The 57,368-nt window shown below is 33.9% G+C and carries 66 protein-coding genes, 3 pseudogenes and 1 riboswitch (1 of these 70 running past the window's edge); of the genes and pseudogenes, 19 read left to right on the forward strand and 50 right to left on the reverse strand.

What is annotated here, in order from left to right; genetic code table 11:
- Nucleotides 1–68 precede the first annotated feature (68 nt).
- Nucleotides 69–221, reverse strand: a complete 153-nt coding sequence (locus CWS01_RS23520; protein ID WP_157827678.1) for an SPOR domain-containing protein — start codon at nt 219–221, stop codon at nt 69–71.
- Nucleotides 222–987: 766 nt separating this feature from the next.
- Here CWS01_RS23520 and CWS01_RS15885 point away from each other — a divergent pair.
- The 3 genes from CWS01_RS15885 to CWS01_RS15895 are packed head-to-tail and all read left to right on the forward strand — an operon-like array spanning nt 988 to nt 3,184.
- Complete coding sequence (locus CWS01_RS15885; RefSeq protein ID WP_101178158.1) at nt 988–1,338, forward strand: hypothetical protein; 351 nt, start codon at nt 988–990, stop codon at nt 1,336–1,338.
- A gap of 36 nt (nt 1,339–1,374) precedes the next feature.
- Nucleotides 1,375–2,334: a LacI family DNA-binding transcriptional regulator gene (locus CWS01_RS15890; protein ID WP_101178159.1), complete on the forward strand. Its 960-nt coding sequence runs from the start codon at nt 1,375–1,377 to the stop codon at nt 2,332–2,334.
- Between the two features lie 58 nt (nt 2,335–2,392).
- Nucleotides 2,393–3,184 carry an endonuclease/exonuclease/phosphatase family protein gene (locus tag CWS01_RS15895; protein WP_101178160.1) on the forward strand — a complete coding sequence of 264 codons (792 nt, stop codon included), beginning with the start codon at nt 2,393–2,395 and terminating at the stop codon, nt 3,182–3,184.
- 461 nt (nt 3,185–3,645) lie between these two features.
- Here the strand turns inward: CWS01_RS15895 and CWS01_RS15900 are convergent, their stop codons facing one another.
- Nucleotides 3,646–3,930 carry a hypothetical protein gene (locus tag CWS01_RS15900; protein WP_101178161.1) on the reverse strand — a complete coding sequence of 95 codons (285 nt, stop codon included), beginning with the start codon at nt 3,928–3,930 and terminating at the stop codon, nt 3,646–3,648.
- Nucleotides 3,930–4,229 (reverse strand): DUF2089 family protein, encoded by a 300-nt coding sequence (locus CWS01_RS15905; RefSeq protein ID WP_101178162.1) that lies wholly within the window; start codon nt 4,227–4,229, stop codon nt 3,930–3,932. The genes CWS01_RS15900 and CWS01_RS15905 overlap by 1 nt, the downstream gene beginning before the upstream one ends.
- A 689-nt stretch (nt 4,230–4,918) precedes the next feature.
- A riboswitch (cyclic di-GMP riboswitch) is annotated at nt 4,919–5,002 on the forward strand.
- 164 nt (nt 5,003–5,166) lie between these two features.
- On the opposite strand from CWS01_RS15905, the gene CWS01_RS23525 reads away from it, so the two are divergent.
- Together CWS01_RS23525 and CWS01_RS15915 are read left to right on the forward strand one after the other, a co-directional pair.
- On the forward strand, nt 5,167–5,346 hold the full coding sequence (locus tag CWS01_RS23525) for an aspartyl-phosphate phosphatase Spo0E family protein (protein ID WP_101178163.1): 180 nt from the start codon (nt 5,167–5,169) through the stop codon (nt 5,344–5,346).
- 336 nt (nt 5,347–5,682) lie between these two features.
- Complete coding sequence (locus tag CWS01_RS15915) at nt 5,683–6,174, forward strand: CBO0543 family protein (protein ID WP_101178164.1); 492 nt, start codon at nt 5,683–5,685, stop codon at nt 6,172–6,174.
- 62 nt (nt 6,175–6,236) lie between these two features.
- Here CWS01_RS15915 and CWS01_RS22470 read toward each other — a convergent pair whose 3' ends face one another.
- The 7 genes and pseudogenes from CWS01_RS22470 to CWS01_RS15955 all read right to left on the reverse strand — a co-directional run bounded on the left by CWS01_RS22470 (nt 6,237) and on the right by CWS01_RS15955 (nt 9,891).
- Nucleotides 6,237–6,494, reverse strand: coding sequence for a hypothetical protein (locus CWS01_RS22470; RefSeq protein WP_157827679.1), 258 nt, complete (start codon nt 6,492–6,494; stop codon nt 6,237–6,239).
- A gap of 747 nt (nt 6,495–7,241) precedes the next feature.
- Entirely contained in the window at nt 7,242–7,478 is a 237-nt protein-coding gene (locus CWS01_RS15930; RefSeq protein ID WP_101178167.1) for a hypothetical protein, read from the reverse strand.
- Between the two features lie 189 nt (nt 7,479–7,667).
- On the reverse strand, nt 7,668–8,012 hold the full coding sequence (locus CWS01_RS15935) for a hypothetical protein (RefSeq protein WP_101178168.1): 345 nt from the start codon (nt 8,010–8,012) through the stop codon (nt 7,668–7,670).
- 86 nt (nt 8,013–8,098) lie between these two features.
- Nucleotides 8,099–8,341 (reverse strand): hypothetical protein, encoded by a 243-nt coding sequence (locus CWS01_RS15940; protein ID WP_101178169.1) that lies wholly within the window; start codon nt 8,339–8,341, stop codon nt 8,099–8,101.
- Between the two features lie 60 nt (nt 8,342–8,401).
- Nucleotides 8,402–8,587 carry a hypothetical protein gene (locus CWS01_RS15945; RefSeq protein WP_101178170.1) on the reverse strand — a complete coding sequence of 62 codons (186 nt, stop codon included), beginning with the start codon at nt 8,585–8,587 and terminating at the stop codon, nt 8,402–8,404.
- Nucleotides 8,587–8,889 (reverse strand): annotated as a pseudogene (locus CWS01_RS15950) (hypothetical protein); the annotation flags it as partial. The pseudogene CWS01_RS15950 and the gene CWS01_RS15945, both read right to left, overlap by 1 nt.
- Before the next feature lie 90 nt (nt 8,890–8,979).
- Nucleotides 8,980–9,891, reverse strand: coding sequence for a hypothetical protein (locus CWS01_RS15955; RefSeq protein WP_157827680.1), 912 nt, complete (start codon nt 9,889–9,891; stop codon nt 8,980–8,982).
- Between the two features lie 1,371 nt (nt 9,892–11,262).
- Between CWS01_RS15955 and CWS01_RS15965 the strand changes: the two genes are divergently transcribed.
- Together CWS01_RS15965 and CWS01_RS15970 are read left to right on the forward strand one after the other, a co-directional pair.
- Entirely contained in the window at nt 11,263–12,348 is a 1,086-nt protein-coding gene (locus CWS01_RS15965; protein WP_101178174.1) for an AbrB family transcriptional regulator, read from the forward strand.
- Between the two features lie 26 nt (nt 12,349–12,374).
- A complete protein-coding gene (locus CWS01_RS15970; RefSeq protein ID WP_101178175.1) occupies nt 12,375–12,935 on the forward strand; it encodes an isochorismatase family protein in 561 nt (186 codons plus the stop codon).
- A gap of 172 nt (nt 12,936–13,107) precedes the next feature.
- Here CWS01_RS15970 and CWS01_RS15975 read toward each other — a convergent pair whose 3' ends face one another.
- Entirely contained in the window at nt 13,108–14,301 is a 1,194-nt protein-coding gene (locus CWS01_RS15975) for a YhgE/Pip domain-containing protein (RefSeq protein WP_101178176.1), read from the reverse strand.
- A 169-nt stretch (nt 14,302–14,470) separates the two neighbouring features.
- Between CWS01_RS15975 and CWS01_RS15980 the strand changes: the two genes are divergently transcribed.
- Nucleotides 14,471–15,088, forward strand: a complete 618-nt coding sequence (locus CWS01_RS15980; protein WP_101178177.1) for a TetR/AcrR family transcriptional regulator — start codon at nt 14,471–14,473, stop codon at nt 15,086–15,088.
- 599 nt (nt 15,089–15,687) lie between these two features.
- Here CWS01_RS15980 and ppnP read toward each other — a convergent pair.
- The 5 genes from ppnP to CWS01_RS16005 all read right to left on the reverse strand — a co-directional run bounded on the left by ppnP (nt 15,688) and on the right by CWS01_RS16005 (nt 19,677).
- A complete protein-coding gene (gene ppnP / locus CWS01_RS15985; RefSeq protein WP_101178178.1) occupies nt 15,688–16,008 on the reverse strand; it encodes a pyrimidine/purine nucleoside phosphorylase in 321 nt (106 codons plus the stop codon).
- 216 nt (nt 16,009–16,224) lie between these two features.
- Nucleotides 16,225–16,557: an HPr family phosphocarrier protein gene (locus tag CWS01_RS15990; RefSeq protein ID WP_101178179.1), complete on the reverse strand. Its 333-nt coding sequence runs from the start codon at nt 16,555–16,557 to the stop codon at nt 16,225–16,227.
- Nucleotides 16,558–16,609: 52 nt separating this feature from the next.
- Entirely contained in the window at nt 16,610–17,419 is an 810-nt protein-coding gene (locus CWS01_RS15995) for an HAD family hydrolase (RefSeq protein ID WP_101178180.1), read from the reverse strand.
- Nucleotides 17,420–17,607: 188 nt separating this feature from the next.
- Nucleotides 17,608–18,228: a sugar O-acetyltransferase gene (locus CWS01_RS23215; RefSeq protein WP_101178181.1), complete on the reverse strand. Its 621-nt coding sequence runs from the start codon at nt 18,226–18,228 to the stop codon at nt 17,608–17,610.
- 72 nt (nt 18,229–18,300) lie between these two features.
- Nucleotides 18,301–19,677: an MATE family efflux transporter gene (locus tag CWS01_RS16005; protein ID WP_235852090.1), complete on the reverse strand. Its 1,377-nt coding sequence runs from the start codon at nt 19,675–19,677 to the stop codon at nt 18,301–18,303.
- 122 nt (nt 19,678–19,799) lie between these two features.
- Between CWS01_RS16005 and CWS01_RS16010 the strand changes: the two genes are divergently transcribed.
- A complete protein-coding gene (locus CWS01_RS16010; protein WP_101178183.1) occupies nt 19,800–20,690 on the forward strand; it encodes an AraC family transcriptional regulator in 891 nt (296 codons plus the stop codon).
- 476 nt (nt 20,691–21,166) lie between these two features.
- Here CWS01_RS16010 and CWS01_RS16015 read toward each other — a convergent pair whose 3' ends face one another.
- The 6 genes and pseudogenes from CWS01_RS16015 to CWS01_RS16035 all read right to left on the reverse strand — a co-directional run bounded on the left by CWS01_RS16015 (nt 21,167) and on the right by CWS01_RS16035 (nt 26,424).
- On the reverse strand, nt 21,167–21,466 hold the full coding sequence (locus CWS01_RS16015) for a hypothetical protein (protein ID WP_101178184.1): 300 nt from the start codon (nt 21,464–21,466) through the stop codon (nt 21,167–21,169).
- Nucleotides 21,467–21,716: 250 nt separating this feature from the next.
- Nucleotides 21,717–21,842, reverse strand: coding sequence for a hypothetical protein (locus tag CWS01_RS23220; protein ID WP_268877081.1), 126 nt, complete (start codon nt 21,840–21,842; stop codon nt 21,717–21,719).
- A gap of 253 nt (nt 21,843–22,095) precedes the next feature.
- Nucleotides 22,096–23,010, reverse strand: coding sequence for an ABC transporter substrate-binding protein (locus tag CWS01_RS16020; RefSeq protein ID WP_101178185.1), 915 nt, complete (start codon nt 23,008–23,010; stop codon nt 22,096–22,098).
- Between the two features lie 24 nt (nt 23,011–23,034).
- Nucleotides 23,035–24,045, reverse strand: a complete 1,011-nt coding sequence (locus CWS01_RS16025) for a FecCD family ABC transporter permease (protein ID WP_101178186.1) — start codon at nt 24,043–24,045, stop codon at nt 23,035–23,037.
- The gene (locus tag CWS01_RS16030) at nt 24,046–25,080 is read right to left on the reverse strand and encodes a FecCD family ABC transporter permease (protein WP_101178187.1); all 1,035 of its coding nucleotides are present in this window, start codon (nt 25,078–25,080) and stop codon (nt 24,046–24,048) included.
- Between the two features lie 718 nt (nt 25,081–25,798).
- Nucleotides 25,799–26,424: pseudogene (locus CWS01_RS16035) on the reverse strand (LysE family translocator).
- A gap of 559 nt (nt 26,425–26,983) precedes the next feature.
- Between CWS01_RS16035 and CWS01_RS16040 the strand changes: the two are divergent.
- A complete protein-coding gene (locus CWS01_RS16040; RefSeq protein ID WP_101178188.1) occupies nt 26,984–27,859 on the forward strand; it encodes a DMT family transporter in 876 nt (291 codons plus the stop codon).
- A 265-nt stretch (nt 27,860–28,124) separates the two neighbouring features.
- Here the strand turns inward: CWS01_RS16040 and CWS01_RS16045 are convergent, their stop codons facing one another.
- The 20 genes from CWS01_RS16045 to CWS01_RS16145 form a co-directional block, all read right to left on the reverse strand.
- Nucleotides 28,125–28,691 (reverse strand): MEDS domain-containing protein, encoded by a 567-nt coding sequence (locus CWS01_RS16045; protein WP_157827681.1) that lies wholly within the window; start codon nt 28,689–28,691, stop codon nt 28,125–28,127.
- 353 nt (nt 28,692–29,044) lie between these two features.
- The gene (locus CWS01_RS16050; protein ID WP_101178190.1) at nt 29,045–29,542 is read right to left on the reverse strand and encodes a GNAT family N-acetyltransferase; all 498 of its coding nucleotides are present in this window, start codon (nt 29,540–29,542) and stop codon (nt 29,045–29,047) included.
- A gap of 165 nt (nt 29,543–29,707) precedes the next feature.
- On the reverse strand, nt 29,708–30,202 hold the full coding sequence (locus CWS01_RS16055) for a MarR family winged helix-turn-helix transcriptional regulator (protein ID WP_101178191.1): 495 nt from the start codon (nt 30,200–30,202) through the stop codon (nt 29,708–29,710).
- Nucleotides 30,203–30,569: 367 nt separating this feature from the next.
- Nucleotides 30,570–31,277 (reverse strand): aspartate/glutamate racemase family protein, encoded by a 708-nt coding sequence (locus CWS01_RS16060; protein ID WP_101178192.1) that lies wholly within the window; start codon nt 31,275–31,277, stop codon nt 30,570–30,572.
- A gap of 304 nt (nt 31,278–31,581) precedes the next feature.
- On the reverse strand, nt 31,582–31,944 hold the full coding sequence (locus CWS01_RS16065) for a tyrosine-type recombinase/integrase (protein ID WP_328588927.1): 363 nt from the start codon (nt 31,942–31,944) through the stop codon (nt 31,582–31,584).
- Between the two features lie 174 nt (nt 31,945–32,118).
- Entirely contained in the window at nt 32,119–32,628 is a 510-nt protein-coding gene (locus CWS01_RS16070; RefSeq protein WP_205161159.1) for a nitroreductase family protein, read from the reverse strand.
- Nucleotides 32,629–33,172: 544 nt separating this feature from the next.
- Nucleotides 33,173–34,039 carry an SDR family NAD(P)-dependent oxidoreductase gene (locus CWS01_RS16075; protein ID WP_101178193.1) on the reverse strand — a complete coding sequence of 289 codons (867 nt, stop codon included), beginning with the start codon at nt 34,037–34,039 and terminating at the stop codon, nt 33,173–33,175.
- Between the two features lie 105 nt (nt 34,040–34,144).
- Nucleotides 34,145–34,750: a TetR/AcrR family transcriptional regulator gene (locus CWS01_RS16080; RefSeq protein ID WP_101178194.1), complete on the reverse strand. Its 606-nt coding sequence runs from the start codon at nt 34,748–34,750 to the stop codon at nt 34,145–34,147.
- A gap of 609 nt (nt 34,751–35,359) precedes the next feature.
- Entirely contained in the window at nt 35,360–36,478 is a 1,119-nt protein-coding gene (locus tag CWS01_RS16085; RefSeq protein ID WP_101178195.1) for a DUF1648 domain-containing protein, read from the reverse strand.
- Between the two features lie 4 nt (nt 36,479–36,482).
- Entirely contained in the window at nt 36,483–36,863 is a 381-nt protein-coding gene (locus tag CWS01_RS16090) for a GntR family transcriptional regulator (RefSeq protein WP_101178196.1), read from the reverse strand.
- Nucleotides 36,864–37,203: 340 nt separating this feature from the next.
- Entirely contained in the window at nt 37,204–37,458 is a 255-nt protein-coding gene (locus CWS01_RS16100) for a DUF488 family protein (RefSeq protein WP_157827683.1), read from the reverse strand.
- Nucleotides 37,459–37,849: 391 nt separating this feature from the next.
- Nucleotides 37,850–38,128 carry a hypothetical protein gene (locus CWS01_RS16105; RefSeq protein ID WP_101178199.1) on the reverse strand — a complete coding sequence of 93 codons (279 nt, stop codon included), beginning with the start codon at nt 38,126–38,128 and terminating at the stop codon, nt 37,850–37,852.
- 21 nt (nt 38,129–38,149) lie between these two features.
- Complete coding sequence (locus tag CWS01_RS16110; protein ID WP_101178249.1) at nt 38,150–38,344, reverse strand: JAB domain-containing protein; 195 nt, start codon at nt 38,342–38,344, stop codon at nt 38,150–38,152.
- A gap of 226 nt (nt 38,345–38,570) precedes the next feature.
- On the reverse strand, nt 38,571–39,074 hold the full coding sequence (locus CWS01_RS16115; RefSeq protein WP_101178200.1) for a GNAT family N-acetyltransferase: 504 nt from the start codon (nt 39,072–39,074) through the stop codon (nt 38,571–38,573).
- Nucleotides 39,064–39,738 (reverse strand): YczE/YyaS/YitT family protein, encoded by a 675-nt coding sequence (locus tag CWS01_RS16120; RefSeq protein WP_101178201.1) that lies wholly within the window; start codon nt 39,736–39,738, stop codon nt 39,064–39,066. Before CWS01_RS16120 ends, CWS01_RS16115 begins: the two co-directional genes overlap by 11 nt.
- An 11-nt stretch (nt 39,739–39,749) precedes the next feature.
- Nucleotides 39,750–40,202, reverse strand: a complete 453-nt coding sequence (locus tag CWS01_RS16125; RefSeq protein ID WP_101178202.1) for a MarR family winged helix-turn-helix transcriptional regulator — start codon at nt 40,200–40,202, stop codon at nt 39,750–39,752.
- A 397-nt stretch (nt 40,203–40,599) separates the two neighbouring features.
- Nucleotides 40,600–41,067 (reverse strand): hypothetical protein, encoded by a 468-nt coding sequence (locus tag CWS01_RS23055; RefSeq protein WP_235852091.1) that lies wholly within the window; start codon nt 41,065–41,067, stop codon nt 40,600–40,602.
- 800 nt (nt 41,068–41,867) lie between these two features.
- Nucleotides 41,868–44,090: an MMPL family transporter gene (locus CWS01_RS16135; protein ID WP_101178203.1), complete on the reverse strand. Its 2,223-nt coding sequence runs from the start codon at nt 44,088–44,090 to the stop codon at nt 41,868–41,870.
- A 127-nt stretch (nt 44,091–44,217) separates the two neighbouring features.
- Nucleotides 44,218–44,865, reverse strand: a complete 648-nt coding sequence (locus tag CWS01_RS16140; protein WP_101178204.1) for a response regulator — start codon at nt 44,863–44,865, stop codon at nt 44,218–44,220.
- A 4-nt stretch (nt 44,866–44,869) separates the two neighbouring features.
- Complete coding sequence (locus CWS01_RS16145) at nt 44,870–46,078, reverse strand: sensor histidine kinase (protein WP_168714414.1); 1,209 nt, start codon at nt 46,076–46,078, stop codon at nt 44,870–44,872.
- A gap of 620 nt (nt 46,079–46,698) precedes the next feature.
- Between CWS01_RS16145 and CWS01_RS16155 the strand changes: the two are divergent.
- Nucleotides 46,699–46,941, forward strand: a pseudogene (locus tag CWS01_RS16155) (transposase); the annotation flags it as partial.
- 130 nt (nt 46,942–47,071) lie between these two features.
- Here CWS01_RS16155 and CWS01_RS16160 read toward each other — a convergent pair.
- Together CWS01_RS16160 and CWS01_RS16165 are read right to left on the reverse strand one after the other, a co-directional pair.
- Nucleotides 47,072–47,287, reverse strand: coding sequence for a DUF6366 family protein (locus tag CWS01_RS16160; protein ID WP_101178208.1), 216 nt, complete (start codon nt 47,285–47,287; stop codon nt 47,072–47,074).
- A gap of 353 nt (nt 47,288–47,640) precedes the next feature.
- Nucleotides 47,641–47,916: a CPCC family cysteine-rich protein gene (locus CWS01_RS16165; protein WP_101178209.1), complete on the reverse strand. Its 276-nt coding sequence runs from the start codon at nt 47,914–47,916 to the stop codon at nt 47,641–47,643.
- 104 nt (nt 47,917–48,020) lie between these two features.
- On the opposite strand from CWS01_RS16165, the gene CWS01_RS16170 reads away from it, so the two are divergent.
- Nucleotides 48,021–48,431, forward strand: a complete 411-nt coding sequence (locus CWS01_RS16170; RefSeq protein ID WP_101178210.1) for a hypothetical protein — start codon at nt 48,021–48,023, stop codon at nt 48,429–48,431.
- Between the two features lie 337 nt (nt 48,432–48,768).
- On the opposite strand, the gene CWS01_RS16175 is transcribed toward CWS01_RS16170, so the two are convergent.
- Complete coding sequence (locus tag CWS01_RS16175) at nt 48,769–49,545, reverse strand: arylamine N-acetyltransferase family protein (protein WP_101178211.1); 777 nt, start codon at nt 49,543–49,545, stop codon at nt 48,769–48,771.
- Between the two features lie 464 nt (nt 49,546–50,009).
- Here CWS01_RS16175 and CWS01_RS16180 point away from each other — a divergent pair, with 464 nt between their 5' ends.
- The 6 genes from CWS01_RS16180 (at nt 50,010) to CWS01_RS16205 (ending at nt 52,700) form a co-directional block, all read left to right on the forward strand.
- Nucleotides 50,010–50,225, forward strand: coding sequence for a hypothetical protein (locus CWS01_RS16180; protein WP_101178212.1), 216 nt, complete (start codon nt 50,010–50,012; stop codon nt 50,223–50,225).
- 16 nt (nt 50,226–50,241) lie between these two features.
- Complete coding sequence (locus CWS01_RS16185) at nt 50,242–50,535, forward strand: spore coat protein (protein ID WP_157827685.1); 294 nt, start codon at nt 50,242–50,244, stop codon at nt 50,533–50,535.
- Between the two features lie 42 nt (nt 50,536–50,577).
- A complete protein-coding gene (locus CWS01_RS16190) occupies nt 50,578–50,766 on the forward strand; it encodes a lipoyl synthase (RefSeq protein WP_101178214.1) in 189 nt (62 codons plus the stop codon).
- Between the two features lie 16 nt (nt 50,767–50,782).
- Nucleotides 50,783–51,106 (forward strand): spore coat protein, encoded by a 324-nt coding sequence (locus CWS01_RS16195; protein WP_101178215.1) that lies wholly within the window; start codon nt 50,783–50,785, stop codon nt 51,104–51,106.
- A 424-nt stretch (nt 51,107–51,530) separates the two neighbouring features.
- On the forward strand, nt 51,531–52,028 hold the full coding sequence (locus tag CWS01_RS16200) for a CcdC protein domain-containing protein (protein WP_101178216.1): 498 nt from the start codon (nt 51,531–51,533) through the stop codon (nt 52,026–52,028).
- 114 nt (nt 52,029–52,142) lie between these two features.
- The gene (locus CWS01_RS16205; RefSeq protein WP_101178217.1) at nt 52,143–52,700 is read left to right on the forward strand and encodes a sugar O-acetyltransferase; all 558 of its coding nucleotides are present in this window, start codon (nt 52,143–52,145) and stop codon (nt 52,698–52,700) included.
- A gap of 245 nt (nt 52,701–52,945) precedes the next feature.
- Here CWS01_RS16205 and CWS01_RS16210 read toward each other — a convergent pair whose 3' ends face one another.
- Genes CWS01_RS16210 through CWS01_RS16230 form a run of 5 tightly spaced genes read right to left on the reverse strand, consistent with a single transcriptional unit; the run spans nt 52,946 to nt 56,902 of the window.
- A complete protein-coding gene (locus CWS01_RS16210; RefSeq protein WP_101178218.1) occupies nt 52,946–53,980 on the reverse strand; it encodes a galactitol-1-phosphate 5-dehydrogenase in 1,035 nt (344 codons plus the stop codon).
- On the reverse strand, nt 53,955–55,337 hold the full coding sequence (locus CWS01_RS16215; RefSeq protein WP_101178219.1) for a PTS galactitol transporter subunit IIC: 1,383 nt from the start codon (nt 55,335–55,337) through the stop codon (nt 53,955–53,957). Before CWS01_RS16215 ends, CWS01_RS16210 begins: the two co-directional genes overlap by 26 nt.
- Before the next feature lie 32 nt (nt 55,338–55,369).
- Complete coding sequence (gene gatB, locus CWS01_RS16220) at nt 55,370–55,645, reverse strand: PTS galactitol transporter subunit IIB (protein WP_101178220.1); 276 nt, start codon at nt 55,643–55,645, stop codon at nt 55,370–55,372.
- Complete coding sequence (locus CWS01_RS16225) at nt 55,642–56,124, reverse strand: PTS sugar transporter subunit IIA (RefSeq protein WP_101178221.1); 483 nt, start codon at nt 56,122–56,124, stop codon at nt 55,642–55,644. The genes gatB and CWS01_RS16225 overlap by 4 nt, the downstream gene beginning before the upstream one ends.
- Entirely contained in the window at nt 56,117–56,902 is a 786-nt protein-coding gene (locus CWS01_RS16230; protein WP_101178222.1) for a DeoR/GlpR family DNA-binding transcription regulator, read from the reverse strand. The genes CWS01_RS16225 and CWS01_RS16230 overlap by 8 nt, the downstream gene beginning before the upstream one ends.
- Nucleotides 56,903–57,077: 175 nt before the next feature.
- Between CWS01_RS16230 and CWS01_RS16235 the strand changes: the two genes are divergently transcribed.
- A protein-coding gene (locus tag CWS01_RS16235; RefSeq protein ID WP_101178223.1) for a 1-phosphofructokinase family hexose kinase crosses the window boundary here: on the forward strand, nt 57,078–57,368 show its beginning. The gene runs 672 nt beyond the window's last position; 291 of the gene's 963 nt are visible here — the first part of the coding sequence; it begins with the start codon at nt 57,078–57,080; its stop codon lies off the right edge, out of view.

Raw genomic sequence — 57,368 nt, forward strand, 5'->3', positions numbered from 1 at the left:
GGCTCTATTATCCATCTTATCCACTTCCCAATCAAAGTAGTCTTTGTCCGCCATCTTGCTTCCTCTCCTTAATTTGTTATCCAAGCATCGGTATGTCCTTGTTCCTTCAATTCTTTTACGAGTTTTTCTGCATTTTTTTGGCTGCTAAAGGCCCCTACTTGTATTTGGTGGGTTTTGTCCGTCTTCCGAATATAAGCATCTTTATATCCGGAAGACTTCACTCCACGATCTGTGAGTCCTGTTTCTCTAATTAATTGTGCTTGAACTAATTTTGCAACTCTCTAAATCTATCGGGAGCTCTTTTTCCAGCAGTATCGGGACCATGTCCAACCAATATGCAAATTTTCATCACCATATTGAAACACCTCTTTTCATATGTTTTTCTTTTTTATCATTAAAATTAATAATTAAATTAATGTTAATATAATGGTTAATTATAATGATATTATATATAAAACTTAATAATTTTTATGTTTACTAATTAGCTGCTTGTTTGTAAGTATAAGGTTTAACGTACATCTTTGGTAAAAATGCTGATACTAAACTAGTTTTACTGACAAAATAGTAACTGTATTTAATGTCTTTCTATTAAAAGGTTGTGATAGTTAGATTATTCGACATTTGGGATAAGGTATAACCTCTAACCCTCTAATCCATTTTGTACCATTTCATTATGTTCCGATCCCTTGTTTTTGATATAGGTGAAAAAAGCCCTGTAAGTTGTCTAACAAAATCTCCTGTCTACCTTTTTGGAATTACTTCAATAGCCAGCTGTTCTTTATATTGCAAAAGGACCTATAGAATCCTTTTTTCTTTTTGATTATTAAAGTAATAATATGTAAAAATTTTTATTTGACTTGAAACGCGTTTCAAATTTTACAATTAATATGTACCTAAATTTGTTTCGCAAAAGAAATGAAGGAAATTGAAATTGCAAATTAATCTAACAGGAATAACCATAGAACAGTATAATTCTGGGAGGACCAAATGTTACATTTTAACAATCGAATTTTTATTTGTAGTACTGATACAAATCTTAAAGGTATTACAGTTGGGACAAAGTTTTATTACTCACAATACGACGGTATTGTAAATGCGAGTTTTATTGGAAGAGATATACTAATGGGAGAACTGGTTGGAATGGTAAATCAACAAGATCAGCTGGAAGGTATTTTTAATTTTTGTAATTATAACTTTGAATTCTTTAGTGGTACATTTACATTAACCCCTAAAAAATTACCTAATAAAAGTTATAAACTACATGGATTATGGGTCCTGTCAGGAGATGAAACTATAGAACATGATCTTATTCTTGAAGAACTGCTTTATAACGTTTAAAGGTGATGACTAACATAGAAATATGAAGGAGAGCAAATGACAAATATAAAAGATTTGGCAAAGATGGCTGGAGTGTCTGTATCAACTGTGTCTCGTGTATTAAATAATTATCCATTTGTCAAAGAAGAAAAAAGAATGGCTGTTTTGAAGGCAATTAAAGATAGTAATTATCAAAAAAATATAAATGCTGTTCATTTAAGCAAGGGAAAGACTCAGATGATTGGTGTGGTTTTGCCGTTTTCCGATTATCCCTACTTCGCATTGTTATTAAAAGGGATATCAAAACAAGCATATAAATACAACTACAAGCTGCTCTTGTTCCAAACTGATTATATGGAAAGTAGGGAAATAGAAGCATTAAAAATGTTAAAACAAAAGCAGATAGATGCTTTAATTATTTGTTCGAGAACATGTAACTGGTCTACTATTGAAGAACATTTGCTATTTGGACCCATTGTATTGTGTGAAAATGTTAATAAAAAACTAGTTTCAACGACTTTTGTAAACCATTATAAGATTTTTTATGACGCATTAGAGTATTTATACCATAAAGGTCATCAGAGAATTGGCTATTGTATTGGTAGGAAGTCAGGGGCTAGCAGCGTTAAGCGGAACTCTGCATATAGGGACTTTATTAATCAATATAATTTACCAGATAATCATGACTATATTTTTGATGATTGCCTTGAAATTGATGACGGTGAAAAAGTCGTTCAATATATAAAAAAAATGGATACACCTCCAACTGCATTATTGGTCACTAATGACCAAGCAGCAGCAGGAATTCTTACTGCTTGTCAAAAAGCAAAAATATCGATACCGGATGAACTTGCAATAATAGGTTTCAATAATGAACCCATTTCTAAAATAATGAATATTACAACGATAGAAATCCCTCTTGAGAAGATTGGAAATAATCTTTTCCTTCAAGCTTTAAGTGGTGAAATATCTAATCAGGAAATAGCGGTAAATTTAATTGAAAGAGGGACTGTTTAAATTTAATTAGATATATTAGCTGGTAATATATCTAGCCAATATAGGGAGGCGTTATTAAATGAAATTGTTAACATTAAACTGCCATTCTTGGCAAGAGGAAAATCAAATAGACAAAATTACATATCTCGCCCAAAATATTAAAGAAAAATCATATGATGTTATTGCCTTACAAGAGGTAAATCAATTGATTAAGGAAAAGTATGTGTTTAAGAATATGAAATCTAGTAATTTCGCCTACATATTAATACAAGAGCTTAAAAAGTTAGAGATTACTGACTATTCGTTGGTTTGGGGTTTTTCAAATGAAATATCCGAGAAGTATGAAGAGGGTCTAGCTATTCTAACAAAATATCCAATTGTTGAAGAATTTTCCTTCTATGTTTCAAAAGGTAGGAATATTAACAATTGGAAAACACGTAAAATTATTGGGGCTAAAATTCTTTATAATAATAGACCAATATCTTTCTATTCTTGTCATATGGGGTGGTGGAGAGATGAAGAAGAACCTTTTAAATATCATTTAGACAAACTTCTACAACATGTAAATTGGGTTGAGCCGTTCTTTCTTTTGGGTGATTTTAATAATAGTACTCATCTCAAAGGTGAAGGATACGAATATTTGTTAAAACAGGGTCTTTATGATACTTATCTATTATCTAGAAAAAAAGATAACGGAATAACAGTAAAAGGAAAAATTAATGGCTGGGATAATAATAAGGAAGACTTACGTATCGATTTAATTCTGTCCAACCAGGCTGTAAAGGTTGAATCTTCAAATGTAATCTTTAATGGGAAAAACAAGTCCGTCATTTCTGACCATTTTGGAGTGGAAACTAAAGTAGTAATGTAAACTTTCCCTATTTGTGGAAAAACTACACTTAAACAGTTTTATTATTGTATTTATCCCTATTTTATCATTAAAATTAACATTAACTTTAATGATAAAATAGGGGGTTTCTAGCAATAGCAGCAATATCTATAAAAAATAGGATCTTGCTTTCTTATTCTCCCTCTTCTTCATATAGTTGATTCTTAATTTTATAAATTGTTATAGATGTAAAGTTATAATTAATTGCCGAGAAGGCTAACGTAGAAAATCAAGCTGCCAATTCACAAATATTTGTGCAGATTAGTGCAATAAATGCTGCACAGTTTTTTTGCACTATAAATTAAAAAAATGCTATTGCTGCAGTATGTACAGGATTGTTATTACTTAAATTTACGGACTGACAGGAAATAAATATATTAAACAATATACTTAAATATAGAGCAGCACTTTTAAACGAATCGTTATCTTTATTTCGCCATTGCTTACTTTATATCATGAGTTTTCATTTTATCTAATTCTTTTTTTGTTTTCTCACGAAGGTACTTTCTGCCACCACTCCATTCTATAATAAGAAAAAGTATCCCTAATAGTAGAATAAGAATGAAGCCAATAATACTTTCAATGTGGTTTGTTATAAACATCCAGGTTAAAAAAACAATATAAGCTACTGGTACAATTCCTCCCCAATAAATACTATTCCTAGTTGAAAAAAAATATTGAACAGCCAATACACCGGCAATAATGAAAACCCCATAAAAATCATCCATTATTTCTCATCCCTTTCTTGTTTATATTTTTCAATAATCAACTTTGCATCCTCAAGGCTTATACGATCATCAATCGAAAGACTTTTGATAAATTTAATAAATCCTTCGTTATCTACAGCATCATGAATTTTTATTTTCTCAATTAGTCTATCCAGTTTAATTCTTACTGTCGGATATGATACTTCATAAATCTTTGCAATCTCTTTTAAAGAACCTGATTTTAGAACAAAGTTTTTAATAAATTCAAGATCTTCATTTTTCAAAGAAAGAATCCAATTTGGTACATTTTTGCTATCCATATCCCTCCTTTCTTGAATAGTAAGGTTCCTTTTTTTTAACTAAAAGTCAACAATTTTATTTTCCTTATTCAGTATGAATTTTCATCTTCACTCTATAAATAATAATATTATTAATGTTAATTTTAACTTTAAAATTAATTATTCTTTTTCTCCTTTATAGCATTTAAAAACGATTCTAATTGCTTTGCAAAAACTTTATTTGTTTCTCTTGCTTTTGTATAGTTTTTTCTAAGCATGTAGTTTTTTCTTCTGTTTACGGACAATTAGAATGAGCAGAATCCATATGCGTTCCTACATTAATCCCCCCTCCGTCTCTTTTTCCGCCTTTATCAGGATCTCTGTCTATTAAAGATTGACTAAGATGAACTTTATTTCAGAGGAATTTTCTATCAATGATAGTAGGATTTGTGAAAAGAACAAGACATTGCTACCTTCTTCATATGATTAATGTTTAATTTTATAATTTGGTATAAGTTAAAGGCTAACGTAGAAAATTAAGCTACCAATTCACAAATATTTGTGCAGATTAGTACAATAAATGCTGCACAAGTTTTGGTGAACTACACATTAATTAAATTTTTTATTTTTTGTAGGAAATTGTCGACAATAAACATTTTAAAAGTTTACAAAATTTTAATAAAATATAACTTGTGTACAAAAAAAAACAAAATGTATACATATTACTTTTTAATCAGTAAAGGCAAACCATTTGAAAGAGTGGGACGCAAAGCAACAGGTCTAAGGTTACATACTACGATGGCTGTGCTGCCTGAAATATTTTTATATTTTAGGAGGACACATGTTACAACAACTTATTGAACAAGACTTAGACAAAAAATGGGTAGAATTGATAGTACAAGCTAAATAGTTAGACATTTCCATTGATGAAATTAAATTACTTTTACTTATATTTTTTCTAGAAGATAGGAGCAATACAATGTTTAATACTTACTTGGAAAGAGAATACTCGCTAAATCAACTAGAAAGTCATATTCAAAAGTTACGTAAAGAACTTATTAATGTTGGTATGAAAGAAGGCTTTAATAGTTCAACTACAATTCAAATTAGTCAACAGCTTGATTATTTTATTTTTCAGTACCAACGATACAAGAAATGATATCAGTCTAATAATTCCTTTGTATATGAACCATTCTTCAATACTTACCTGATTGTAGTTTTCTCTACTATTAGACATTCAACTTAGCCCTTTTTGTTTTCAGCTCAAATTTTCTTTATAAATCCTGGTTAACTCAGCATTGCTCCATATATCCAATTGTGAGTATAGCCACTTTGGTAGTCCTTAATGGATTCATAAGATACTTCAACACCTGTGAATAGATTAGCTCTTAATCGAATCGTTACTTGTTTTCCATCTACTGCACTATTTTTTCGAACAGTGACATTAAATTCTCCTATCTTGGTTAAACTAACATAAAATCATAGGAGGATTAGTATGAAGAAAAGAAAGTATGAAAAAATCACCTTAAGAATATTATGTGTTATAGGAATTGGTTCTTTCCTTAACTTACTTCGAAAGCCTCCATTAAAAGATTGGCTAATTATTTTCTTATTGAAAAGTTATATAGCCTCCATTTTAGATAATCTTTTAGTAAAAAAGGGTTATTTAACATACCCAGTAAAATTATTAAAAACCTTTGATGTCAGCGTTTTATTTAGTTATCTCCTTTTCCCTGTATCCTGCATATACTTCAATCAAGTAACTAAAAATTCAAGTTTTTTAGGGATATTGACTAAATCCTTATTATTTAGCGTTCCATCTGCATTAGCTGAACATTGGATTGAAAGAAATACAAATTTAATTAAATATAAAAAATCTTGGACAACAATACATAGCTTTATTTCCATTGCATCAACCTTTTTAATCGTTCGATTTACTATGTCACTAATTAGAAAAGTAGCTTCTAAGCAATCAGGAAAAAACTGATTGCTTTTTAATTTTGTTACTGAACTGTTGTTGTCTACTTAGGCATTATCTTTAATACTCTACTATATGCGTTCATATATCAATCCCTCAGCTTCTCTTTTTCCGTTTTCATTGGGATCTCCGTACATCACAAATTGACCAAGACCCGCTTCTTCTACTTCTTCGGCAATTAGTCCGTACACTCTTTGTAAGGAGGGGATATCACCTTGTAAAGCAGAAATAGCAGTACCCATGACCGGAACCACATTTGATAACCCTTGTTTCAGCTTATCGAATAGCGGCTGAGAAACGATAGTGAATAATTGCCCTATCGGTATCATTGGAGATTAATCCATTGAAAGATTGAGATTGAATTTCCATACCGCCCTTATAACGATCGTCCATAAGAGCAAATAAGGCTTTATTAAAATTATCTAATTCAACAATCTGTTCCCTTTCGTTCCAAACGTCATACATGCCCATATCGGCTGCTTGTTCTTTGAGCATGGTTTTAGTTATACTAAATTCTTTTACAATTAATGTTACTATTAAAATTAATATTAATATTAATTTTAATAGATATGGTCATTTCTTCCATACTCTGTATATCACCATACAGTTCGGAGCACATCATCACCCTAGTTAATATTAACTAGGGTGATGAAAATAATTTAGGGTGCCCGGCGTACTAATAGTCGTTACCTTCTATTAGCGAGTGTTATCGTCATAAATTTTCATCCTTAGACTTCCTCTGCTCTCTACGGATTCCGAGCCGTTTCCAGCTTGGCTTTCCTCGGAATTGCCTTTTAAATAAATCTAAATGTATATCCGTTACACTTTACTCATTTCTTTTAAAAGGGATTTTCCGATTTTACCGAGCTTGCTATATGCCATTACTGACATATGGGGCTAACCTTTAACCCCTAACTGATACCATATCTCCGATAATGCCTAAAACGTCTTGTGCTTTCATCCCAGAGGCTTGGAGTCGAGTCGTTGCCTCTACAATGTAGGGAATCTCAAACGGTGTTTCTGCAGCAAATTTTTTCGCCCAGGCTAACGTGTCCGATGCCTGTTGAGCGGAACCTTTAACCACCCACGGTCAACGTGTTTTCATATTGTTCCATGGCGGAATTTGCTCCACTCGTGGCTTTATACGCTCCGCTTAATGCCCCTTTGACCGTTTCAAATATAGCCAATCCACCCATTACTTCGGTAGCAATGAACCGGATTTTCTTTAAAAAGCCAAAAAAATCGGACACCTCCGATTTCGCCTGTGCACTAGCCGCTGTTATATCAATATTGGCATTTCCTACATTAGCCATGTTCGGTTCACCACCTTGCTAATGTTATCTTTTTCATTAAAATTAATGTTAATTTTAATGAAATTAGTCGCTTTTCCACCAAGCACCAGTGACGAATTGGCTTTTTGCTTCTTCACGGATGCCACCACGAATTGCTTGGATGGTATCATTTGTAGGTGCGCCATTAATCGTTAAATTTTTTAAAATATACTAATTACCACGAACAGAATTAGCATCATCCGTTTCGGTAGAAGAAAGGAACTTAGCATCATAAGAACGGCCGTATGGATTCTTGAAAATATCGTGTCCCTCTTGTAAAGGAATCCCCCTTTGTAAATCCTCTACATAGTTTTTTAATGTTGTGATCGGATCCATTCGAGTTAGATAAGAATCAAGCCTATCGTTGCTACAAATTCCCGAGAAGGTGAAAACATCCTCTTTCGTTAATGGTTCTAAAATTTGCCGATTGATTTTTCGTAGAATTTCTTCCCATTGTTCGCCGGTAACTAACTCTGCCGATACACGAATGGGAATATGAATATTAACATCCGTCAAGATTTCCTCCCCTTTCATTAAATTAAGTATTAATGTTAAAAAAAAATTAATTTTAACATTAATATTATTTTTATAAAAAAGTTGAGTTATTGATTACTCAACCGTTCCCACAATTTAAGGCCCTTTTCATCTAACCATACTCTTGTAAACGGATCTTTGTAGTATTCAATAAACCTTCTTTTTTGCTTATCGTCCAGTTCCCTTTTTTGTTCAAAATGTTCCTTACAAAGCCAATGTTCTGAATCTGGTTTATTCCACTCTACAAATTTATAGAGTTTTTCTGCTCCCGTGACTTCACAGGATAGTCCTTCGCACTTTTCTATTCTCATAATTATCACCTTTTTAATTGATTTTAGTTTAAAAAGGCTTGGAATATTCCTCTTCTTTTTTCATTTCTTTTCAAAGTGCTCTGTAAACTCCCTAATCATTTCTGGACTAAAGCCAAATTGAAATCTTAAAATTCGGATGGTTATTTTTAAAAATATAGCAGCATGAACTTCTTTTGACCGCTTTATTTTAGATTGATAGATAGAGATTAACTGATTAGTTGGGTTACATATCATATTTATTCTCATTATTCCATTGATTCTCCCTCTAATATTCTTTGATACCAGCAACGGCACATAATAACATTTGATGCATTCGCACCTAGGCTTGTATCTCCTGGAAACAATAACGGTTCCAATTGACCGGAGCCATTTGCCACTAAAAACGGTTCATCTATTTCTACAACTTGTCCATCTGCTTCCCGATATCCATCTCTGGTACGGTCTTGTTGTGCTGACATCCACTTATTCCCGATAACTATTCCGGATTGTACATCTGCAAAATATTGGCCGCTTCTTCCGGCAGAGATAATTTCGGTTCTTGCAATGGTTAAAGCTCGTTCTTAGGAAAATGCATAACTTGCTCGTAATACGGCTGCAGCCTTTTGAATAGTTGGTTTCCCTTCCGCTACCACATCCCATCAAGTCATAATTACCTCTTCATCGTCCCGGTTTGTAACATAGTAAAGAATCCTAGTTGGAAGCTCTCCAAGATCCTTTAATCGTTCAATATACAGCTCCATTTGGTCATCTGAAAATGCCTGAAACTTTCTTTTGGCTCGAACAGTTAAAGCGGCTAGCTCCTCTGCCCAAGGATCTCCTGTGCTTATAATAAAGTCATCGGGTTCATCAGCTCGAGTCTTTTTTGACACTATTCCTCTTTTATCTGTTCGAAACGCACTCAATGGGTCTGCTTCTGTGGTGGAGGTCGTTTCCGGCTCCGCAACAGCAGCATGACCGACCATTGCATTAGCGGCTTCATCGTTCGTGATCCAATCCTCTTTACGTTGCATAATTTTTGTTTCGGTTTCTGTCTTTTCAGCATTAGCTTCAGATTGACGGTCAGTTACTCGTAATTCATGAAACGTCAGCTTTGCAGATCGTTGTTTACCGTTCACTTGCAGTACGACATTATAGGCTTTCTCCAGGATTCTTTTTATGGCTCGTTGAATACTTTGTATCCCTGCAACATATATTTGCCATTGTACGGTTCCATGCGTTTCTGTGGTTCCTTCGTTCCTTCCAAGGAGAATCGGCAATTGCTTTAAGGCTGTTACGACTTGTTGATTAATAATGTCGATGACGGCCTGAGCATTGATGGTTCCGGTTCGGGTTCCCCCAACCGTTTTTATTTCTATGGAGCTGGTATGGTAAAAATCATTATCCGGCTCCACTTCTAAAGCAATAGCTCCTTGGGTAAAGTCGGTCAATAGCATAATGTTTATCAGTTGATCTAATCCACCACCATATAGTTTCCCTACATTTGGAGCATAACTGTTTAGCAAATCCGTACTCTGTTTTTCCGGTCTGCCGTTTGGTGTGACAGCCGCCAAACGGCAGACCGGTATTCGCTAAGCGCAAGAAATTCCAAATTGCCATAGAAGCATCGGGATTTAGGTCACGTATTACTTTCAGATTTTCCAGCACTTCTCTTGTCCGGTAATCTTTCCGTTTGATAATTCCCTCATACCAATACCACTGTTGCTCCCATCTTGCTTTTGTTTGCTTCTCATTTGGCAATGCTCTTATAGTATTCATGATGGATTGCTGAACCACATTTCGTACATCCTGTAAAGAATCTATTCCAAAAAGCCAATGGCTCTCACCTCCTTCCTTGAATATAATTCACTTATAACAAAAGGAGTAAGGTAGTAGTATTAGAAAGCCGGAATTGTAGAAGCTAGTCAAGCGATAACAAAGATGATTAGTAAGATACCAAGGAAGCAATTGATACTTATTATCTTAAACAACACGAGTACAGCTGCAAGAAATGTAAGCACTCCACCAAATGCCGAACTAACAAATATCGTTTCTTCTATAGCCAAGTAAATAAGCACTATTACAAGAATTCCTATTAAAGCAGACCATATCCAAATTCATCTTTCCTCCTCTCCTTTTTCAGCATTTTTTTCATACATGTTCACTAGCTTCCATCCATTCAATTTCATTTCATCGACATATGCTTCATTGGAATGTTCTAGCAAGATACCATGCTTGTTTTGTAGTATATACCAAGTTTTTATGTGTTATTTATTTATTTTAACATTAATTTTAACATTAATTTTATTTTTTTTATATATATTTTTCATTTATTTGGAAAATTAGATTATTTACATAAAAATCATAAGGAATATTCTCAAAATTATTTCTTAGGCCTCTATCCATACTTTCGTACAAATAAAATTATAATTTGATAAAGAGGTTGGTAGATATTTATGGCATTTAGATAATGTATGTTGGGGCAGTATATGAATCAATCATTTTGAATCATTAATCAGTGTAAAACCGTATAGCTCCTTATTTATAAATAATTGCTCAGCCACTAGCAAGATTTGTCATGAAAAAATTACATTTAAGATAGACGATTAAAGCAGAGAGTATAAATCTGTAATATCGTAAATCCATATGTTGAAAACACAGAAAACTCCTTGTATAGAAGCTGACTCAAATGGTCGTATAAAAATGACTTTTTGAAATCAGCTTTCTTCTTAACCAGTCATTTCTTTTTTTGTCATTTCCTTTGAGCATTCTTAATACTTCCTCATTGTAGCCTCTTTTAACTATAATCCCTTAAAGTAATGCTTTCTCATTCTCCTTTAATAAAAATAGTTCATAATAAAAATCTCCCATATTCTCATATACAAATTATAAATTTTAAGGAGAGGGACAACGAACCAGTCCCCGACCCAAAGAAAGGGGCCAATATGAAATCAACAAGAGTACTCATCACGTTGGTTACAGCATTAATAGGTGGCTTTGTTTTCAACCTGCTACATATTCCAATCCCCTGGCTGCTTGGTCCTATGATTGCAGTATTGCTTGGTTCAAGTGTATTAAAAGATAAATATGAATGGCCAGGTATGATTCGAAATACGGGAATGATTATTGTGGGCTACACTATTGGCTTGTCACTGACTATTGCTGCACTTAAAGAGATGGTTCATCAATTTCCCTATATGCTGCTTATGACTACTCTTCTGCTCCTTTATTGTGCTGGTATTGCGTTTCTTGTATCAAAACTTTCGAAAACCGATTACAAAACAGCATTAATGGGTTCTATTCCTGGTGGGTTAACGCAGATGATCATTTTAGCTGAAGACACAAAAGGGATTAATCTTACTGTCGTTACTGTCACTCAAGTCGTTCGGCTAATGATGATTGTTATTTCCATCCCATTACTTATCGTTAGTCCGATATTTAGTAAAACGAATGAAAAATCCGCTACTACTTTACCGAACATTGTCACAGAACAAATAACTTGGGGTAGTTTGTTCCCTAATATCTTGATTTTTGTTTTAGTATGTGTGGTATGTGCCATTGTTGGCAATAAAATTAATTTTCCTACGGCATTCCTGCTTGGACCAGCTATCGGGACAGCTATCGTTCAAAATTTAGGAATACATGGACCTTCACTGCCAGTACTTATCATTAATATTGCTCAACTTATGATTGGCACCTATGTCGGCTTATTGCTTAAGCCTAATTCTCTAGTAAATAAGGTTCGAACTATTTCCCTTTCGATAGGAAGTGGATTTTTACTGATCTTCGGAGCAATGGGATTAAGTTATCTATTATCATTGTCACAGCCGATATCAAGAGCTACTGCCTTGCTCAGCCTTGCCCCAGGAGGAATGGATCAAATGGGAGTGATTGCTCATGAGATTCATGCTAATTTATCTTTTGTGGCAGGATATCAATTATTTAGAACTTTTTTCATATTTTTCTTAGTGCCGCCTTTGTTGCGGATGTTGTTTAAAATAAGTGAAAAGAGACACAGTGAAAAGGGATAGAATTATTTAATGAAAGGAGAATTTTTATGGATTCATTAAACATTGATTTTAACACAACAGCACTTGTCATCATTGATCTACAAAAAGGAATTGTTGGTATGGTATCAGAAGGGCAACAGGTAGTGGAGAAAACAGTCCGTCTTGTAGAATATTTTCGTAAAAATGAAGGTTTTATTGCTTTCGTAAACGTTGATTACCATGATGGCAAAGATAATTTAAAGCCTATTACAGACAATCTAACTACTAGCCGTGGAGCTTTGCCAGAAGACTGGGCAGAATTTGTGCCTGAACTTGAAGTAGGATCAAATGATTATACCGTAACAAAACGTCAATGGGGTGCTTTCTTTGGAACAGATTTAGATTTGCAGCTTCGACGCAGAGGAATTAATACCATTGTCTTATGCGGAATTGCAACAAACATTGGGGTAGAAATGACAGCAAGAGAAGCGTTTCAACATGGATATAATCAACTATTTATAACAGATGCGATGACAACTTTTAGTAAAGAAGAACACGAAGCAACCTGCAAATTCATTTTTCCTAGAATAGGAAGAGGAAGAACAGTAGAGGAACTTATGAACGAATAAAAGAGGCTGCCCAAAAGTATAAAATGATAGGCTCCCCCTAAAGCAAACAGACTTTATGTTTTAATCTGTCTACCCTAGGGGAAGCATATCAATCGTTAATTTTAGGGAGTTTTTTTACAAAACCTTACTGAAACAAGCCGTTTTTCCTATAAGGAAACCGGCTTGTTCTTTGTTATTCCTCTAATTTTTGATTTTTTGTTTTCTTATTTATTGAATTTAATCTTAATGCAGAAGCTAGTATAATTACCATACCCACTATTCCAATCCAAATAAGGGTTGATACAGAATCCCAAGTTAATCCTTTATCGAAGAAGAGTAGTTCTCGTAAACCTTCTACCATAAATCGCATTGGCAACCAAGAATAGACCCAATCATGATAAAATGGTGACATCATTTCTGGAGCCATTGCAAGCAATGGTGCACCAAAGAAAAGCATTAAGATAAAAATAGGCATACCTCTAAGCCCTATTATGGAAAGTACAGCTGAAATCATTAGAAAAAAGCTAAAGGATGTAATAGATAAAAATAATGCTGTACTCGTGAAATCTGGAATATGGAGCCCTACCATCCCTTCTGCCAGCCAAGTTAAACCAAATCCAACGACAAGGGTGACAATTGCACCTATTAAAATTTGCACCAATTTTACTGCAAAGTTCTCTTTTCGATTAGTAATGGTTGCTTTTCTAAGAGCGATAAAAATGATAGCAGCACTCGCTAGGCTTGCCATCCAAAGCGGTTGGAATAAAGAAACAGGCGCATTACCGTTTGCACTATTAGTACCCGTTTCATTAACATTTATGACTTTTTTTGTAATAGGAGTTGCTAGACTTTCAGCTTGCTTTGTTGTTAATGTTGCTCCTTGTTGTTCTAGTCCGTCTAGTAGTTGTGTACGAACATTGTTGTTAATGTTGTCCACTACTCCGTTCAATATTTGTCCTGCCATTGTTGACGCCATTGTGTTCATACCTTGGTTAACAAATATTTCGATTTCAGCTGAAGAAGGTGTTGGAGTTTGTAAAGAAGCCTGCTTAGCACTAAAATCTTTCGGAATAACCAATGCTGCATAATATTCTTGGTTATCTAATCCTTTTTGTACTTCCTCTGCGTTTTTTACTTCCACCCATTTCACAGTAGGGTCTTCTTGATCTGTAGTTGCTTTTGAATTTTCTTTTATCATTTTCACGATTGTTTGACCCATATTCATTTTTGACTGATTGGGAATCTCCATCCCAGCATCCTCATTTACGATTGCAATAGGTAGATTTTTGGGTTCTGGTTGGACCGATGGAATTAATGTTAGTGAAAAAATAAATATAATGGTCAATGCAATGATTGGTGATAAGAATAGTAGTTTGTTTTTAAACATATTTGAAATCCTCCTAGATGATAAGTTACAATAAATACACACCGTGTTGTTTATTATGTTCTAAATTATAAGTTTGAATTACATTCTGTTCAATAATCAAATACGGAATATGCGTTGGTTACGGGACACCTTTCTTAATTGTGTTGGATAAAAATAAGGAGGAATTTGCATGCCTGGTAGTAAAACTGATTTACGGGTCATTCGGACAAAAGAAGCCATTCGAGATGCACTAATAGAATTAATAGATGAAAAAGGTTTCGAAGCAATTACAGTTAAAGATATAACAACTAGGGCGAAAATTAATAGAGGGACATTTTATGCACATTATCAAGACAAATTTGATTTAATGACGAAATGCGAAGAAGAAATTATGTTAGAAATGTCCAGAATTGTAAAGCAAAACTTCCCAAGTGTTATTGATTCACTTGAAATGGACTCTCCGACTGTGCCACCATTTCCTCTTACAGTTTCATTATTTGAGTATCTAAATAAAAATAGTGATATTATGAAAGCTGTATTAGGTCCAAAAGGAGATTTATCATTTCAAACAAGACTAAAAGAATTTATGTGGGAAACACTTTATGGGAATAATCCAAACTCCATGGTAAAGGAAGAAAATTTCCTTGTTCCAGCACAATATTTAGCTTCTTATATGGGAACTGCAAAAATAGGGGTAATTCAACAATGGCTGAATAGCGGCAGAAAAGAATCTCCTCAAGAAATGGCTCGTATCCTAACTACCATTACGGTTAATGGTCCCTTGTTTGCAGCTGGTCTAAAAAAGTGAACCACAAAGAGAAGGGGACACTCCTTTAAAAGACAGGTACTTTCCCTTTATTTTTTATATAATTATTTAATTAACCTTTCCGACTTTTGAGATAAAAAAATCCCTCTATTGTAAGGAATGCCCCCGATCGTGGAACAAAAAAAAGACGGCCGTAGCGATTCTTCTGGAGTTTAGCCCCCAGGTAGATTAACACCAAAAGAAAAAGCACTCGTTTTTTGAGTGCAATCATTATCTTTTTTTCTTTTTTGATTTATTACCAAATAGACCTATTGCAACTGCTACTCCAATAGCTACAGCAAACCATGAAGCGAAACTCATCACTTCCACCGCCTTTTTTGCTTTAACATTTATACGAATCTATAAACGAAAGGTTTCAGCATTAAAGGTGATACTTGCGTTAAAATTCTCAATAATTTTTTCTCCCTCATGATACAATTTACAAGTATACTCACTAGTGAAGATTTCTTCTTGCGTTAACTTGCGCCATTAGTTGCATAAATAAAGGGATCGCTACAGCAATCCCTGTTCTTTAACTCTTGACCCGTTATTAAGTAATTAAGTTGTATTATAAAGAATTTTACCATCTATCTATATTAAAATCAGTTACCCTCAGGAAGGTAGGAACAACAATAATCTACAACAGAATGAACCTTTAAGGAAAAGCTTTCATTTGCAGGTACATAAAATATACCATTATTTTGAATCGACTTCCATTCTTGTCCCTTTAATTTATATTCTAGTATACCCGTTTGAATATTCATCTCTTCTTTTTGAGATGTTGAAAATTCATATTCTCCTGGAAGCATTATTCCTAAAGTTTTTTGGGTTCCATCTTGAAATATGATAGTTCTACTTGTTACCTTTCCATCAAAATAAATGTTTGCTTTTGTACTGATTTCTACATTAGTAAATTGTGACATTGAATTCATCCTCTCACTTTTCTGTTCTCATTTAATCATAAAAACTTCCAATAGGAAACTAAAAAATGGAGAGCTCTGGTAAAACACTATAAATGTTCCAGTAATTTTAGCATCATTAGGTTTCTTTATTTAAGCCCAAAAACAAAAAGCCACCACATTTGGCAGTCTGATATTAAACTAAAGCATCCTTTGTTTTAATTCCATTTTTTTACAATATTAATTATCAATCGGCTTGGTTTGTTCAACAACAAAAGGTAGAAAAGAGTGATCTTTGTTCAAAAGAAATTTTTCCAATGCAATGAATGTAGGATGTTCATCTATTCCAGATACAATTAATGTAATTTCATCACCTACTTCAATAGCTAAACCCATAACTTTAACAGTTAATTGACTACTCACCATTACATTTTTTCCACCACATACAATTCTTCCATCTTTAATTATCATTACTTTACTATTAAAGGAATAAATCTTTTGTACAAAAATGGCTGCATGGGTAGCCGGTTGAAGTCCTCTCGGGATCTTAACTACAAGTTTTTTAACCACCATTTAGCTCACCTAATTTCCCCGATAATCCACCCAGTTATCTTAAATATGTATTTTAATCATTATTTTTCTGTAAGGATAACATTTGAATGATTGTCTTCATTACAGCGTCTTCTTCATTAGAGCGAGTAATGAAATTTGCAACATTTTTTAATTCTTGAACGGCATTTCGTACAGCAAAGCTATATGTTGCGCGGACCATGAGTTCTAAATCATTGAAACCATCTCCGAAAGCCATTGTTTCTTCAGGAGTCACATTCAATAATCGCTGTAAGTGTTCAACAGTCGTACCTTTATGAACATTGACATTCGCTATATCTATCCAAGCAGCTTCAGAAGCTACAATATAAGCTGATTCAAAATGCGGAAATAGTTTTTCTCTGGTTTCCATACATCTCAACAATGGGTCATGAATCGTGATTTTAACAAAATCCTCTGTTATTTCCTTAAAATCAGAGACTTTTCTTACTTGCGCATAGGACCTTCTGACAATAGCTGCTTCCTCTTGAGGAATATTATCTTTTATTACTGCACCATTTCTTGTACACGCAATAATGGTATGTTCCAAGCTTATTTCCTCAAGTAAATCGATAATTTCCAGTCCTAATTTATTACTAAGCAGAGATTCATAAACAAACTCTCCGTTATGCTTGATTCGAGTTGCGCTATCACCTAAAATCCATAAATCATTTGCATCATCACCAAATAACTCTTCTACACGTTCACACTGCTTACCGGTAACAGGAGCGAAAACAACACCTTTTTCTTTCATTATCTTTTTTACATCCTTGTACAGTTTCCTGTTAAAATCACCGCTATTATTTAAGAATGTTCCATCCATATCAGTTAACACTAATTTAATCATATAATTTTCTCCTTTAATTTCTGATTTTGAAAAATGTAAGTAAATACTTTTTATTTGATAGGACTCTTACGATTTTGAGCAACTTATGACCATTTTGATAAAAATTATTTTTTTCACTTCTTCACATAGGGAGTATTATCTGTTAATTGCTTCAATCTGATCATTTTTTCTGACCCTATTAGGATGAATTATCTCAAACGAGCTTCCTCATCCAAATCTTCTTGAGTTATTTCTTTGTCCTTGTAATAATATTTTAAATCGTGTTCATTGATGGTACGCAACACTTTGCAAGGATTGCCAACAGCAACAGAATTAGCTGGGATATCTTTCGTCACTACGCTTCCAGCACCTATGACACTGTTTTCACCAATGGTTACCCCAGGGCATATCGTACTACCAGCTCCAATCCAACAATTATCCTCAACTTTAACTGGATCAGCATACATATATCCTCTGTAATTAGGATTGATTGGATGACCAACGGTAGCGATTGTTACAGCTGGACCAAACAAAACATCTTTTCCGATGATAATTTTAGTGTCATCAACAAAATTACAGTTAAAATTAATATAAGTACCCTTTCCGACTTCAATGTTGGTTCCATAGCAGAAGTAAAATGGAGGCTCTATCCATGCTTTTGTTTCTTTACCGAATATTTCTTTCATCAGTCGCACGCGCTCCTCTAAAGCATCCGGTCCTGTCGCATTAAATGCAATCATTCTTCTTTTAGCCTGCATCCTGTCTTCCGGCAGTCCTTCACAATAATCTGTGAATAATTTTCCAGCAGAAATTCTTTCTCTCATTGTCATCATACATCGCTCCTTCTATAATTCTATTTGTTCTCTAACCTTGATTAAAAAGTGGGCATCGTTTCACCTTACTTATGTAAAATCTCTTGTAATATTGTTTAACCATCTGTATTGGCGGTAACGAATTATAGCCAAGGGTAGCTTTATCATTTCATCTAAACTGATTACTGCATACAGGATTATAGGATGTACATGCCACACAAATGCACTCATATAACCTAATGGCAATATGATAAACCACATAACGACAGAGTCGCACCAAAGACCAAATTTTGCATCTCCTCCAGCGGGGAATATGCCACCGATGATAGTTGAGTTTATCGACTTACCAATACAGTAGTAAGCGCATATATAAAGCATCCCATTAAGATAAGCTTGTGCAGTACCATTTAAATCCACTATATGGAATACCACGGGTTTTATCAGCAAAATGGTTCCCCCAGCCACTACTCCGAATATCAGTGCGTATAAATTGATCCTTTTGCCGACTTTTATTGCCATCTTCCTATCACTGCTGCCTAGATATTTTCCAACAAGTACAGCGCCCCCGCTAGCAATACCACCACAAAAAACGATTGCCAAATTTTTGACTACTGTTGCAATGGAGTTAGATGCAACCATATCAGCGCTTACATGCCCAATAATGACAGTTGTTACAGTCAAGGCGCCACCCCAAACGAAGTAATTTGCCTGAATAGGCATTGTGTATTTCAGGAAATCGTTGCGCAAGTGACGTTCCATATCATCACGTAAAGGCAAGTGGAACCGAACTTCCCCGCGTCTTATTGAGTGGACAATGCAACATCCAAGCTCGATAAATCGTGCACAAACAGTAGAGACAGCGACACCTGTAATAGCCTTTTCAGGCATACCAGGAAACAAAACAAATACACAAAGTGCATTAAGTGCTATGTTCAGAATAAGGCATATTGAACTAACCCATGCACTAAGGCGTGCGTTCTCCATACTCTTCATCACGCTAAGATACATCTGAGAAATCCCCATTGCGATATAAGAAAACGAGACAGCCCGCAAAAAAATTGTGCCATATTTGATTAACTCGATATCATTTGTAAAAAGCCGCATCAGCATTTCTGGGAAGCACAGTGAAAGTCCGAAAAAGAAAATGGATATACCAAACGAAAACATATTGGCAATACTAAGGACATGTTGTATCGTTTTGACATCCTTCCTCCCCCAATACTGTGCCGTAAGAATACCTGCTCCTGTTGCCATACCCATATAAAAAAGGGTCAACACAAAAGTTACTTGCCCTGCTAGTGATACGGCAGACATTGCCGACTGATTAATTATTCCTAGCATTACAACATCCGCCGCGATGACGGCTGCTGAGATTAGATTCTGTAATGCAATTGGTAATACCAGCGAGATCAACGCACGATTAAAGTCACTATTCTTCGTTATTTCCGTCCTTACATGTTGCCACACCACACATCCCATCTTTCTTACGTATCTTGTAATATCAAAATTGTATAAGTTTCTACTTGTTGTTTCCACCAAAATCGAATATAATTCTATCAAAATCGTATATTCTTTCAGAAGGTGTGGCTATGAGTTTAGAGTTGGAAGTTTTCTCTGATTTATCAGAACAATTAAATTATAATTTGCCTGATTTTCCACTTTATGTGCGTAAAGGTGATCTGCATCAATTCGATAGATTTGCAGCAGCGTGTCATTGGCATCCTGATTTGGAGTTTATTTTCGTGCTAGACGGGGCAATAGAATATTTTGTGAATGGTGAAACAGTGCTTATTGAGATGGGTAATGGAATTTTCGTAAACAGCAAACGTTTGCATTATGGTTTTTCTACCGATAAGGTTGACTGTTCTTACATTGTGGTTGCTATCCATCCTTCACTGCTCGGTGAGAGTACACACGTAGGTAAAATGTATCTGGATGAAAAATTCGGACAAGACACTGAAGACTATATTTTGCTTACATCCCAAATCCCCTGGGAAAATGAAGTCCTACTTTCACTGAAGCAGATTTACAATGACATGAACAGCAATACATGCAATCCACTTCGTCTTCTTTCACAGGTCACGTCTCTTTGCGCCTGTATAGGAGATCATATACAAAAAGTTTCTGGGCATCTTAACGATGATCAGTCATGGATGGCTGTTCGGAAAATGACTGGATTCATCCATCATCATTATGACCTTAAGGTAACACTTGATGACATTGCAGTCGCGGGTTCTATATGTAGGAGCAGATGTTGTGAGTTATTCAGTAAGTATATTGGTCAAACACCCAACACCTATTTGGTACGATATCGTATTCAAAAGAGCTGTGAGATGTTGCTGGAAACAAATAGATCGATCAGTGAGATAGCGATGGTGTGTGGTTTTCAAAGTGCGAGCTATTTTTCATATGTTTTTCGTAAGGAAACGGGATTGACACCACAGGATTATCGAAAGAAAGTTACTTTATCTATACATTAAGTATAAGAAAGAGAAGAATGAATGCGATAAAATAGAGGTTCAAAATATATGTCCCTAATGAAAATCTCATTGAAAATGATCTTTGTCTTCTGGAAACACTGATTTATACTTTTAATTAACTCAGGATTAATACGAAGATCTTAATGACAATCATAAGGAAGAAAATAATGAGTTTTTAGATATTTTTATGACCCTATCCATCGTTGTTTATACCAGTTCCTATTAAAGTAACCTCCCTCAATAAACAAACAATTATCTCTTAAATACGCAGTTTTTCTTAATATTTCTATCCTGATTGATTACTCTATTAGCTTTGATCAGTACGAAAAGAAAACACTCAAGTAGTTTAGGAAGAAAAATAGCTTGGGTTATTTGGTGAACCAAGAGTAAAAATTTTAAAACTTAATATTGAGGGATAAAATATTATTGAATAATGAGCAAAAATGGGGAGCATGTAGCTCCCTATTTCCCTTTACCTATTTTTTTACGCCATCTGGATAATTTTTTACATAATGTTTATCGCCTAGATGTTTAAAATCGTTCACGGTTTTCCGCAATTCATTTGTAAGAGTAAACTTTACTTCGTTCATTGTTCTATAAAAAGTATGCTCTTTGCACCCGTCAGGTTTAATTCCTGCAACTGCATTTGATGCTACTATCCGACGATGTTCATGAATTAATTTATCAAGGGCTTCCAGCACATGTTGTGTGTATTTTGCTACGTCCTTGTGTTCCAATTTTAATTGGTCTTGTAACTCTTTAATATGTTTGTCCATCTTAAACCCTCTTTTCATGTTTTAAGGAGCGCTATAATTAACTAATTAGTAATAAATAAACTATCTAATAATATGTTCCCAATAAATGTTCTACATATTACTTGAAATTTTTACCTTTAGAAATTAATTTTGCCGATAAGCTTAATAGATATATAAAATTTGAATGGGGTGACATAAATAACTCTATAACAACTAAAAAAATTAATATTTAAATTAACGTTAATAATAATATTTATAACTCTTTCTTCTGTTATTCTTTATTCGCTCTTTTCTTCTTCACATCGCTTACTTTCGGTGGTACAGTAAAATTTCGTTCTTTCGCCTCGTTTAGTTTTTCAAATGCTCCGGAAATAGCATCCTTTTTATACGTGTTCACTAGATTCCATCCACTCATTTGCATTTCATAAACATATGTTTCATTGGAATGTTTACTAGGATAACTTGCTTGTTTTGGAGTATATAGCAAGTTTTCGTATGAACTTACTTAATATTAAAATTAATACTAATACTAATTATTATTAATGTATATTTTTTCATTTAAAGGAAAGGATGAATGGGTTTTTTAATCCCCATTCAGTGTGTCGACAAACTAAAAGCCTATGGTATGTCGTCCATAGGCTTTTAGTCATTTATTTCGAGAAAAGCTCTTTTGCTTCTTCCATCGCAAGCTTGTTGCCGAGTGCAGAGTAGTCAAGCCAAGGCTGATCGGAGATGACATAGATATGATTGTTTTTGACTGCTTTCATTCCTTGGTAAATTGGAGATTCTTCCAGCTGTTTGAAGGCTGTTTGGGCTTCATCATCACTATTAACCACTACAAAAATGGCATCTGCATCAAAATCAGGCAAGACTTCTTGAGAAATGACTTCATATGGCTGTGTGGAATCCAATTCCTCGATGCCACGTGCTGGCTGTAATCCTAAATCTTCAAAGAGCATTGGACCAAGTGGACGTTTAGTCGTAAATACACGCAGTTCTTTCGCAGTAACACGGATTGCCAGCGTTGTACTGTCTGCTCCAAGCTCCTCCGTAGCCAAAGTTTTCACTTCATTTGTCAGGCTTTCATATTCTGTAATAAAATCTTCTGCTTCTTTTTCACGATCAACTAGTTTGCCTATTGATTTCAAATGATCGCGCCAAGTCCCTTCATCAAGATTGAAACTCTCTGTAGGCGCAATTTTCTCATATTTGGAGATATCATCCCCTGAAAATTCTTCATCGATGTAGATGACAGAAGGGCTCAATGCAATTAATGCTTCCATGTCAGGGTCTTTTGCAGGTCCAAGCTTTGTCGTATCTTTCAGCTCGTCCTTTACATGTGGAAGGAAGTCATTCAAATCTCCACCGACAACAGAGCCGACAGGAGTTATCCCTAATGCAAGCAGATCATTTGTCAGATGGATCGAGAGGGAAGCGATCTTTGGGACTTCCTTTTCCTCATTTTTAGAATCCTCTGCTTTATTGTCGGTGGAAGCTGTTGGTCCGCAAGCAGAAAGTATCAATAATAGCATAGCGCTAAATAAAATGGCTAGTTTCTTTTTCATTGGTTTCTCCTGTTCTATGATGTGTTATTTTGTTTTTGTCAATAAGTAAAGAAAATAAGGTGCTCCTATCGCTGCAACGACAACTCCTGCTGGTATTGCATTAGGCTGGAATATCGAACGCCCGACAGTATCTGCCAGGACGAGAATCACCATACCGAGGAGGCCTGCGACTGGGAGGAATTGCTGATGTCTCGGGCCGACAAGTCGACGTGCGAGATGCGGTGCCACAAGACCAATAAAACCAATTCCTCCGACCATTGCAACACTCGCGCTTGATAGAGCAACAGCAATCGCAAGGATGTGCAAACGGGAGCGTTGAACAGAGACACCTAGCCCAACCGCAGCATTATCTCCTAAAGATAAGACATCTAATTTTCTCGATTGGAGCCAAGCGAGAGGTGTCAATACCACTATCCATGGCAAAAGGGCGATGACATGTATCCAATCTCTTCCCCAAACACTTCCGACTAGCCATCTTGAAGCAAAGGTGTATGTTTCTTCATCTAGATGAAGAGACAAAAATAAGGTGATGGCATTAAAGCTAGCCGATATGGCAATCCCAACGAGAATGAGACGAATAGGCAATATTCCTTTATAGCGGTCATATGTAAGCAAAAGGATGATAAATGCGGTGAGTATTCCACCGAAAAAGGTGAATAACGGAATGAGTACCGCTGCTTTTTCATTCAATGAATGAAAATAGGTAACAAATATGATGAGACCGAATGAAGCACCTGCATGTAAACCTAGAATTCCTGGGTCTGCCAGAGGGTTCCTTGTTAACCCTTGTAATATCGCACCGGCTATTCCAAGACCAATGCCTGCAAGCATTGTAATTACGATGCGGGGGAGGCGATATTCAAACAGCACTAACGTGTTTTTAAAATCACCAAACCCAAACAGAGTTCGCAAGACTTCTGCTGGAGCAATCCGCAATGAACCTGTATTTAGACTAATCAGGATGACACCGGCATTTATTAATATCAACAGAAGTGCAACCTTATAGGTCTTCTTACTGCGTGAATATATTCTCATCTATAAATCCCTCCCGACTTTACGTGCTACATAAAGAAAGAAGGGAACTCCCACTATAGCCACTAAAATTCCAATCGCTAATTCTCGTGGGGGATTTACAATTCGGGCTCCTAAATCGGCCATCATCAACAGGATAGCTCCCAACAGGCCTGACATCGGAATAATCAGTCTATAATCAGTCCCGACAAGCTTGCGAGCAATATGGGGAATAACGAGTCCAATAAATCCTATTGAACCGACTGCGGAAACAGAAACACCTGCCAAAATGACTGCTGCGATGATCGAAAACAGTTTTATTCGATTCACCTTAATGCCAAGGTTCATAGCCATTTCTTCTCCTAACATGATAAGCGAGATGGGGCGTCCCATGCTTATTGCCCATACGATTGTAATCAGAATGACAGGAACCAGAAGTTTCAAGTGATTCCATTTCACGCCGGCTACTCCTCCTGCATACCAAAAGGCAAGGTCCTGACTTAAATCAAAGTAAATGGCGATTCCTGTGCTCAAAGAGTGCAATAAAGCAGCAATGACCGTACCTGAAATCGTCAATCGCATCGGCGTCAAACCTCCAGGCACAGAAGCTCCCATCAGAAAGATCAGCAATGTGCTAAGCGCCGCCCCAATGAAAGAAAAAAACATTAATAGGGAATAGGAGATGCTCGGAAAAACAGCAAAGCATAGTGTTACGATAAACATCGCCCCAGCGTTAATGCCAAGTATCCCTGCATCAGCCAGGGGGTTGCGCGTCACACCCTGCATTAAAGCACCGGCAACAGCAAAAGCTGCCCCCACTATCGCTGCCCCTATTACTCTAGGTAGACGCAGCTCATAAATGATTTGCTGCTCAGTCAGCGAAGAATCATATTCAAACATCGCAGACCAAACTGTGTGAAAGGTGATATCTTTTGCTCCGAAAGACACTCCTAAAACCAAGGTAACGAATACCCCAATTAAGGAAAAAATGAATAAAAAAATATGCCAAAAAGCAATAAGATGGGGTTTCGAGAGTTTTTGAGAAATATTTTGTAACATGTTATCTCAGCCTTTATCTAATTGTCAATAATGAAAATCATTTTCAATTGCATTTTCCTATTATAGGTATAATATTGCTATAAATCAATCTTTTTTTATAGTTAAAAAGGGATATTAAAGATAGTTGCCGTTTCATTGATAGACGTCCATTTTCTTTCATACAATTCAGTACGTCTAGTGTGTATTGCGTTTTATAAAGGCTTTTTCTCCATATATCCTATATGGTTGAACGCAAATTTGGAGTACCAAATGATGAATCCCTATTTTTCTCGCTATAGTTATAAAGCTATCATGTCTGTTTAAGTATTCTCGAACAGCGCTAATTTTTTTTATTTCATATGAACATTTTTAAATAATTAATATTAACATTAATTATGACATTAATTTTATTACTAATTATACTTTCTTTATATTTTTTTCATTAGGTAGATTATTGAGGCTACATCAAAATCATAATACGCTAAAAAGATTTGTAGATGTTCTTCCTGCTTTTTAGAGATTATTAAGTGAAAAAGCAGATGATCGCTCAAATGAGCGTTTTTTTTTATACTATTTGGATACTTTAGTATTTTTTCTTAACTTTTACATTTATATATGCCGTTTAAAATGAAAACAACCCCCTTTTTCTACAAAGAACTTTTTGAAAAAGGGGGTTGTCTACACTCTGAATCAATCTATATAATAGCTTAATTATTTCTCAAGTTAATAATTATCAAAATTATTTTTCTGCGAATAACCTTGCAGCGAATACTAATAGTACTGTACCAGTAATACCTTCTATAACTCTATTGACACTCTCTCTTTTTAAAAACGTTCTTAGCTGTCGAATTAGTAAGATATAGAGTAAGTACCAAATACCAGTAAGTGCTGTAAAAGTGAGCCCAAATAAGAGAAATTGGAAAAAATGACTTTGATTATTTAAAACAAATTGAGGTAAGAAGCTCAGAAAAAAAACTGTTGTTTTCGGGTTGAAAATGCTTGTAATGAATCCTTGTCTAAAACTTTTTGCTGTACTACTTACATTAGTTCTTATACCTTCTATTTCTGATGTGATAACTCTTTTTGATAAAGCATTTTTATTGATTTGATTGAGAGATAGATTAAATAAGCTGCTCCAGCATATTTAATAATAGAAAATAGCATAGCTGATTTCATCAGGATAGCAGAGAGTCCTAATGTTGCCATTAGTGTATGTATTATCATTCCAGAAACTGTACCTAAAACTGTTTTGATACCTCCATCTCTCCCATATGAAATGGTATTCTTGGTTACTAATACAAAACCGGGACCAGGCATTATAATGATTAGAATTGCTGTTAAGATAAAAAGCAAATAATTCTCCATAAAACAATCTTCTTTCTTTTTTATAATATCACTACAAATAGTTTAACTTTATTCCTTATATAGAGAATGTTAACTTTAAAAATTTTATTAAATTCATAACAAATAAAAAAAACGGTGAAAATATAAGATTTCTATACCTTACCTAATGTCATCAAATATTTTGAATTGGAATAATCTTTTATACTTCTATTATGTTTAATATGAAGAAGTAGGTAGAGTAATATTCAGTGGCTCCGGCTTATGAACATTCATTGTGTCTATATCATGTAGCAAAGTATAACTACGGTGTAACATTAGATTGTTATAACGCTAATTTGTAAGTAATAACATTATCTAGCTTAATACAAAAATGAGTTCTTTTATCGAATACTTATTGTATACTTATTTTTATATTTATTTATAAATTGGAGGTTTATGATGCCATTATCAAATATTAATCCATACGTTAGAATGTCTACGTCTCCACCACCATCGTTTCTGCTCATAAACACGCTTATATTTAAACCAGATTAAGAATCTGCGAAATATAAGCTGTTTCGCAGATTCGAAGGAGTAGGAAATGAAATCTAACATTCAGTTTATATTATCTATGATTATTTTTGGAACAATTGGTTTAGTTGTAAGATACATTGACTTATCTTCGAGTGAAACAGCATTTTTAAGTAGCTCAATTGGTTGTCTCTTTTTAATATTTGTATTCGTTAATCAAAGAAAAACTTTTAAATGGAAAAAGTTGAAGAGTAATGCGTTAGTTCTTTTGGCTTCTGGAATAGCCTTGGGAGGCAACTGGATTTTCCTTTATCAGTCCTATGATTACACATCTCTCGCAAATGCTACATTAGGTTATTATTTTGCACCTGTTTTTGTGATGTTACTTTCACCTATTATTTTAAAAGAACATCTACCAATAAAAAAAGTGATATGTATAGTTATAGCGGTAATAGGTATGATGTGCATTGTGGGAAATGGGATAAGTGCATCTGAAAAAGATGATGTACTTGGAATCATTTTGGGGTTAGTTGCAGCAGCATTTTATGCTGCATTGATGTTGTTGAATAAATTTATTAAAGATATAGATAGGTTGGAAGTAACCATTATTCAACTGGCTACTACAGCTTTTATTCTTCTACCTTACGTTCTTATTACAGAAGGATTTAACATCCTAAATGTATCTATATCCTCCATTCCTTTTATTATTTTATTGGGAGCTGTAAACACAGGAATTGGGTTCTGGTTGTTTTTCTCTGGTATGGAAAAATTAAAAGGCCAGAGCATAGCTATGTTGAGTTATGTTGATCCATTCGTAGCTATTTTAATCTCTGGGTTAATTTTACAAGAACAATTCACGTTATTACAAATCATAGGTGGAATTCTCTTATTAGGCTCTACTTTTATTAGTGAAATGAGGTTCCGCAGAATACAAGGAAATAAGTAAAAGGGCATCCTCTATTGTGCAGTTTAAGATAGAGAAAAAGGATAATACCTTTATTTAGGTATTGTCCTTTTTGTTGCTGATTTTGTCTGTTCAAACGTCCGAATTGAAGGTGACATAAAAAACAGCTGTCTATGACAACTGGATTTATTTAAAGGAAAGCCCTCTTTAGTTTTTAAGTGCAATGTTCCGCAATCTTAGCTATATTGGGCAAAACAGCTTCTTTAGTACTGGGCAACCAAAAGAACTGCCAAAAACTTGGATTCAGTTAATCCGTTACTTTGGTAGGGAATACAATTGTATCATCAGTTAGCATTACACTGTGACATCTAATTAAAATTTCCTTTAAGCTATGAGGTGTTCGGTTAACATCATAAGCGCAGACTGAAATTAATCCTTTTTCGTTAACAAACCTATCCACCTTTTTTTCATATTCTTCAATTTGTTGTATTATTTCATTATTATCGCCCCATTCCACTAGTCCCCAAGTCCATACAGGGACGTTGTTTTCCAACTGAGGTAAGATGTTTTGTTTATAATGAGCAAATATCCGTTGAGGCTCAAAACCTCTATTCTTAAAATAAAAGTCATAGTTGTTTATAAAATGAATTTTAGCGATTTCTCCTTGGCTCAGTTCTCTTTTTAAAATTTTATTTATTCTGACGAAATTCCTATCGTTTTCAATAAGAATAATATGGGAACCAGATTTAACTCCTGTAGTTATAAAAGTAACTACATTCTGAAGATAATTGTCTATATTCTTAAATTGATAAAATATATGTCCTTCAGTATCTTTATATTTATTTAATAAATTCAACAATAGTGTATTATCCAATGTATATCTCCCTGCAATAAAAATAAGTTAATGTTTAAATTATAACTTATTTAAGTTGCTTTGTAACTAATCTACCCCTTTTGTGACATAAGAAGAGGCGCTCTCTTTTAATTAAAGGAAAGCACCCGTTGATTTAAGATTATTTGTCTACAAAATTATTTTTTTCACTTCATTTACAAGAATACTGCCTCTATAGCCCCAGAAGCAACTTATTGCCCTTTTTCATCCTTCATTTATTACAGGAATGCTGCCCGTTTAAACGAGAGAAGAGATGACTCTTCCAAAAATTCTATTTATTCTCTTGCTCCAGCTTACTAGTAGGTGTCACCATTATCCACTTCAAGGTAAAAGGATTAATCCATAGTCTCTCTTAATTTGATCATGTTATACCAGCATACTCCTCCATGTTGTGATTCAGACATGCCATGGTTAACAAACTTGGACTTTTCATAAAAAGAAACTAATTCCTGTTTACATGTTAAAGTGATTCCTTCTCTTTGATTTTCTTTCGCAATATCTTCCATTTGATCAATTAATATCTTAGCAATCCCTTGATTTCTGGCCTGTTTGGACACTGCTAATCCTAAAATACTCTGATATCCACCTCTTTTCGGGTTCTCTTTGATTTTCTCAAAAAGATCATCCGTAATGTAAGGTTGATTAATGATAGGTCCATTAATATAACCAAGGATTTTCCCTTCCTTTTCTGCCACAATAAAGGTATCAGATATCAACTGAATTCTCTCCACAAATGCTTCTTTCGTGGCAGCTTCTTCTATCGGAAAGCCTTCATTTTCAATAAGTAACAGCTGTTCTAAATCGGTAGCTTGAACATTTCTTAAAGAAATCATCTTGTCTATATCCCCTTGTTTAACCGATTTGACCCCAAAAATTTAGTAATGATAATTTATAGATTACATTAAATTGTTTAGGTTCTAAATAATAAATAATTTAGAGTCTAAACAATAATTCGTCAAGTTATCTTTAACTCATGGACTATTACTACCCTATCTTTTTTATTCATTATTTGGGATTTCTAACAACTCAGTATACTTTTGCATAACATTGTAAAATAAATTGATTTCTTCAGTAGTAAAACGCTTGTGCAATGTTTTATCAGCCCAAGTGAGTTCTTTAATATCATACTCTTTATGAGCTTTACTTAAAATTTCTCCTTTATCAGTGACATACAAATGTACGTTCTTGGCATTCCCAGCTTTTTTCTTTCGTATAATCAAACCACGCTGTTCTAGTTTCGTAATAATCTGTGATACAGCACCTCTTGTTCGGTTCCACTCCAATGCTACCTCAGTAACAGTAGTTCCGGGATTTTCTTCAATAACAGTCAGTGTATGCACTTCAACCATATTAATGATTTCTCCTGTACCATAATCACGAGCTGTTTTTATATAATCATTGTAATTCATAACAAATTTATAGATAATATTTGCCTTTGCATCTAATTCATGATACTTAGCATTTGTTTGAATTACATTTTCAGTATCTTTCATTTCACCTCACAACCTTCCGACTATACAGTAAATTACAAAGTCTTAATTTTTTATTATATCATTATGTAATAATCTTTTAATATTTCTACTCTATCCTCTATGTGGTCTTAATTTTAACTTCATCTTTTTTATAACCAAATTCTATTTAATAATTCATAGACTGGATAACTAAACTTCTGTATTGAAAATTCCTTTTTAAACTAACCAATTTTGTGACATAAGAAAAGGCTGTCGCAGCAACCATACTCCTAAACACAAGCATCCGTTTGTTTAAGTGAAATCTTTCACAAACTAACTTTGGAAAAGAAAAAGAGGTGCCGCAGCAACCTCCGTTGTTCAACTTTATCCCCCTATAAGTTCAATAAGGTCAAAGTGTTTTGTCCATAAAAATAATATCGATAATCTTATTAATGTGAATTTCTGCTGTATTTAATGAATGGATATTTAAATCCTCCTTTTTGATTAACATAGGGAGTTCTGTGCAACCCAATACAATTCCTTGTATACCATCTCTATTAATCATTTGATTGATGATACTTAAAAAACCTTTTTTTGTTTCGTTGTTCACAATGCCATTCTCTAATTCCTCAACAATTTTCCGATGAATGTATTCCTGTTCCGATTGATTCGGTACTACCATCTCTATGTTATTAGAACTGAATGGTCTTCTGAAAAAATCATTTTCCATCGTGAACTTAGTTCCTATAAGACCAATCTTTTCTAATTTCAAATCCTGTGCTTTTAAATATGTTTCTTCTACAATACTTATCATAGGTATATGGACTTTTTGTTGAATTTGTTCAAAAACAATATGGGGTGTATTTCCACATATTACTACAAAATCAGCCCCAACACTTTCTAATTTTTGAACAGCATCAGTTAAGTAATGAATTACCTCTCGCATTTTTCCATTAGTAAGCATATTAAACATTTTGTACATATTAATGCTGTTAATAAAGAGCTCTGGTAATTCTTCTTTACTACCAATCTTTTCTTGAAATTTAGAAATGATGGATTGGTAATAATCTACTGTTGCTTCTGGTCCTATACCTCCCACAATTCCAACCTTTTTCATGCTATCAGTCCCTTATCCAGTATTATCAAATATTTATATATGTTAATTAGAATTTTGATTTTAGTCAATATTTCGAAGATAAAAGGATAAGTTTTAAGCTGGATTGTTTAAATGACGTTCTACTTCAACGAAACTGCCATTTTAGCACCAAACGAAATGCTGCCATACTAAAAAAGAACTGTAAATTGCCTACAGTTCTTTTAGAAATATTTTTTATAAAGTTCACGTCTTAATTGACCACTTAAATAAGCATATATCCTCTAATGGTGCTCTGATGGTAACGAATAATTATCTGTTCGATTGTCTATATACCTTTTAAGCCATATACTACATCGTGTATTAAAATAAACTTCTCTTTCCTTTTTTCCACTATAATGGACTGCTCCGAAAAGTTGATGGAACTTTGATCTAAATTTCCTATTTTTCCTATTCTGCAACCGGTAGAATACATAAACTCAAATAATGCTTTTTCAAAAGGACTGAGGCATGCTTCTCTTAATATCTCTATTTCCTCTTCTTGGGTCCACTTGAACAACGACTTGATAAAACGAATCCGATGACATAAGCTAGATGCTTTTAGTTCACTCGCAACTTCCCCCAGATACAATTTGATAGATTCAGTTGTAATATCCTCTATCGGAATATCACCTAAATATTTTATAAACAATGTAGATTGAGCCTTATAAGCTTTTAATGTCTGGGAAGAGTATCCTTGAATTTGTTTATCTACTTTTAATTGAATATTTTAAAACAAATATTTTAACGTTTTGCCCATCCTTTACCATTTAAGAAATCTTTCATAAAGGACCTAGGGAGACGAGCAAAACTTCCAATTGCTGTTTCAGACCATGTACGATTCGGTTTTTTTTCCAGAGCGCTTTGCATAATACAATTTAGTAGTCTCGTCATATTGTTTAATAATTTCTTTTGTATTGCTGTTATAACGATTTGTGTGGTAAATATCTTCAAATGGAATCCTAGGCTTACTGTCATCACGTTCATTTGGATAACCAACGACGAGTCCAAATATAGGAAAGACATACTCAGGAATATCAAGCAACTCAGATATTTTTATTATTCCATCTCTAACTCCACCGATATAACAAACACCTAATCCCATGGATTCCGCAGCAATGACCAAGTTTTGAGCTGCCAATGTAGCATCTATAGCACCTACCAGTGCAGCGTCTATTCCCTCAATCGTCTCTGAAATATCCATATCTAAATCTTCGGCCATTTGTTTATGACGATTTACATCCGCACAAAACACAAAAAAATGTCCGCCCTCTGTTATAAATGGTTGATTCCCTGCGTGTTCTGCTATTTTCTGTTTTAATTCTTGATCCGCCATATCTACCCCTACAACAAGTATTCTTCACGCAACTTAACGTATAGAATACTTTCTTTAATTTGTATGTATATACATACAATTTGTCCAATATATTGAATGAATAGTTTTATGATTCTATTTATATTTAAAGGAAGCAACTCCATTATGTTTAAGTATACAAGACAAAATTGTAAATGATATTGGACAAGAACAATATAGGAATTTCTTAACTACTTTAAAGAAATTAGAAGAATCATTTGAACTATACGAAAGGTAAAATACAATCATTAATTCATAGATGAAACTGTTGTTTGTAGTTTTACTTTTAATTGATGTGAAAGCCAATGTATATTAATTAAGAATATACAGGCTTTCCCTTCTTCCACTGACCTGCCAGGTTAGTACAATAAGAAAACGGAATCGCCGCAGCTATTCCATCTTTAACTCAAGCCTCCGTTAGTTTAAGTATAATTACTCACAATCTTAGATATATGCAACAATTAAAAATAAAGGCACAGTATGTTTCGTGCCTTTATTAAAAATTAGTTCTTTAATCTAGATTTATTTAATCCAAATATGGACCAATAATTTTCATGCAGTAATCCCACAGAATTTTTTCGTGTTCTGCAGAATAATGTTTATCCTGCGGTTTTTCCTCTTTCATGTTGCCAAAGAATTTTTCAGTAACATTTTCTACTTCTTTGGATGTAGCTAAATAGACTGTTGTTGCAGCTCCTTTTTCGGGAGAAGCCATGAATGGCAGTGCCACCTTAAATATCATATTTTGGATAAAACCTTTGTCGTTATCTTGTCCAAATCTAGTCGCAACAGCACCTGGGTGTAATGCGTTAGCCGTTATATTATTAAATCCCCTATCTTTCAGTTCAATTGCCAAATGTCTTGTAATCCATATTGTATATAATTTGGACAACGCATATGCTTTGCTTGGGGTGTAGTTTTTTTCTAACTGCAAATCGCTAAAATCTGGCTTAGTTGCAATTTTATGCGTTGCTGAAGATGTATTAATAATTCTTGCAGAAGGACTTTTTACCAACACATCCAATAATAACTCCGTTAAAAGCAATGGGGAAAACACATTTAGTGTCATTGTCTTTTCAAGACCATCTTTAGTTATTTCTCTTTCCTTGCTGAAAATTGCACCAGCATTATTTATTAACACATCGAGTCTATCATATTTTTTCTTGAAATCCTCAGTCATTCGCTTAATGTCTGTGAACGAAAATAAATCCGCAATTAAAGTATCCACCTTATCATTGCCTGTTTCTAATTTTATTTCTTCGCACACTGTCTGAGCTTTATTTTTATTTCGTCCATGTATGATGACAGTATGTCCTTTCTTTGCCAAAGCCTTAGCTGCTACTTTTCCAATTCCATCGGTAGCTCCTGTAATTAATAGGATTCTATTTTGCATTCTAATTCCTCCTAGTTTTTTTGTTCTAGTGATTTTCCAAAAAAATAATCGAACGTTCGTTTATTTAATTATCTTAAAGAAAAGCACCCAGATAATATCTAGTGCTTAATTCTTTATCGCATCCCAGCACATCTGGAAAACTAAATAGTAATCAATATCCTGCAACATTCCTTGTTGGCAGCTTTCCTTATACAGTTGACTAATTGGGTAAAAACAGAATCCAATAAGTAAAATTGGTGAGGTTCTTTTCAAAATGCCTTCCTGAATTCCCCTTTCAAATACTTCGATTGTTTCTTGACTCTGTACCTCGATTTCCTTATGCATAATCGGAGTAACCAGTGGGGAATTTGAAGATTGCTCGATAAAAAAGAAATAATCTTTATGTTCTTGCATAAACTCTAATAGATTTTCACAAATCTTTCTGACGGACTGTTTTACCGTTTCATCCTTACTGATACCTCTATTACAAGCAGAATGCATCTGCATTTTTACATCCATATAGACTTTTCTAAACATATCCTCCTTATTTTCATAATAGGTGTAAAGGGTAGAGGTAGATACTCCTGCTGCCTTTGCAATCTTAGACATGGAAACATTAACAAATCCAATTTCATTAATCATTCGGACCGTTGCTGAGAAAATTGCTTCTTTTTTATTTTCATCTTTTATTCTCATGACGCTAATAATAAACGAACGTTCTGTTATTGTCAATTAGATTTAATTTTATTCCTATTTCTAAATACATATAAATAATTGAATGATAACAGTATTGAATTGTTTACGCTCTGAGAGTTATATTTCAATACTTTTTTACACTAACCTGCTTATTGGCACAATAAAAAAAGCGATCCTCCATTAATGAAGCATCGCTACCTGTTACTTTAAGGACAATTCTTCACAAACTTCTATATTTAATAAACAAATAAATAAGTTTGAATTCTATTGATGGGAAAATTGACTTTAAGAATAATCCAATATTGAATAAATCCATAATTGTCTTCTCACGAAAATCAAGAAATAGTCTACTGCCAAAACTGGAACGAGTTTGAATCCTTTTGACCTCATGTATCAATTTCGCAGTTCTCGCTTTAATGTATAAAGAAGGATCGCAAATGGTAGGAATACCACTATCTATCCCCGCATACCATTCACACTCTTTTCGTTATTGCATTTTCCATACAGTTTTATTGTAGTTTATGTCATCTGCTTTAAGCCCATTTCTCCATGTACTGATTTTCTTCATGTAAATGGTTTTCTCGCTATCAAAAACTGGTTCATTCTAAACACTTTCATAAATATCGCTCTTTTTCTCGTCCATTTTTAAAATAAATTCGGAATAAGAATAATTAAAATAATAGGAACGATTAGGATTAAATACCCAATTGGATTGGCAAAATTCATGGTAAAACCAATACCAAAACGCTTTTCTACAAAGACAGAAGGGTCGTTACGGTTAAAATAGAATAAACCGCCTATCCAATACTTATCTTCATCAATACCTTCTACCTTATTTGAATGAGAGTCCTCAATGATTTCCTTTCCTTCGAAATCTGAATCTAAACTACCAACCTTAACCGCTAACCAAACCGTGCCTACTAAGACAATAATTAACAAACATAAAGGCGCAAGCATCATAAGTAAATCACTAATTATATTTTCGTATAGAAGATTTAGTTGTAGTATCGCAAACAGCAGAGTGATTAAAATATCAACAACAAATAGGAACCAACTAGTATATTTACGAAGACGTAATTGCCTTAATTCTGACGATTTAACATTTCCAGCATTGATTTTAATACCGGAGCATTTTGTAAAAACATTTATTCCATAAAACATGAGTTGCATGAGGATTAAAATAATTGGCATACCCAATGCAACCATCCAGCTTTTATCACTAAACGCATCTGCTTGACCATTTGAACCCCAGTGTGTTGGAATTTGTCTAGGTAATTGATCGTACAAATTCACAGTTACAATAATTAAACCTAGCGAAATAATGACAGGAATGAGATATATAAAAGAGGCAAGCATTTCGTCTTTTGAACGAATTTTCAAATCAGCATAATGGACCTGTTTCACTGCACCAAACCAATCTTTAGTTTGCTTTAGTTTTGTTATTTTATAGTGAAAATAAAAATAAAGGGACAGCCCAACTAGTAGGATAACAAAAGGAAAAACTACACCTACAAGAGCTAGTCGATTCTCATTAACATTGTGTCCCTGAACCAGTAGGGCCAAACCAGCTAAACTAGCAAGTGTAAAAACTGAAGTTATTATTACATAAGACTTCTTATACTGGATAACTTGGGGATGTCTCACTTGATCATAAGGAATAGAGACCCCAAAAACAACAGAGCGTTTAGTAATAAACGGAATAAAAATTTGAAGCACACCCACAAAAAGGATGGTTAGAAAGAAAATAATAAATTCCATGTCCATTTGATTATACCTCCTTAATTTTTGAAATAATATTCGAAATCAATTGATGGAGATCTTCTTCACTTAATCCACATACTAGTCCCTCAGCAACAACTGGTCTCAGCTCCTCACCTAAATTTTCATATTGTTTTTTCGAAGCCTGCTTTTCTGTATTCGCAATGATAACTGCTCCTTTTTTTGGAACAATTTCAATAACTCCCTTAGACTCAAGTTCATGATAAGTTTTATTCACAGTGTGCATATTGATTCCTAAATCGCTAGCCAATCCCCGCACTGAAGGCAAGGTATCGCCCTTCGCTAGTTCTCCACGGACAATAGCTTCCATTATTTGCGTCCGAAGTTGTAAATATAAAGGGACATTTGATTGAGAATCAAGAATAATCACTCGAGCACCTCCAATCTTTGTTCTATATGAACTATAACAGTTTCTGTTCTATATATACTATAACAAAACTGTTCTACTTTGTATAGAACAAAACACTCATATGCTCTTACTAATTTGTCTCGATCTTCGGAAGAAAAACCGATACGAAACGTTTTGGCAATCTTTAGCGCTTCTTTTACTTCTCCTTTTTTAAATAGATTAATAGCAATATCGGTCTTTCTTTCCGTTTCCTTCCTCCTCCTAATTCTCAAAATCGAATAAACTCGGTTCTTTTACTTCTTTATAGCTCTCTAATTGTATTCTTACGGAATCAGGCACTTTGCCATCTTCTTGTTTCATTTCACGCTTTTTTTCCTTTGTTTTCAGCAGTACATTCAGCAAAAGGGAAACATTCTTCACGCTTTCCTCCCCATTCGGTCACTTCCATTCCTAATTCTTTTTCCAGCCATTCCGCAACAGCGCGTCTATGGCACCAATCATTAAATTTTTCATAGCATAATAGCACCGCATTATTTGGTAAAGACTCATAGATTTCTTTCGCATTTAATTTTGATAGTTTTTCAAAAAATGCTTTATCATAATCCTCTCTATCCATTTGCAGCATGGTCCGCGTTGTAGCTAATTGTAGCTCATATTCTCCACGGAAATACCAATCGGCACCATTTCCTCCGGAAGTTTTTTTCCATTTGCATAATAAGATGTATAGATTGTTTTCATTGTCTTCTCATTTATTAACGTTAATTTTAATATTAATTTATATGTTAATACAAATATTATACCTACCTAATTATAGGGGGTATCGCCTTTTTCTCCTGTTAATTCCACCCTGCACTTATACTCTTTCTAATGTTGCAATATACATATTTTTTGCCGTACTCCATTCTCTACCGACCCAATTCTACCCTTCTTCAAGTAATTTTTTACCGTTGGATTCTTTTGGATCATTGCTCTTTCTATTTGTTCCTCTACAATTTCCACTCCTTCCTCTATCCTTTTGAATAGATTTGAAGATTACCATTTATTTGACGATGTACATGCCCTAAATCTACTACGATATAACGGATAGTATCTTTTCCTTGGGCATTTAATGTTCTTTTTATTTCGATTATAGCTCCTTCGATGAAAACAGGTGTTTTTGTTGGAGCATCGGAATAGAATACTCCAACTTTTTCTTCCTTCTGAAAGTCATGAAAGGAAAATCCTATTTTAAATCCTTTTACTTTCTGGCTTTTTACAAATTGATGATAATCTTTAAAGTCATTCATGCTGCTGACCCCCTTTCCGCATTATTTTATATAGCCTTCTTCTCTTAAACGGACATAATCTCCATCATCCCCAACGATGATATGGTCTTGTAGTGGAACTCCTATTATTTGACCAGCGTGTACTAAACGATTGGTAACCTCTTTATCTTTTCTGCTCGGTTTTGGATTCCCCGATGGATGGAAAAGGACATGTTTGATTAAGAGAGGTTCGGTAATACCTAAATGTTACTTTGAATTAAAATTTGATCAAAAAACCTTACAAACCCATATTTACGGTAAATAAAAAGAATCCATTTAGAAAAAAGATTGATCAAAATGGATTCTTTTTATTGATGATTAAATCAATGTTCATGTGAAATTTCTAATCAAACTTTATTTAAAAGCTGCAGAATCTATATTTCTTTTGACTATTCCCTAAACTAAAATTTAATGACTAATAGAACTATAATAGTTTCTCAAAGGCTATTCTCTCACTAGAGCTATCTATGTATATGATTCCACAATACTCAAATCCATTTTTCTTAAGTGTCTTTTGCATAGGAATATTTTCTTTATGTGTATCAACCTTAATACTATGCACGTCATTATCTATACATAGTTTTTCTATATATTTAATAATTTTAGTCGATAAACCTAATCTCTTATGAGTATTGCTTACAGCTACTCTATGGATAGTTGCATATTTATTATTACTTAGCCATTGACCTTCGTATATAGACTCATATGATAGATCTTCTTTAAAAGTTACCATTGATGTTGCAACAACTTCATCATCTTTTACTAGTACATAGCTTTCTGCATTTTTTATATCTTCAATGATCGTATCTTCATTTGGATAACCATTTTGCCATTGATCTATTCCTTGATCTTTAAAAAATTTTTGAGCTTGACTTACAATTTTCATTATACTTTTTACATCACTTGTTTTTGATTTTCTAAATTTCATTGGTAGCCCCCCTATTGCTTATACATGCTTTAATGAATATAAAACCTTCCTTAACATCTTTATGTTTTAAACCTTTAATATCAAAATTAAAAAGTTTATATACTATTTGGACACAGTAAGCTATTCCAAATACAGTTAGTAGTGTACCTATTCCAACAGTACCACCTAATATATATCCAGTTATTAAAGCGATACTCTCTATAAAAAATCTTATTCTACCTACAGGTTTTGATGTAAGTTTTACTAAAACCACCATTAATCCATCTCTTGGACCACATCCCATTTCGCACCCAATATATAAATAACTACCTATAGCATTCGCAAACATACTACCTATCATAAGCAATACCCCAGAAAACAAATTGTTGCTAGTAGGAATAATATTTATATGCATTATTAAATCTATAAAACATCCAATTATAAGCATGTTTGCTAAAGTTCCAAATCCAATTTTTATGCCTAACATGCTAACTATAATTACAATTATTAATCCAACAATAATACTTGCTTGACCGATAGTAATACCAAATAAATTAGATAAACCTTGATGAAAGACATCCCATGGACTTGAACCTAAATTTGACTTTATTGCCATTACAGTAGAAAATGCACAAAAAGTGAAACCTGTTAACATTCTTAGAGAAAGGATTAATAATTTATTCATAAATTTCTCCTCTATAAAGTTAAGTCTTTATCTAACCAATACTTTTCTATATTTTTACTCATTCTCTCAATCAAATTAGTTGCCATTTCTGCTTCTTCATCACTAAATCCATCAAAGCTTATTTCTAAATGCTTTTTTTCCTCATTGATTATTATTTTATAAATTTCTACTCCTTTATCAGTGGCTATTAGTTCAAATTCTCTTTTGTCCTTTTTATTTTGTTCTTTACTGATATATCCAAGGTTAATTAGTTTTTGTACTGCCTTAGTAGTTGTTGCTTTATCAACCTTTACCATTTCAGTTAAATTAGCCAAATTGGTCTTGGGATTTTCACATATTCGAGTTAAAAACATATATTGCCCTTTTTGTAGCCCTATTTGTTTAAATTTTAAATCAGATTTAGAATTTATCGCTCTGGCTAAAGTTCCTACATATCTTAATGCTTTAGAATCTAATTTTTTCATAATCAATCTCCTATGTAATAAAGGTTGAACTTTCAACTAATATTCTACAAAATAAAAGTTGAAAGTTCAACCTTTTGTGAAGAGAGTATTAAAATTATTTGGTGAACTCTAAGTCGTGATGTTTTATAAAAAGTTACAAAGCCTTTCTCTAGGTTATTATTTGATGATTTTTTCACTAAAGGTAATCAAAATGATCGAACTCTTTTATAAAAATGTAGATGTATTCACATGAAAAAAATCCATTTTGATCAAACTTTTTTTCAAAGTGGATTTTTTATTAATGATTAAATCAATGCCCATGTGAAGTTTTTAATAAAACTTTATTTTAAAGCTACAATTAAATCTACACTAAAAAATGCCTGTGTCAGTTATTTAGACGGCTTTACTTCTACTTTTCTCATTCAGAACCCTCTTTTTTGATTTGTTTATTTAAATATTCTCTTTCAGATTGTATTTGTTCTTCAATAAGATAATCCTCTAACTTCCCATATCTTGATGATTGTGTTAATGATAAACCGAATCCTTCTACAAGTAGTTGAGGTCCGAAGTGACTTGCTATTGTATTAAAGCAAGTTATCCTTAAAGCCTTTGGAGTAAAGCCGGCTAATTCTTTGACCTTCCTTGCAATAAAACGATTGTTAACTGGTCGATCCCTATATACCTCTGATAAAAATGATAGAATGCCGAAAACTTCTTGGGCCTCTCTATCTGCTTTTGTTAGTTCGATGATTGTGTCAAATGCATCGCTCGGACAAGTGATTGCATCCGGTATATGATAATAGCCAGCAAACTCTTTTTCTCTTACTAATTTTTCAAATTTCACATAGAGTTGTGTAGGATATTTTTCTTTGTTAGTTTTTTGCATAGTAAATACACCCTCCAAAGTGTTTTGTTTCCGTCATGAAGTAGTCAGCTTCATGACTATACCTACCTATAGCAATAGTTATAACATTATTTTTATTGGTAATAACAACCCTAAAGTTAATATTAAAATTAATATTTTCTCGTAAAAACCAACGTATTCATACATAAAATAATGAAAAAACTTAGTTTTTCAGGGAGTAATTGGTTAAGATTATCTATTGTGATATTCTCTTTCCGAATTTGCTTTTACAGCATCCAAAATTTGTTGTAAGCTTTTATTTTCTTAACTAGCAATGAGCATCCTACCAATGCCAATTGTTCTTCTATTAACTTGAATTAGTTGCTCCTAATATTTTTAAAAATTAGTCCCCTTAATTTTTAAAAAACTTCCTATATCTTCTCTCTGCAAAGAATAAGATAAACTTCGCAACTAAAGAAGCTGTGTATACAAGTCCATATAAAACTTTATTTTTCATTACAATTTAACTCCTTTATAAATTCATTATAGTAAAGAAACAAACAAAAGGAATCGTACAATAAGGTAAGTTTAAAATGTACTAAAGGGCAGATTTATCTTCTACCGAATTTTTTGTTCAGAGTCAATATCTTTTATTAGTATCGAGCCAACGCTAAGAATGATTAGGAATACTTTTTCTTAAAATACAAAAAGGGGCTGTCTAATAAGTCGATTTTCCGGCTATTAGATACCCCTTTTCCTGTTCGAGAATGCTGATATATCAGCATTCTTGATTTTTAGTTTTTAATGGATTTCCCCTTTTGGAACAGCCCCATATAATAAACTTACATCATCTTTCTTCTGCCCTTTTCCACAGGATTTGTATTTTTTTCTGTTTTTTTCTGTTTCTCCACTGTTTTCATAATAGTCTCACCTTCTATATCTATATTAGGTAAAATTTTGTCCAACCAACGTGGTAAATACCAAGCCGACTTTCCTAATAAAGTCATTACTGCTGGCACGATTGCTAATCGAACAATAAAGGCATCGAATAGAACACCAAATGTTAGTGCCATCCCCATTATTTTAACCATTGGATCCGAAGTAAGCATGAATCCTGTAAAGACAGCGACCATAATTAATCCTGCAGCCGTTACTACATTACCACTATTTTTCATCCCAGCTAATATAGCCTTGCGTGCATCCCCTGTATGGATATATTCCTCCCGCATCCTGCTCACAAGGAATACTTCATAATCCATAGAAAGACCAAACAATATGGCTACCACTATTACTGGGAGGAAGTTTAAAATAGGACTTGTACTCGGGAATCCAAAGAGATCAAGAAAGTGACCATCCTGAACCACAAATACAATAAATCCTAGTGTAGCACCTAATGAAAGGACAAACCCTAGCACAGCTTTTAATGGCACAAGAAGAGACCTGAATATGATAACTAGAAGAATAAATGCAAAGCCTATAATTAAAATAGCGAATTTTACTAATGCTGTTGACAGACCTTCAGAAAGATCAATATCAGCAGCTGTCTGGCCTGTTACCAGCAATTCTACTTCACTAGTTGACTTACCTCTGATGGAATGGACAATATCCTTTGTTTTTTGATCACCAGGTCCTGTTTCAGGAGTTATTGATATCATGAATACCTTCCCTGATGAGCCTGGAATCGCTGGAGATACTGTTTTCACATTAGAAATATCCTTAATCTTGTCTCCCATTGAATTAACTGCTTTTTGTGCATCTTCCCCTGCGTTATTAGTTTTCGCAACCACTACTAATGTGGAGTGGACACCTGGTCCATAAGCTTCAGAAAGAAGGTCATATGCTTTTCGTTCCGTTGTTTCTACTGATTTTGTGCCGTTGTCAGGAAGACCAAGATTCATATGGAAGAATGGAATGCTGATAATAACAAGTAGCCCAATCCCTAAAATTGTTACGATAAAAGGACGTTTTACTACAAATTCACCCCATTTGTTAGATGAATCTTGTTTTTTATTCCTACCCGTTATTTTGTCTAATAATCGATTTTTTCTAGAAGGTCCTATTTTATGTCCCATAAGTGCTAACACAGCAGGTACCACGATTATGGCAATGAAGATTGCGATTAAGACACTAAATGCACCTGCAAACCCCATCGCAGTTAAAAATGGAATTTCTGTAACGGATAATCCAAGGAGCCCTATTATAACCGTTATTCCTGCAAATACAACTGCACTTCCAGCAGTTCCTGTCGCGATTGCGATTGACTCCCTGACAGCATATCCTTCTTTTAGCTGCTGTCTATATCGAACGATAATAAATAAAGCATAATCGATTCCGACTGCAAGCCCAAGCATGGATGCTACAGATAATGAAACAGAAGGAATATCCATAAAATTGGTACCTATAACAATTGCCAGTAATCCTATTCCTAAACCAATTATTGCTGTTAAAATTGGCATGCCGGCAGCTAAAAACGAGGTGAATGTGACCGCCAGTATAACGAATGCGATAATTATTCCAATGCCCTCTGCTGGTCCGCCCGCTTCCGTTTTGGAAAAGGCGACAGTACCAGCCAATTCTGTCTGAACACCTGCATCTTTCGTAATTTCAATATTTTTTTTGATATTCTCTTTTGATGTGTCTGTGACATCACCAGCTTCTACCTTATAGGTTACGGTTGCATAACCCATTTTCTTGTCTTTCGTTAAGTTACCGAGCGCTACTGGTGTAGCGACGGAAGCAACCTCACTATCACCTTTTTTGATTTCACTTAATGCTTCCTCAATAACCTTGTTTACCTTTTCTGAGTCTAAGGTCTCGTTTTTTGGAGCCTTAAATACTAGCTGGACCTGTCCTCCTGATTTTCCCTTAGAAGAAGAAAACTCCTTTTGAAGCAATTCTCCAGCATCAGCGGATTCTGTGTTTGGCATAGACATATCCTCGCTGAAGCTTATTCCCATATTTACCGCAAAAATCGCTAAAGCAATTAGTAATGCTATTGTTCCGCTAATAATTTTTCTCTTATTGCCTGTTACCCAATATCCTAATTTATAAAGAGCCTTTGCCATTTATATCTCCTTTCAAAACGATCGCTTTTAAAAGCTAATTTTTTTACAAGCTTTATAATAGACGAAATAGAACAAAAAAAAATCGTACATTAGGGCATCTAGTAAATGTACGAAAGGGCAATATAATTTATAAATGGATTAATTTCAGATCAAGGGCAGCTGCAACAGCTTCCACTCTATTACTAACATTGAGTTTATTAAATATGTTGGTGAAATGGGCTTTAACCGTTCGTTCGGCTATTCCTAGGTCATAAGCTATATCTTTATTTCGAAAACCTTTTGCCGCTGCTTTTAAGATAAGCAGTTCTTTTTCCGTTAATTTTGCTTTTTCAAAATTGGAAGTATTCTCTAGTTTTTTTTCTGTAAAGTGCATAAGCCTTGCTATTATTTCTGGCTGTAATAGTGTCTCCCCTCTAACAGCAGACTTAATGGTACGGAATAAATCCTCTCTTCTCGTATCTTTTAATAAGTATCCTTTTGCTCCTAATTTCAGTCCTTTGAGCATCAGGTCATCCTCGTTGTATGTTGTCAATATGATAATAGGAATGGATACTTTTTTATCATTAAGCTCTTTTATTGTTTCTAATCCACTCATAATTGGCATATTTAAATCCATCAAGATAACGTCAGGTGGAGATTTTTCAATAAACTGGATGGCTTCTTTCCCATTTCCAGCTTCTCCTGCAACATTAAATAAATCATTCGTTTCTAAAATCATTTTAAGACCTTCCCGAACAACCGTGTGATCATCTACAATTAACACATTATACTTCATTCCATTACTTCCTCTCTTTAAATGGTGTCGTTACCAATATCTTTGTACCTTCCTTTGGTCTGCTTTCAATATTTATATTTCCACCTATAAGCCGGACGCGTTCTTTTAATCCAAGTAATCCATATTTTCCATATTGTGCTTGGGATTGATTAGAAAATCCAATTCCATTATCTTTAATTTCTATATGTAAGTGATTATTTTCTTCTCCTACAACGATGGTTGCTTTCGTAGCTTGAGAATGCTTTGCAATATTTGTTAAACCCTCACTTATAATATAGAGGCTATGTTCTCTTATAAAATTATTTAAACGGAATATATTTTTAATATCCGATTCAATTTCAATGGATGTTGCTTCTGTAAATCGCTTTATTTCTTCCATTACAGCATCCTGAAAGTCAATCTTAGATATAGAGTTCTCCCGCAAATTGTCAATAGCTGTCCTTGCGTCACGTAATGTTCTACGAGCCTGTTCCATAGACTTATATATAATTTCTTGAGATCTTATAGTGTTCCCATTATGTAAATGGGAATCAACTGCTTCTAATTGCATAATTAGGCCTGCCAAACCTTGTGCCAATGTATCATGCAAGTCTCTCGCCATCCTCTGTCTTTCATTGGCCAAAGTCAGTTCTTCTAATTTTTTATGTGCCGTTTCCAATTCAGTTAAATAATACTGAGTGCGAATACGTGCATTAACCTGTCCGTTATAGACGATGCAATAGAAAATAACGATAATAAGGATGCATAAAAAGATAAGAATAAAATGGAATAGTTCCCTAGTTCCATACTTGATGACGATTGCAACACAATATTGGGAGTACAAAAAAGCGAAAATAAGGATAACTTGAATGGTTTTTTTTAAAATAATGATACTTTGAGCGATTAAGAGAGGCAAAAGACCAACCAATAGGGCAATAGAACCTTCCTGCATGATAAAGGCAGCTGCAAAAACTACTGCAGTTTGCAACATAAGATAGATCCACCGTCTTTTGGCAATAAGTCTATCTGAAAACCAGTACAATAAAATATGAACAGTAATAAATCCCCCTACGATTACACTAATTATCTTTTGAGGAGATTGCGCATTTTGATAAACTATAGCTGCTATGTATACGCCTGTAATCCATAAGAGAAAAGGCAGCTTATTTACAAAGAAGGATTCAGATATAGATTCAAAAGAGTAATAGTTATTATTCTTTTTAAGCATTTTCATTTTAATCACCCTGTTTTCCATAAATTCGATTAATCCTTATATTTTTATTATGATAAATTAATCTTACTTTATTTTAGAGAAAAAAAAATAAAAATAAAATGTACCTTCGTACATACCACATATGCACTTAAGGGCAATATTCATAAACGGAAATTTTTATTATAATATTGTTTGCTCATTTGAGGATCAAAGAGGGCTAAATTTACTAAAGGAGGAGGGAAATTGAGGATTTTAAAGGGAAAACTCTTAAGAGGATTGGTATCTTCTACAGTATTATTGTCTTTAGCGTTATGGAGAATGATTAGAAGAGACAGTATATAAATTTGAGGCTGCTGTAAATACATCAGACTATAAGGGAATAATTGATACGGTAATCCTGAATAAGCAAAAATTAGAACAGCAGGTACTATATTTTTAATAATTGCCCGGAACATTTAATTAACTTATACATCCTAACATTTTACTTACCTAAATAAATAATTATAATATTATTTTTATCGATAATAGTAACATTAATATTAGTTTTAATGTTACTCATCAAAACTAATTGGAGTTAGTATAGTTTCATGGACACAGTTTAATTAAGTCCTTACAATTATTTTTGAGAGGATGTGTTCGAATTGGAGCGTAAACCTGCAGGCAAAAAATATAACGATGATTTTAAGAAAACGATTGTGGACTTGTATCATTCCGGCAGCTCAGTTAAAGAATTAAGCAGCGAATATGGCGTATCAGAAGTAACGATTTATAAATGGGTGAAAGACTTTACCCCTATTGGCTCAGAGAAAGAGACACTGACACCAAAAGAGTTGGCTGAAATTCAGAAAGAAAACCTTCGATTAAAACAGGAAGTAGAAATCCTAAACTATACTAACTCCAAGTAGCTAAATTAAATAAAAATTGATTTATGGTACTATTACGCACTTATTTATGCTTTTTATCATTACAATAATAATCTCGTTTTTTAAAGACTTTATTCCATAAGAGCACCTATTAGCGAAAGAAGACGGAATAGATTATAAATCCTAATACTATTACAAGAATAAGTATTCCAGTACCTTTCCATCCCAAACTACCTACCAAATCAACAAGACTGCCATTGTTTGCTCTGTTAAAAGCATTATTCAGATTATCTGTTGGATTTCCTTTTAATTCTTGTTGTCTTAATCTCTCTCTTTCTTGTTCGGGAGTTTCTTTGTTGTCTTGCATTTAAACACCTCCTATAAATTAAACAGCTATTACTTATAAATTTTACCACTAAAATCAATCAACCTTATTAAAAATCCTGCCAGTTAGTTAAATAAAACGCCAAAAATAGCCCCTGAAAGCCTTTTTTCTTGTCAAACGACAACAAAAATATAAGAAAGACAAGAAAACCAGAGAAAACGGCAGAATGGCCTTCTCCGATATATCCCTGTTTTTTGATTATTTCCCAAACTGAAAAAGGCGAAATTTGCCCGAATATGGACCAATTTCGCCTTTTGTTTTTTTTCTTGCTTCCCATAGGAAGTATTATGTTAACTAGTGAGTGAAAATAAAAAAAATTTTAATAAAACTCCTTTTTACTCCTGTTCTAAGGATTTCCAATCTTTATCTTTCTCATATTGTGAAATTGGCGCAGACTCCCGGTGTAATAATAATTTTGAGCACTTCCCTATTTCTTTAAAATTCTTTTGTGCTTCTCTTAATGATTCTTCATTTGCTCCACCTTTAAGATCTGGAAAATCTTCTTGAATATCATCATCCATCCATTTACATATTAAACAAGTTTCATAGTTATAACGTTCCTCTAACGTTTTATAACCACAACAAGGGCAGGTAAATAATTTTTCATTCATACTATAACAGTACCTCACTTAACAATTATTTTTTATAATCTTTTTTCGAGGCTCTATTTCTTCTTAGCAATTTAAGATTATAATCGGAATTAGAGGTGAATATATTGGATAAATTAGGAAAAATATTGTTAGCATTAATTTTAGGTGCACTTTGTATTAATATAGTAGGTTGTTCATCTAAAATTGAAGTATCTAGTAAAACATATTCTTTTACGGAAGAAGAAAAAAAACAACTTTTAATTTTGTCTTATAATTATCTAGATAATTCATTACAAAACAATATAATTGATTCGGAAAAAGGTGAAATTACAGGATTTATAACATCAGGTAGTGAATTTGAAGTCTTTACTAATAAAGATAAAAAAACAAAAGATATTGAAAATATGAACGCAATACTAGTAACTTTTAAAACAAAAAAAGAATCTAAATTAAAGTCTATTAAAGTATATTTAGATGAAAACGGAGAAAAAGTATTAGGATTCCTTACATCGAAGAAAAAAGAATCTTCAAACTGAGGCTTTGGTTGAAATAAACCAAAGCCTTTTTATTTTCCTATAATGTTTGATTATGTTAACTAGCTAGTAACAATAGCAATGCTAATTAAAATTTTTTTGTTAAAAATAATTCTAAATTCCTTTATAAAACAAAATATATCAATGAAAAGAAATACAATAAGTTTCATAAATCAAATATTCAGCAGCTAACTTTTTAAATATTCATTAGTTATTCCTTTAACGTCGTAAACCCCTATTTTCTTCATATTCCCCCATATAAAGGACGTTGTCCTGTTAAGTTAGATAAGCAAAATAGTATCTAAAATGACAGTCTGCTAGATTAAATGAAGGAAAATAATTAAAGACCAAAATAACGATTTGCGATTTCCTGGAATAATTTTTTATCAATCTGTTTTTTCGTCAACTCTCCATCCACCCATTCAGTAAACGAAGTGTCTGTTAATGTGATGTTCCCTTTATCTGTAAATCTGGTAATTACAGGCTTCTTATTAAAATTCGATTCCGGATGTTCAGTGTTAACTTTTTGCACTTCATTTAATTCAGCTAAATCCTTAATGACTTTCTTAGAATCAAAAGCATAACCTATTTTCCACTCTTTATCCTTATGCTTTAATTTTATATAAAAAATAGAATCGCCATGTTCACTATCTATATTTTCCACTTTAAATTCACCATTATTAGATGTCACAGTTTCTCCATTTAATGGAACCAGTTTTAATGGAGAGTTTCCCCCAAATCCAATATCCACTATATAGAACTGCTCTTTATGCTTAATCATATTAGCCACATGAGTTTTTCCTAGTGTACTCCATGTTTGACTATTATAGTTGTATCTCAAACCACGGATTAAATGAGCATCAAATCCATTTTCAATTAAGAAGAAATAAAAAAGAGAATTTAATTCATAACAAAGGCCGCCTTCATTTTGTTCAATTATTTTTTTTATCAAATTCTCCCTCGTAATTTCATTTGTCCTATTTTCTATAATACATAAATTCTCAAACGGGATTGTTTTGGCTGTCTTTTCGAGAAAAGCATTTAAATTTTCAAATGTAATTACTTCATCATATGGGATTCCCAATCTATTACGGAATAATTTATTTAAATTTGTCATTTTGATTCAATCCTTTCTACGATAAACTACCAGCCTAGTATATCATTTATACACTAGGCTTCCTCCGACGAAGGAGAGCATTCCATAATAAGATTTACTATTGATTCAACACATGAGTTTAACCAATAGTAAATTCTCCTCCATCTCGTGCGGAAGACCACTTCTCTAATCGACCCATATTATTTGCTATTTGTCCTATCTCCTCTAAAATCCTCGACTTCTATCATTAAACGGTTATGAGCCGCTACTAAATTCTTTGTTAATCTAATATGCATGAGTTTATTTTCCATTAAATAAACCCCCATTTAAACAAACTCCCATTCATTCATTGAGAATAACATCCCCAAAAATAGGAAAAAATGTCGATGAAACCACTTGATTAAAACAAAGTAAAAGAAAAAGGAATGGTTCATAAGAAGTTCTTTATCCAGCTACCATTAGAACAGAGTATAGGAGGCTGAACAATGCAAAGTAGTCAATTTGGTGTACACGAGATTACAGATCTTCGTGAAATCATTAATTTTAAAGTAGCTTGTTTAGCGGAAGCGAAATCTCGATTGCAAAAAGTTGGAAGTGCTGATTTAAAAGCAATAGTTGAACAAAGTGTCCAGCTTGGGACAAATGCTGTGGGTGAAATGAAGGCACTTTTAAGTAAAGCAGCTACACAAATGAATGAATAGAAAGAAGGATCTACTGATGGAATCAAAACAAATTAGCTTTAACGACCACGTAATCGCGACAGATATATTATTTGAAACAAAAGCTGCCATAAAGGACTTAGCTACTGCTATTACTGAATCAGCTTCAGAAGAGATACATACTTTTCTTACAAAAGAATTAAGAAGAGCGATTGACCAGCATGAAAAAATTTATGGTTTTCTTCAAGATCGAGGAAGATATGACGCTTATAATGTTCCTCAACAACTACAAAAAGACATCGAATACGCAGATTATATTTTAGATCAATACACCAATAATTCTTTACAATAAAATAATAAACAATTTTTCAAAAGAAGAGAGGAGGCTCATGAGATGCGAGAAAATATAGGTGTACACGAGGCATTAGAAATACATGAACTACTTACCTTTAAAAGCTTGTGCTTAACGAAATCCTCCATAATGCAGGGACTTGTATCAGATCCTAAACTAAAAGAAATTATGAAACAAGATGTTATTAAAGCTTCACAGCATATTGAAGATTTAAAAAATCATTTGTCTTAAGTGAGGGGGATTAAAAATGAATCAATTTATTGAGAAGATAACAGGAATGGCTCCATTAACCGATCAGGTGATTGCAACGGATTTATTAACAGCCGCAAAATCAGAGATAAAAAATTATGCATTGGCTATTACGGAAACAGCCACACCCGAAGTTAGGCAAACATTAGTAAAGCATTTAGAGGAGGCGATTGTGTCTCATAGAATAATATCAACTTATATGATGAATCAAGACTATTATTTCCCCTACGATACAACTAAGCAGATTCAAATGGACATGAAAATTGCGGAAACTGCTTTAAATATTGCTAAAAAGCAAGGGGAATTCTTAAGTTTCATTTAATGAGTATCGTTATGGATTATTTTTTGGGGCAATTTGGAATAAAGAAGTAAATTAAAGGAAAAGAATCCCCCTATTTTTTCACTGATGGGGGTTTCCTTGAAAATTTAGGCGATTCAGCAATCAAAAAATGCTAGTTATAGTAGTATGTTTTATGAATGAAAAAATAGCCTAAATATACAAGAAATGCATAAAATTATGCATACTTTTGGCTCCTTAATTCTAGTCCTTATTGTTCTTCTAATCCCCCGTTAGCTCCAAAATTCTCCTGAGATTTTTTTCCTTGCTTCTCATAGGATGAATGATGTAAACAAGTATAGTAATACATAAGGTAACTCTATGTTTTTCCAAATTTATGACGGAAGTCACTACTCAAAGGTATGTACTCTCTATATAGTTGAAATATACTATGTACAGAGGTGGAATTATGAATCCTTCTTCATTTTATCTTATTGTGATTTTAATTGCTGGATTAGTCTTATGGCGTAGAACGAGAGCGATGTATCGACCCATTAAAGGAAGTGGAATCCGTATCCTTTTACCCATATTATTTTTATTATTACCTAGTGTTCCCCTGATTTCAAATCCAAAGGTACATGCAACGGTCTTGGAATGGGTATGCGCACTTATCTTAGGTATCCTTTTATCCATCCCACTTATTAGGACGACTAATTATGAACTCCGATCTGATCAACATATTTATGCTGTAAAAAACAAAAGTTTTATTATTTCCTTTCTTATCGTGTTGATTATCCGATTTCTACTTCGTGATTATTTAAAATGGGTCGACGCAGAAACAAAAGCAGCACTATTTATAATTGTAGCTCTAGGATATATCTTACCTTGGAGAATTATCTCTTTTATCAAATTTCGTCAACTATATAAAAATCAAATCCAGGATAATGAGAACATTAATTTTCGATAATGTTTGATTAAGTTAACTAAATAAATAGAAAAATTTTGCTAAGATTAAAATCATACTTTTTATTATTGGCTAAAAATTAACTTTATATGGTATTGTTCAAAGTGAGGTGATAAGATGCGAGAAATTGAAAAATTAGATAAGGGTTTAGAATATTACTTCCTAGATAGTGAGGTTGTTGAACGAAAAGCAACAGCTGCTAAACTATGTCAAGAGTTTAATCGTATACCAGCAACAGAACCGGAAAAACAAATATCTATGATTAAAGAAATATTGGGATCTTATGGTAAAAACATCTCCGTTCAAGCGCCTTTTAACTGTGATAATGGCAAAAACATTCATGTTGGAGATGATTTTTTAAGTAATTACAATTTAACTATTTTAGACATTGCACCTGTTCGTATAGGTAATAATGTCATGATTGGACCTAATGTTGATATTTATACAGTTAATCATCCAATGACTGCTGAGGGACGAAGAAACTATTTGGCACAAGGTTTCCCAGTTACAATAGGAAATGATGTTTGGATTGGTGGGAAAGTATCAATCATGCCAGGAGTAACTATTGGAAATAATGTGGTAGTTGCAGCTGGTTCCGTGGTAACAAAGAATGTTCCTGATAATAGTTTAATTGGTGGAGTTCCAGCAAAAATTATTAAACATCTTAGCGAATAAAAATAACAATATTAATTAAAGAATAACGTAATTATATCGTTTCAAAATAAGAAAAGCCCTTATAAATTAAGCGCTTTTCTTTTATGTTAACTAGCAAATAAAATAGCTCTCATTTCAACTGCCCCCCCAATTGTGAGTTGTGTCTAACAATTGGGGGGGCAGTTCATCCGTTCAGTCTTCTCAGGCTATCGAGGGTTTCTTTTATGGGAACTCTCTTTTTTTCTTTAAGAAACTTTATCTTCTAGTCAATCAATCTTGTATAAGAATTTAATTGAGTGATTTTCTGGATCTCTCATTTTTAGAAATGGTGTCTCTTTATCTTCCAATCGATACACTTCATTAATGAGAGGCTTTACATCAATGGTGCCATCTTTGATATATTGCAGTGCAGCTTTCCATTCAAATCCAGGAAATGGTGCTGAGTAAGACATCCAAGATCCTGTTATTTCAATTTCTCCTCTAAGAATTCTTTCAAATACTTTTGGGGGGAACACTACATCTTTTGTAGCAGTCCCAACATAGACCACTTTCCCGAGCTTTTCAACAATCTCAATGCTTTGAACTTGTGTCTGAGAAACACCAGCTGTTTCAATCACTACTTCAGGTTTTGGATGTGTAGTGAAGTATTCATTTAAATCTACCTGCAGTGAATTGATAGTGTAAGAGGCACCAAGTTCTTGAGCTATTTGTAATTTTTCATTATTAATATCGATAACAGTCACATTGCCTGCGCCACGTGCTTTTAAAGCCAGTAAAGTCATAATGCCAATTGTTCCCGCTCCAAAAACAACTACATTTGCTCCTGCATTGAATTGGATTCTTTCGATACCATGGATTGCCACTGTAAGGGGTTCAATTAAAGCAGCTTCTTCATTACTTACTTCTTCTGGCAAAACTAGGATGTTTTTTTCGTCCACTGCTATATACTCTGCCATAGCCCCTTGCTGCCGTGATCCGACAAAGCTGTAATGCTCACATAATGCTGGTTTTCCGCGGTCACAGTTTTCACATTTACCACAAGGTATTAATGGAGCAATTGCCACACGGTCGCCTTCTTTAACTGCCTGAACCATGTTTCCAACCTGCTCGACTACACCAGAAAATTCGTGGCCTAGTACGATGGGGTAACTATGTACTTTTCCTTCAAAATACCGTGCCAGATCGGATCCACAAACACCTACATAAGATACTTTTACTAATACTTGTTTTTCAGAAATAGCTGGTTTTTGAATCTTTTTTACAGTGAAGGTTTCTTTACTGTCCAGTACGAGCGCTTTCATTTGCTGTCTCCTCCATCATTGTTACTTCTTCAGCATAAATCTTATTTCGTTTGAATTGAACATACGTAAAAATTACGCTAAATACATAAATAGAACCGATAATGATTAATGGAATTAAATTCTGTGGGTGAAGCAATTCGGTTAAAATAAATGAAATAGGGCTTCCTCCCTGATCAAGAGATGTAACTTGCCCACTTTTGATTGTACCGGTTTGTCTTGCGAGCTCTGTATGCACACCAATCATCATATTTGCAATCCAGATGGAAATCCCCATAATAACCGCACCTGAAATAATCGTTCTAAATAAGTTACCTTTATGCACTCCAACAGCCATTGAAACAAAGAAGCCAATAGTTGCTAAATCCCCAAATGGAAGTACTTGGTTTCCAGGGATAAGCACGGCAATCAATAATGTTAATGGGACAAAAATTAAACTAGCTGCTACTACTTGTGAATTTCCTAATAATAGTGCAGGATCAAGACCAATATAATAGTTTTGTCCTTGAAAACGCTTATCAAGCATCTCACGTGCAGCCTCTGCAATTGGCAATAGACCTTCCATAATAAACTTTACAACAGTTGGCATTAATACCATTACGGCAGACATTTGAATAGCAAGCTGTAATACGTCAGATACTGGATATCCTGCAAGAAAACCAATCACAAGACCAAGAACTGCTCCAATAATAACCGGCTCGCCGATTACACCAAAACGCTCTTCAATTTTTGTTGAATTAAAGTTGATTTTTCGGATACCTGGGATTTTATCAAGGATCGCATCAATAACCACCGCAAACGGTGCTGACCATGCACCTGATCCATGGGGAACAGCAATGCCTTCTAATCCAAAATGTTTATCAACAGTTGGCGCAAACCAATCTCCCAGTTTGTAAATAAAAGCGGAATGTATTACCACGCCAACAATACCCAGCCAAAAGCTACCTGTTGCCGTGCTCACGATAGCACCTGTAAACGTCATATGCCAAATATTCCAAATGTCTACGTTTACAACTCGTGTCATTTTAAAAATAAGCATTAAGATGTTTACAAGAATAGCTACTGGAATAGCTACTGTTCCAACGTTTGAAGCCCAAGCCATTGGAGAAGCCCCTGGCCATCCAACGTCTACAACAGAAAGTCCAAGATTAAAACGATCCGCCATATCTTGAGCAGCTGGACCAAGATTATCTGTCAATAAGCTAATAACAAGGCTGATTCCTACAAACCCAACTCCAATGGTGATACCAGCACGGAGTGATTTTCCGATTCCTTGACGCAATAGCAAGCCAATGATGAAAATAACAAGCGGAAGCATAACCGCTGGTCCAAGCCCAAGAATGTATTCTAAAATTGCCATCTTGCCAACCCCTTATCTCATAATGTTATTCATTATTTCAATACATCTAAAATTTGTTGTTTTGTTTTATCAACACCTACTCCTGAAATAAATGCTACTCCATGAATAACAGGAACCCCGTAATCACGATCTACTTTGGCTGTAGTAACAATTAAATCTGCTCCAGAAGCTTTCGATCCAAGTTCACTTACACGGCACTGAGATACATCTGCTGGAATGTTTTTTTCTTTTAAAAGGTCTCGAATCTTATTCGCTGCCACCGTTGACGTTGCTACTGCTCCACCACATGCTACAAGTACTTTTTTCATTTTACTTCCTCCTCTAATTGAATAGTTAAGTTGTTGTTTAGTAATTCATAGGCTTCATCTTTGCTTTCAAGTGACATAATCTTCTCGATAAAATTAGCATCCTGAATGAGTTCAATAACCTTTTGGAGTGCTTGGAGATGCTGATTGCCTTCCGAGCAGCCCAGTAAAAACACGATTTTGACATCGGTTTCTTCTCCATCGCCACCCATAATTCCAAATTTCACTGGATTTTCAAGAACCAATAGGCCAATTTTACTTTCTTTGACAAAACTTGCATCAGTATGAGGCAAGGCAATACCTATTGTTTCGGTTGGAATACCTGTTGGAAAATTTGATTCCCTTTCAAGCAAACCCTCTATATAGCTTGCATTTGCAAACCCCTTGTCAATCATTGTTTGACCGAGTTCTTTGAAAACATCTGAATAATGCAGTGCATTTGAATGTAGAACAATTAAATCTTTATCAAGCAAATTACTCATCAAGTCCACTTCCTTCTGTTTGAACAGTAATAACTTTTCTATTTCTCTCTCTTAATTGATTTAGTATTTCTTGATCCGTATTTTCATCGGTAATTAACACATCTACTTCTTCAATAGAAGCAACCTGGTTCATAGCTACCGTATTGAACTTAGAATAGTCAGCCATCAAAATAGTTTTCTGACTGTGAATCATCATCAGACGGGATACCTCTGATTCACCCATATGAACATTCGTATAGCCTGCATCAATATTTATAGCACTTATTCCAAAAAAACCTTTTTCCACATACATTTTTTCAATACTTCTGTAAGCGACTGGACCAAATAAGGATTTTTCATTTTTTCTAACGTTACCGCCGATAATAATAACTTCACATTCCGAGTAATCAATTAGCTCATTGGCTATAGGCAGAGAGTTGGTGACTACGGTTAAATCCCTTTTGTCTAAAATTTCACGAACAAAAAACAAAGCGGTAGTCCCATAGTCAATGTATATTGTATCACCATCTTCTACAAATTCTGCAGCTCGCTTAGCAATACTCCTTTTTTCAGCTTCGTTAGTGCTTTTGCGATTGATATATTTTGTTTCAACGTTTGCTTTATTTAAAATAGCTCCACCATGAACTTTACGAACCATCCCCCTTTCTTCCAGTTCATACAAATCTTTTCGGATAGTCTCTCTTGTTACATTTAAATCCTTGCTAATATCAGAAATTTTAATTGTCCGAAACTTTTGCAGCTGCTTCATTATTTCACTTTGGCGATCATTTGGAAGCATTTTCTCACCTCCGTGGCTTTTACTGTAATCGCTTACCTATGACTATAAGATATAAAACAAAAAAATGCAAACTATTTTTTTGTTTTAATTTTAAAAAGCAAAAAAATACTTTGCATTTTTTTGCATATCGGATTATTATGGGAGCAGAAGTTACAGAAATGAGAGGTGATCAATCATGATTCATGTTGTGTGCCCAAATCCAGCGCTTGACCGCACCGTTTTTTTGAAAAAGTTTGAAATAAATGGTGTGAGCAGAGCACAATTCTCAAAAGATTTGCTTGGGGGAAAAGGATTTAATGTCATTCGCTCTTATATGGTGAAAGAAAAAACATCACCGTATCTTATCCATACATTTCTTGGAGGATATACAGGCCAATATTTGCAAACGCTTATTCAAAAAGAAAAAGTGGAGAGTATTGTGACAGAAATTAACGGCACTACTCGAATTTGCTCCATTGTGGTAGAT

It is taken from the genome of Niallia nealsonii (assembly GCF_002835805.1).
In the GTDB taxonomy this organism is placed as follows: domain Bacteria; phylum Bacillota; class Bacilli; order Bacillales; family Cytobacillaceae; genus Niallia; species Niallia nealsonii.

Excerpts from the sequence above, each read along its gene's own strand:
- CWS01_RS16215 (WP_101178219.1), bottom strand. The coding sequence starts at position 55,337 with ATGGCAATTTTAGAATACATTCTTGGGCTTGGACCAGCGGTTATGCTT.
- CWS01_RS16165 (WP_101178209.1), bottom strand. The coding sequence starts at position 47,916 with ATGAATGAAAAATTATTTACCTGCCCTTGTTGTGGTTATAAAACGTTA.
- CWS01_RS15975 (WP_101178176.1), bottom strand. The coding sequence starts at position 14,301 with ATGTTTAAAAACAAACTACTATTCTTATCACCAATCATTGCATTGACC.
- CWS01_RS16070 (WP_205161159.1), bottom strand. The coding sequence starts at position 32,628 with ATGGCGGATCAAGAATTAAAACAGAAAATAGCAGAACACGCAGGGAAT.
- CWS01_RS16145 (WP_168714414.1), bottom strand. The coding sequence starts at position 46,078 with ATGAAAATGCTTAAAAAGAATAATAACTATTACTCTTTTGAATCTATA.
- CWS01_RS16175 (WP_101178211.1), bottom strand. The coding sequence starts at position 49,545 with ATGACAAATTTAAATAAATTATTCCGTAATAGATTGGGAATCCCATAT.
- CWS01_RS16210 (WP_101178218.1), bottom strand. The coding sequence starts at position 53,980 with ATGAAAGCGCTCGTACTGGACAGTAAAGAAACCTTCACTGTAAAAAAG.
- CWS01_RS22470 (WP_157827679.1), bottom strand. The coding sequence starts at position 6,494 with ATGATACCGATAGGGCAATTATTCACTATCGTTTCTCAGCCGCTATTC.
- gatB (WP_101178220.1), bottom strand. The coding sequence starts at position 55,645 with ATGAAAAAAGTACTTGTAGCATGTGGTGGAGCAGTAGCAACGTCAACG.
- CWS01_RS15915 (WP_101178164.1), top strand. The coding sequence starts at position 5,683 with ATGAAGAAAAGAAAGTATGAAAAAATCACCTTAAGAATATTATGTGTT.
- CWS01_RS23055 (WP_235852091.1), bottom strand. The coding sequence starts at position 41,067 with ATGCAAAAAACTAACAAAGAAAAATATCCTACACAACTCTATGTGAAA.
- CWS01_RS16075 (WP_101178193.1), bottom strand. The coding sequence starts at position 34,039 with ATGCAAAATAGAATCCTATTAATTACAGGAGCTACCGATGGAATTGGA.
- CWS01_RS16100 (WP_157827683.1), bottom strand. The coding sequence starts at position 37,458 with ATGGATAGAGAGGATTATGATAAAGCATTTTTTGAAAAACTATCAAAA.
- CWS01_RS15970 (WP_101178175.1), top strand. The coding sequence starts at position 12,375 with ATGGATTCATTAAACATTGATTTTAACACAACAGCACTTGTCATCATT.
- CWS01_RS16115 (WP_101178200.1), bottom strand. The coding sequence starts at position 39,074 with ATGAAATTTAGAAAATCAAAAACAAGTGATGTAAAAAGTATAATGAAA.
- CWS01_RS15895 (WP_101178160.1), top strand. The coding sequence starts at position 2,393 with ATGAAATTGTTAACATTAAACTGCCATTCTTGGCAAGAGGAAAATCAA.
- CWS01_RS15885 (WP_101178158.1), top strand. The coding sequence starts at position 988 with ATGTTACATTTTAACAATCGAATTTTTATTTGTAGTACTGATACAAAT.
- CWS01_RS16030 (WP_101178187.1), bottom strand. The coding sequence starts at position 25,080 with ATGTTACAAAATATTTCTCAAAAACTCTCGAAACCCCATCTTATTGCT.
- CWS01_RS16025 (WP_101178186.1), bottom strand. The coding sequence starts at position 24,045 with ATGAGAATATATTCACGCAGTAAGAAGACCTATAAGGTTGCACTTCTG.
- CWS01_RS23215 (WP_101178181.1), bottom strand. The coding sequence starts at position 18,228 with ATGACAATGAGAGAAAGAATTTCTGCTGGAAAATTATTCACAGATTAT.
- CWS01_RS15905 (WP_101178162.1), bottom strand. The coding sequence starts at position 4,229 with ATGGATAGCAAAAATGTACCAAATTGGATTCTTTCTTTGAAAAATGAA.
- CWS01_RS16195 (WP_101178215.1), top strand. The coding sequence starts at position 50,783 with ATGAATCAATTTATTGAGAAGATAACAGGAATGGCTCCATTAACCGAT.
- CWS01_RS16010 (WP_101178183.1), top strand. The coding sequence starts at position 19,800 with ATGAGTTTAGAGTTGGAAGTTTTCTCTGATTTATCAGAACAATTAAAT.
- CWS01_RS16160 (WP_101178208.1), bottom strand. The coding sequence starts at position 47,287 with ATGCAAGACAACAAAGAAACTCCCGAACAAGAAAGAGAGAGATTAAGA.
- CWS01_RS15945 (WP_101178170.1), bottom strand. The coding sequence starts at position 8,587 with ATGAGAATAAATATGATATGTAACCCAACTAATCAGTTAATCTCTATC.
- CWS01_RS16055 (WP_101178191.1), bottom strand. The coding sequence starts at position 30,202 with ATGAAAGATACTGAAAATGTAATTCAAACAAATGCTAAGTATCATGAA.
- CWS01_RS23525 (WP_101178163.1), top strand. The coding sequence starts at position 5,167 with ATGTTTAATACTTACTTGGAAAGAGAATACTCGCTAAATCAACTAGAA.
- CWS01_RS16050 (WP_101178190.1), bottom strand. The coding sequence starts at position 29,542 with ATGATTTCTTTAAGAAATGTTCAAGCTACCGATTTAGAACAGCTGTTA.
- CWS01_RS16190 (WP_101178214.1), top strand. The coding sequence starts at position 50,578 with ATGCGAGAAAATATAGGTGTACACGAGGCATTAGAAATACATGAACTA.
- CWS01_RS15940 (WP_101178169.1), bottom strand. The coding sequence starts at position 8,341 with ATGAGAATAGAAAAGTGCGAAGGACTATCCTGTGAAGTCACGGGAGCA.
- CWS01_RS16135 (WP_101178203.1), bottom strand. The coding sequence starts at position 44,090 with ATGGCAAAGGCTCTTTATAAATTAGGATATTGGGTAACAGGCAATAAG.
- CWS01_RS16185 (WP_157827685.1), top strand. The coding sequence starts at position 50,242 with ATGGAATCAAAACAAATTAGCTTTAACGACCACGTAATCGCGACAGAT.
- CWS01_RS15930 (WP_101178167.1), bottom strand. The coding sequence starts at position 7,478 with ATGGCTAATGTAGGAAATGCCAATATTGATATAACAGCGGCTAGTGCA.
- ppnP (WP_101178178.1), bottom strand. The coding sequence starts at position 16,008 with ATGTCACAATTTACTAATGTAGAAATCAGTACAAAAGCAAACATTTAT.
- CWS01_RS15995 (WP_101178180.1), bottom strand. The coding sequence starts at position 17,419 with ATGATTAAATTAGTGTTAACTGATATGGATGGAACATTCTTAAATAAT.
- CWS01_RS16230 (WP_101178222.1), bottom strand. The coding sequence starts at position 56,902 with ATGCTTCCAAATGATCGCCAAAGTGAAATAATGAAGCAGCTGCAAAAG.
- CWS01_RS16040 (WP_101178188.1), top strand. The coding sequence starts at position 26,984 with ATGAAATCTAACATTCAGTTTATATTATCTATGATTATTTTTGGAACA.
- CWS01_RS16200 (WP_101178216.1), top strand. The coding sequence starts at position 51,531 with ATGAATCCTTCTTCATTTTATCTTATTGTGATTTTAATTGCTGGATTA.
- CWS01_RS15890 (WP_101178159.1), top strand. The coding sequence starts at position 1,375 with ATGACAAATATAAAAGATTTGGCAAAGATGGCTGGAGTGTCTGTATCA.
- CWS01_RS15990 (WP_101178179.1), bottom strand. The coding sequence starts at position 16,557 with ATGGTGGTTAAAAAACTTGTAGTTAAGATCCCGAGAGGACTTCAACCG.
- CWS01_RS16180 (WP_101178212.1), top strand. The coding sequence starts at position 50,010 with ATGCAAAGTAGTCAATTTGGTGTACACGAGATTACAGATCTTCGTGAA.
- CWS01_RS16140 (WP_101178204.1), bottom strand. The coding sequence starts at position 44,865 with ATGAAGTATAATGTGTTAATTGTAGATGATCACACGGTTGTTCGGGAA.
- CWS01_RS16020 (WP_101178185.1), bottom strand. The coding sequence starts at position 23,010 with ATGAAAAAGAAACTAGCCATTTTATTTAGCGCTATGCTATTATTGATA.
- CWS01_RS16125 (WP_101178202.1), bottom strand. The coding sequence starts at position 40,202 with ATGAAAAAATTAGATTCTAAAGCATTAAGATATGTAGGAACTTTAGCC.
- CWS01_RS16105 (WP_101178199.1), bottom strand. The coding sequence starts at position 38,128 with ATGAATGACTTTAAAGATTATCATCAATTTGTAAAAAGCCAGAAAGTA.
- CWS01_RS16205 (WP_101178217.1), top strand. The coding sequence starts at position 52,143 with ATGCGAGAAATTGAAAAATTAGATAAGGGTTTAGAATATTACTTCCTA.
- CWS01_RS15900 (WP_101178161.1), bottom strand. The coding sequence starts at position 3,930 with ATGGATGATTTTTATGGGGTTTTCATTATTGCCGGTGTATTGGCTGTT.
- CWS01_RS16015 (WP_101178184.1), bottom strand. The coding sequence starts at position 21,466 with ATGGACAAACATATTAAAGAGTTACAAGACCAATTAAAATTGGAACAC.
- CWS01_RS15965 (WP_101178174.1), top strand. The coding sequence starts at position 11,263 with ATGAAATCAACAAGAGTACTCATCACGTTGGTTACAGCATTAATAGGT.
- CWS01_RS15980 (WP_101178177.1), top strand. The coding sequence starts at position 14,471 with ATGCCTGGTAGTAAAACTGATTTACGGGTCATTCGGACAAAAGAAGCC.
- CWS01_RS16225 (WP_101178221.1), bottom strand. The coding sequence starts at position 56,124 with ATGAGTAATTTGCTTGATAAAGATTTAATTGTTCTACATTCAAATGCA.
- CWS01_RS16120 (WP_101178201.1), bottom strand. The coding sequence starts at position 39,738 with ATGAATAAATTATTAATCCTTTCTCTAAGAATGTTAACAGGTTTCACT.
- CWS01_RS16060 (WP_101178192.1), bottom strand. The coding sequence starts at position 31,277 with ATGAAAAAGGTTGGAATTGTGGGAGGTATAGGACCAGAAGCAACAGTA.
- CWS01_RS16085 (WP_101178195.1), bottom strand. The coding sequence starts at position 36,478 with ATGGACATGGAATTTATTATTTTCTTTCTAACCATCCTTTTTGTGGGT.